Source organism: Geomicrobium sp. JCM 19037 (assembly GCF_000698105.1).
In the GTDB taxonomy this organism is placed as follows: Bacteria; Bacillota; Bacilli; order Bacillales; family Marinococcaceae; genus Geomicrobium_A.
The window spans coordinates 115,344-164,790 of sequence record NZ_BAWZ01000004.1 but is presented as its reverse complement, the minus strand read 5'-3'; the positions used below and the strand labels follow the sequence as shown (position 1 = coordinate 164,790).

The following is a 49,447-nucleotide window of genomic DNA, read 5'->3' as shown; positions in this document are numbered from 1 at the left end:
TTTTGTGCCGGCAGAACCCTTGCACGGAACAGAAATGTGTAGGCTCTATTTTTGTGCCGGACAGAAACCTTGTCCGGCATGAGCAGTTCGTGCTTAACTCATCCGACTTAGGATTTGAAAGCCTGGGGCGTCTAAGGCTGATTGTTAAAAAACCCGCCCCTATCCGATGTTCCATGTGTTACAATCTCTTTGTGTGTGTTATTTAATTTTAGTTAATTGCCTTAGCTACGAAACCCCCTCTACTGCTTAGCGGTAGAGGGGGTTCGTCGATTCAAACGTCATTTAACAACTCGTAAAGTTTTGTTTTATATACTCGTATCCTTCCTGATGTTCCTGTTTTGCATAGAAACGCAAGCCATCTGTTGCTTTAAATAGTAGGTTCGCATACAGTCTTTCTTTGAAGTGAGGTATTTCAATGCCCTGTTCGGTCCAAATCTCTTTCATCATTTTAGGAAAGTTCATCTCTGGAGACCAAAAATGAAGACCGGCTAAGTCGAACATGAAATCTCCTTGCATCGCCATTTCCCAGTCTACAATCCTAGTAACTTTCTCCCCATCTGATAGCATGTTGCCGAGATGAAAGTCGCCGTGAACTAAGAATGATGTTCTTGGCGCATATGACGCGAGCTCCATCATTTTTTTGAACCCTTGATCAAAGGGTTCCCTTTCTAGTATCTCTTCTTCAAATAGTGTTTTCCAATTCCCATAAAACCCGTCGACCTCTTCGATAAAGAAACTTTCGAGCACTTCTGGCCAGGAGGTCAGCTTTGCATGCCCATCAGGGTCGATCCATCCAAATTTTCCATTCGTTTTCGTATTTACGATTTTAGAATAAACGAACGTTAATTTCTTTAAGATGCGGCTTTGCGTACTTTTTTCATACGAAACAATCGGCTTACCATTTACTCTTTCGCTAAACATGTAGTGAATGCCATTAACGACATTCGTATGATGCACTTTGGGTATAGGAAGTGTCGCTCCATATTTATGATAGATTTGTTTCGCTTTATCTATGCTTTCACTGTCGAGCCTAAAATGAGCAACATACTGAGCAGTAGCGGTTTCAAATTGATACACGCTGCTTCGTTCACCCATATCAATTCTTTTAATATGAACGGCATCTGGGTGCTCGTTGTAAATAATATTCGCAACGTCTTCACCTGTTAGATTGAGTTTAAATGATTTCATGCGCCTCACCTCACTAATAGCCCGCATTGTAGCATACGTCCATAGTTTGTTAAAACGAACCGATTAATCTGTTAGTGAGCAATCATCTCATGCACAATATCCTCTTCGTTAAGATCTGTAGGATAATACGTTGGCCAATTCGTTACTTCGTCCAATAGATCCTCTCTGTCATCGCCCCAGTATAAATGGAAATGGTGAGAATCAGTTGGAGCAATTTCGTGATCACTAAATTGAATATATTCAGGCATGGCTTCGTCTCCATCGACCTTTTCAAAGATAAAGCGAACCCCTCGATTCCCTGCATCATATGTCAAAATTTCATATCCATCGTATTCATAATTCGCTGTACTTTCCTCATCATTTTCATAGAAAGTGAAGCTGTCATCTCCAATAACAATTTGATCAACATCTGTTTCATACCCTACTTCATAGTAATCTTTATACTCTTCAGCAGACATATCATTGCCCTCTTCATCGGCTTTATGCTCAAACACCTCGTCTAATGTACCATCTACCAAATAGGGATAAACGGACTGCCACTCACCAGACCAATCGGATAATGAGCGATCTTTTACATCGTCATTGTAAAAGAAACCATCATAGATTCTTTGGCTTTCTTCATCGTGAGCATGACTATGTGCATGGTCGTGATCATGATCGTGATCATCTATGACAACTTCTACTGAAGGAGACTGGACATATGCTTCATGATCAGCATCAAAAAGTACTGCTTTAATCTCTTGTCCATCATGTGTAGCTTCTCCTGAATAGTGTTCGGTACCATGGTCAGGTACTGATTGCCACTCTGAATTATGATCAGCTCTCGTGTACCAGTGCCAATGATCATAATCTACATCTTCATCGAAGTTCGCTACCAATTCTATTGAATCACCTGTGTGGTAATGATCTGCTAATCCCTCAATACCAACATCTTCTGGAGAATTCTGACCAGGGTCTTCATCATGGTCAGAATGATCCTCTCCTCCTGTTTCTTCTACTTGCTCATCTACACTAGAAGCACTCGAACCTTCATCTGAAGTATCATCGGAATCACAAGCTACAAAAAGCGCTGATGCGATTAAGATACTCCATCCTTTAAGTAGTTTCTTATTCATTACTCATATCTCCTTATTTGATTACCTATTTTTTCATTCAACATGGATAAGCTTATTTATCATCGTTTAGCGCTATTTCTAGCGTATCGATGTTCATTCTCATCATGCTGAAATAATCTTCTTCATTCTCGAGGTCTTCATGAGAAATGCTTTCCATATTACGTAGAATAAGGCTCTCAGCCCCGATCTCTGATTGAATGACTTCACTAATCGTACTGCTAACATTATTTTCAAATGTTACGTATTGAATATTGTTTTCTGATGCTACTTCTACAATTTCCACAAGGTCAGCCTGTGAAGGTTCTTGTGTCGTAGACAACCCATGAACGCTAAGCTGTTCAAGTCCGTAACGTTCTTCCCAATAGCCATACGCAGCATGAGAGACAATGATTTGATGGTGATCGGCTTCAGCAAACGTCTCGCGAAATTCATCATCAATCTTTTCTAATTCAGTTTTCACTTTTTCAAAATTTCGTTCGAAAGTTTCACGCTCTTCAGGAAGTAATTCAATGAGCACTTCTTTAATATTCTCTGCAATTTCTATGCTTAGGATAGGATCTAAAAATACATGTGGATCCCCCATCCCACTCGTACCATCATGATCATCAATCACAATTTCAACTGGTGAAGATTGGACATACGGGTCTAGATTATTATCATAAATAACGAGCATAATTTCCTGACCGTCTCTAGCTTCGGCTTCGAATTTTGTCCGATCCTGACCTTCTGCTGCCTCCCATTGGTGATGCGTATGATTTCGGGTGTACCATTGCCAGTGATTGGACTGGAGTGCTTCTTCAACCTCTGCTGTAATAACGACCGTGTCTCCCGTATGATAGTGATCAGCAACGCCTTCCAAAGCTACTTCTTCTGGAATATCATCACCATACGGGTGGTTCTCGACTTCAGGATCATCAACACTATCTTCATCGCTGCGTTCACCTCGTAAAGGAATATGTTCGCCCGCTGCTATTACGTAAACATTTTCATCATCTAGAACATCTTCCACTGTATCTGCAAATGGTTCTAATCCAACACCCGAATAGATAAATACATCTTGTTCTGCAAGTTTTACAAAGTCAGTGGATGAAGGTTCAAACGTATGTGCATCCGCATTTGGAGGATATATACTTTCTGCTTCTACGAAATCTCCGCCAATTTTATTTACAAAGTCCTCCAGTGCAAAAAGTGTGGTTGAAACCTCCAATATATCGTTGCCTCCTTCTGTTGGTTGCTGCTGATGGTCCATACACGCCGTAAGTATTACAGCAAGTCCCAAGAAGAAAACATATGAGTTTTTCATTTATCATCCCTCCATTACCCACTTAATTTTTAAATCCAGCATTTTTCCTTTATACGCATGTTTGCGAAAGGCAATACGAGACCTTCCGAATGTAAGCATGGAGACTCTAGGACGCCCCATGATCACGCTTTTCGAAGTTCACCATACTTCGCTAACAGCTCATGACGCTTTCGTTTTTACCCATACACAACTCCTCCTTCAATATTGTAAATCGTAATCATTACGATCGTAACGGTTACGATTTAAAGATTAAAACAAATCTGCTCGTATTGTCAACAGTAGATTTTGTTATACAGAGAATACGTGTCACTACGTTACAAAATGATCGACTGTACCCCTTGAGCCTTTTCTGGTGTATGAAGTAATCACTTGCATTTTTTCAGTTTTTGTTGAAATCTCCCCTTCCTATCCTCTTTATGGTTAAGACTTTCCTATGGACGCTCGTTCTCCGGCAGTGAACGGCGTTAATTTCTTGACTTTCAGACTATGAAATTCAATGAAAAGAAAGGACAAAAGACGTTAGTATTTTTCTTATGAAGTCTAAACGCCTGTCTTTCCACGATTCTACAGGATTTTTATTAAGCATACCGAAATAATTTACTGTAGGAAAAAGGAGGATTGTAGCACTTTAGGGAGTCGATTAACGGGATTAAAAGGGAGGATTTTATGAAGAAATTTAAAACATTTGCACTATCTAGTATTTTCTTTCTGTTAGCTTCATCTGCACTTCCATACGCGGCAACTGCTGAGGAGGCAGAAAAAGCGATTGAAGCACAAATTTTTGGTGTTCATGATTTCACGTCTTCGCAGACGAAGACAGTCATCGTTGAACTTGAAGAAAAGTCTGAACTAGACGCAAGACAATCAGGTGAACGCCAATCCCGCTCCGTACTAACAGACGAGCGCAATCGTGTACTTAATGACATTGAAGTGAACGTCAGCTCAGTAGATGTGGTGCAAGAATATGGCTATGTTTTCTCTGGATTTTCCATCGATCTTCCAGAAGATGAAATTCCACAACTTCTGACCATTGATGGCGTCAAAGCGGTTTATCCAGATGTGGAATATGAAGTAGACACAATTGGTGAAGACATTGCCATTGCCGAAGAAGAGTTTAGCCCAGATATGCTTGACAGCGGACCATTCATCGGGAATCAAGAAGCGTTTGATATGGGGTATACCGGGGAAGGTGTAACCGTCGCTGTTATTGATACCGGCGTCGATTATACACACCCTGACTTAGCCCCAGCTTTCGGGAGTTATAAAGGGTATGACTTTGTCGATAATAATGAAGATCCACAAGAGACACCTCCAGGAGACCCTCGTGGTGGTTCCACTGACCACGGTACTCATGTAGCGGGAACCGTTGCTGGTAGTGGTCTTGTTACTGGGATTGCCCCGGACGCGAACCTTCTTGCTTACCGTGTACTCGGACCCGGTGGTTCAGGTACGACAGCAAATGTTATCGCAGGGATTGAGCAAGCGGTTCTCGACGGCGCTGACGTAATGAATTTGTCGCTAGGGAATACGCTGAACGATCCAGACTTTGCAACGAGTATTGCGCTTGATGTGGCAATGGCAGACGGTGTTGTTGCCGTTACATCTAACGGGAATTCAGGGCCAGAGAACTGGACTGTCGGCTCGCCAGGTACGTCACGCGAAGCGATTTCTGTCGGTGCAACACAGTTGCCTTTCGCTGAGTACACGGCAGCGATGCAAACAGAAACAGGCAGCTATCCATCTGCTGAGGTAATGGGCTTCTCTAACGAGTTGGATTTACTTCGCCTAAACGAAGGAGAGTATGAATTCTTTGATGCTGGCATTGGTGCTCCTGAAGACTTTGAAGATGTTGACGCAGAAGGCAATATTGCACTGATGGTTCGAGGGGACTTACCCTTCGTTGAAAAAGCAGAAAATGCAGCGGATGCTGGAGCTGTAGGTGCTATTATTTACAATAACGTCGAAGGAGCTCAACCAGACGTTCCAGGCTTAGATATCCCGACGGTTAAATTGTCGCTCCAAGACGGGCAAGCGATGCTAGATGCGCTCGCTAACGGGGACAACACCGTTTCATTTGACTTTGATTTTGACCGTGAAGTTGGAGAAACGGTTGCAGACTTCTCTTCTCGCGGACCGGTTATGTTTAACTGGATGATCAAACCAGATGTGTCTGCACCAGGGGTATCGATTGTAAGTACTGTGCCAACACACGATAGCAGCAACCCACACGGATATTCTTCCAAACAAGGGACCAGCATGTCAGCACCACACGTCGCTGGTGCAGCAGCTATTCTTTTGGATGCAGATCCGGATGCAAGTGTTGAACACGTACGTGCAGCATTGATGAATACTGCAGAAACGCTCGTCGACGCTGATGGGAATACGTACCCGCATAATACGCAAGGAACTGGTAGCATTCGCATTCCAGATGCCATTAACGTAGACTCTACAGTCATGCCTGGCACTCATTCGTTTGGTATCTTCAATGAAGACGAGGGTGTACAAACGAAGCGAAGCTCGTTTACAATTAATAACGTTTCTGATCAAAGACAAGCGTACGGCTTCTCGATTGAATTTGACGGCAATCCTTCTGGTATTAGTGCGATGACGAGTAGTGACATTGCTCTTCAGCCAGGGCAATCTGGTGAAGTCCGCCTGAACATTCAAGTGAACCCTGACCTTTTAGACAGTGGTTATTATGAAGGTATGATTACTGTTGAAAGCCTCACCGATACAATCGAGGTACCTACAATTCTATTTGTCGACGAGCCTGACTATCCACGAATTACTTCTCTAGATGTTCTTGATACAGAGAAGCCAAATGAATTTGATCTCGTTGCAAATGTACCTCGTGGAGCAGAGGAACTTGGATTCTGGCTCTATGACGCAGAAACAGGCAACTATTTAGGACTTGCTGACTCGTATACTGATGTTGCTGGTGGTACATTCGAGGAAACATATGATGCCACTCATCTTGACGCTGGTGATTACGTGATGATTGGGTATGCTGAATATCTCGAACAAACGAATACCGCTCAAAGTGACGTGTTTACAGTCGTCGAAAATGACGAAGATGCTTCGCAGCCAGAACCAACTCCAGACCCAGAAAACCCACCACTTTGTGAACACAACGCGTGGTCAAGCTCTTCCATTTATGTAGGGGGAGACCGAGTTGAGCACAACGGTAACTTCTACGAAGCCAAATGGTGGACGCAAGGGGAAGACCCAGAACAATCTGGACAATGGGATGTTTGGAAAATCGCTTCAGACTGCACCGAACCAGATGAAGATCACGGTTATCCTGCTTGGTCAACATCTGACATCTACGTCGGTGGAGACCGTGTACTCCATGACGGCCAATTATTTGAAGCCAAATGGTGGACACAAGGTGAAAACCCGAACAATTCTGGACAGTGGGACGTTTGGAAAAAAGTAAGCGAATAACGAAAAAAGGTTGAGCGGATCGAACTCGCTCAACCTTTTTAATGTTCAGTCACGAATGCTTCCAACGCATTCACTGCGTCTTCAGCATCATTTCCCTCAGCCTTTATTACAATTGCCGTATCTTTACGAATGGCCAAGCTCATAACACCCATAATGCTTTTCGCATTCACTTCTTGATGATTTTTTTGGATGGTGACATGAGAACCGAATCGATTTGCTTCTTGAACGAACAACGCTGCAGGGCGTGCCTGCAATCCAGATTTTAAAGTGACTGTCACTTCTCTTGTAACCATGGCTTCCCTTCCCTTCACAATCGTTTAAGCTTGCGGCAATTCAATGTTTTCGTGATTACGTAACTTCTCAGCCATCTCATCGAGTTTTCTTAATCGGTGGTTCACGCCTGACTTGCTCACTTTGCCTGAAGGAACCATCTCACCGAGCTCTTTAAGCGTAACTTCTTGATGTTTCACTCTTATCTCTGCGATTTCTCGCAGTTTTTGCGGCAATTTATTCAAACCAATCTGTTGCTCAATAAACTCGATATTCTCAACTTGACGTAATGCCGCTCCGACGGTCTTGTTCAAGTTCGCAGTTTCACAATTCACCAACCGGTTGACGGAATTTCTCATGTCTTTCATGATCCGTACGTCCTCAAAATAAAGCAAAGCTTGGTGAGCACCAATAATATTTAGAAACTCAGTAATGCGCTCGCTCTCTTTCACGTACAAAATGAATCCTTTTTTACGCTCTAGCACCTTTGCCTGCAAGTCAAACTCCGCCATCAGCTTTTGGAGTGAGCGATTGTGTTGTTCATATAGTGAAAAGATCTCCAAGTGATACGAAGACGTATCTGGGTGGTTCACCGATCCTCCTGCTAAAAAGGCTCCGCGCAAGTAAGCGCGCTTACAACATTGCTTCTCAATCAACCGATGAGAGATGTCTCGTGTAAATGAATACCCTTCGCCCATAATCTCTGTGTCTGCAAGAATTTCACGAACATGTTCGTATAGTCGAACGATATACACGTTATTTTTCTTTAAACGCATTTTCTTTCTGACGACGAGTTCTGCTTTCATGTTATCATATGAACGTTTCAGCAACGTGTAGATTCGCCTAGCAATCGCAGCATTCTCGGTGGATATATCGAGGGATAGTTTGCCATTGCCAAAGGACAGCGCTCCGTTCATTCGTATGAGTGCAGCTAGCTCAGCCTTCTCACAGCATGAATCGGTTTCAATTTGCGTTAATTCTTTTTTAGTCATCGCTGCAAAAGACGACATGAGCGTTCACCACCTTTATAATTCTATAATAATCTCTGACAGCTTCTCCGCGTGGTGACGCAGATGGCTGCTTTCGATGCGTATGAAGTTATCTTGAATCACTCGTAAACCAAGCGCTTGTAGGTTTGTCGTATCGCACACGACAGCCTCTGCTCCCTCTTCCAAGTAACGGTTTGCCATTTCTTTAGGGATCGGTGCTTCGTTCACAAGCACATGATCGAATACGTCGTTACCGACGTGTCTTTGGATGGCTTTCACATGGTCGGAAGCCGAAAACTGTTCGGTCTCCCCGTACTGCGTCATTACATTGCATATATATAGTTTCTTCGCTGTTGATTGCTTAATTTCCTCTGTAATTTCGGGCACAAGTAAGTTCGGGAGCACACTCGTAAACAAACTACCTGGACCGATCACAATTTTATCCGCTTCGCGGATGGCTTGGATCGTCTCAGGTAAAGCGGTGGGATTTCTTGGCTCTATAAAAACGCGATCAATCGTTTGTTCCGCGTGAGGGATGCTGGATTCACCGTAAACAATTGACCCATCCTTCATCTCTGCGGCCAATTCCAAACTATCATTGGACACCGGGAGCACCTTGCCCCCAACATTGAGCACTTTACTAAGTTCCGTAATCCCACGGGCAAAGTCCCCTGTGATCGATGTCATTCCAGCCAATAGCAAGTTGCCAAGCGTATGACCGGTTAACCCTTCACCATCTTTAAAACGATGTTGAAAGAGTTGTTCAATTAAAGGCTCCACCTCCGCCAATGCCGCTAACACATTGCGTACATCACCAGGAGGAGGGATGTTCAATTCTTTACGTAAACGACCTGAACTGCCGCCATCATCTGCAACCGTTACGATTGCAGAAATATCTACGTCATATTTCTTTAAACCTCTGAGTAATACCGCGAGACCTGTTCCGCCACCAATGACTGCAACTTTCTGTACACCCACTAGCTACGTTCGCCTCCAACTTTCCGATCGCGATGACTGCGATGAACCGGATAGGCACTCTCATACAAATTCGCAAAGCACTCGACAAGCGTAACGGAGCGATGCTGCCCACCTGTACAACCAATCGCAACAATGAGCTGGGACTTTCCTTCTTGTTTGTATAGCGGTAACATGAACGTTAACAAGTCTTCAAGTTTCTCTATGAAAACTTTCGTGTCATCCCATTTTAGAACATAGTCAGACACATCTTTATCAAGACCGGTCATCGGGCGAAGTCGGTCAATATAATGCGGGTTTGGAAGAAAGCGAACATCAAAGACAAGGTCGGCATCAATTGGAACTCCGTGCTTAAAGCCAAACGACATAAAATGAACCGTAAATGTCTGTTCTTCAGGCTTCGTAAATAAACGATTGATTTCCTCTCGCAACTCTTTTGGTTTAAGGCTTGTCGTATCAATGCGATGCCTTGCACGACCTTTGATTTCTTCTAAAATCTTCCGTTCTTTTTCAATACCTTCTAACAGCGAACCGTTTGGCGCTAACGGATGGGAACGTCTCGTTTCTTTATATCGTTGAACGAGCTTTTCATTATCTGCATCCAAAAATAAAATATGTGTATGCAAATTCGGCTTGTCACCCAGCATACTAACAGCTGAAAACACTTGGTCAAAAAACTCACGACCACGCAGGTCCATCACAAGGGCTACGCGATTCATGGAACCGGATTCAATGAGGTCTAACAATTTCGGAATAAGGGCTGGAGGCAAATTATCAATACAAAAATAACCAAGGTCCTCCAAACTTTGGACCGTTACCGTTTTCCCCGCTCCGGACATCCCGGTTATAACAACAATTTGGATATCTTCGTTCATATCCTTCTCCCCTTTTGTTCACCTGTACCGTTCTGTTCTTCTTCCCATTATACATCATTAAAGGCTCGATTCCCAAAAAAGGCGCAAGGCGATATCGCCTTGCGCTTCAAGATATATAAAAGGGGGGTCAATTAACTAACCCCATCATAGCGCATGAGTGTTGCACTGTGGTTACAAATCCGTTAAAAGCGAATAACGAATTTATAAAGAAATGTTAACATCGTTATTTCGAACCTACTTGGGTGAGCAGTTCTTCGACATAATGCTGTGCATTTTGGGCAGCTAAACTACCATCACCTGTCGCTGTAACAATTTGGCGAAGGCTCTTTTCACGAATGTCTCCTGCAGCATATAGCCCAGGAATGGCCGTTTCCATCTCTTCGTTCGTTTCAATATAACCTTCATCATTTGTGATCCCTAAGTCTTTCACGGCATCGTTTAATGGCAACATCCCGATATAAACAAACACACCTTCGGTTTTGTGTTCATACTCCGTACCATCTTCGACATCCACAAGTGTGACACTGCCTACTTTGCCGTCCTCACTATGAATTTCTTTAACAACCGTATTCCACTTGAAATCAATCTTGTCGTTAACAAATGCGCGTTGCTGAAGAATCTTCTGGGCGCGAAGCTGATCCCTACGGTGCACAATCGTTACTTTATCAGCAAATCGAGTCAAGTAGACAGCTTCCTCCACTGCAGAATCTCCACCACCAACAACGATGATTTCACGCTCACGGAAAAATGCGCCATCACAGACCGCACAATAAGATACACCGCGGCCACCGAGTTCTTTCTCGCCTGGAATGCCTAGTTGTTTATACTCTGCACCAGTCGTGACGATGACGGCTCTCGCTTTGTATGATTTGTTTCCTGCGTGAACGGTTTTATATTCTTTACCTTCTTCAATGGACTTGATGTCGCCATACGCATATTCGGCACCAAATTTTTTGGCATGGTCGAACATTTTATTCGAAAGGTCGGGACCGAGAATATGATCATACCCTGGGTAGTTCTCAACATCTTCGGTATTTGCCATTTGGCCACCTGGAACACCGCGTTCAATCATTAGCGTCGACATTTCAGCTCTTGACGTGTAAACAGCTGCCGTCATTCCAGCTGGACCTGCACCTGCGATAATCACATCATAGATTTTTTCTGTATCCCCTGACATCTCCAACACTCCTTTTTGTTTATTCTGGATTGAAGTTCATTATTTTATCCTGTTCCCAAAGTATATGAAATGTCGCTAGTCAGCGTCCATAAATTTGCTTGAGTGTTACTCGATTCCAAAAGCTAGATCGCGCAAGTCTTCGCAACGCACTTCTTCATCGTCGAGGGATCGTATCTCCCACGTCGCCAGTAAATTAGCCGCATGTTCATGCCCCCACCTTTTGGCGATGGACCACGCTTTTCTTGTGCGGTTATTATACCCGAGGTGATATGCGACAACACCGTACCGGTAGAAAAAAGACGCCTTTTCCTGTGGCATATGCTTTTGCAAATAACGAAAAACAGGAAACGCAGCCTCGTATTCTCCGAGCCTACATAACGTCGTTGCCACCTTATACATATGGCCTTTATCAATCGGTACAACATCTTTTAATCTCTCCGTCCAATAGGACGCTTCTTCTTTGTGACCTGCTTCAAACAGCAAAAGCGCAATTTGGCAAAGTGCAGGCACATATGGCTGCTCCTCAATGAGTTCTTGCAACACGAAAATCGCTTCTTCCGTTCTCCCTTGCAAGTGAAGCGCTCGCGCCAGTTGGTTATATGAAGCCAAATAACTTGGCTGATCCTCAATCATCTCACGCAAATTTCGTTCGGCTTGACGGTAATTGCCTTCTTTAATATAGCGCCACGCTTCTTCATATTGCAAAATGACTTGATCGGGGACAGGGTGATCGACAAGTTCATCGTTTTCTATTCCCGCATCAAGATCCTCAAGGTTTAATAGCTCAAGCAGTTCTTCTGTATCTGCACGAAACTCGCCATATGGCATGAGCTTCAAATAATTATTCGCCGCTTCTCTTGCTTTATCAAACAACCCTAAATAGGCATAATTATTTGCTAGAAAATAATAACAATCGTATAGTTGGTAATCAATATGCTCGACTACGTGTAACAGAATCTCGTTGGAACGCTCATACTGACCCATGTCCGATAACACAGCTGCCAACTGACAGTGAAAAACCCCTTCGAGGGGCGTAAGTCAATGGCTCGTTGCAGCAATCGCGTCGCACGGTGCCAGTCCTTCTTTTGATAAGCAATGACACCTTGTTTAAAGAAGTATTCCGGATTCTGTATAAAAGGGACAACTTGACCCATTGAACAAACCCTCACTCTCCGGTTTTGACCATAGCAAATTCGCTTTTGCCACAAGCTAACTCTCCGAACAAAAGCATAACGAACTAATTATACCACATAATCTATTGGAATCAAAAGAACCGTCTCAAAGTCATGAAGCATAGGTGTACGTTGTCAACATTTAGAACTGATTCCCAAGCTACGGACGACATCCTTACCCCTTCGTGGACAAGGTAAGAAGGGTCAATGAAACTTCCGAAACTAAAGTGCCCACTCCATTATGAGCGTGTCATCCTTCGAGCCATTGACCTTGATATGTCTTCATGCTTTTTGCTTTCAACTGCCAGTCTAGCATGCTTCTGGCAATTTAGAGATTCACCTTACATGCGCCACACCCCAATCATTCCGAACAAAATGCTTTTCATATTTCCCTACTCTTGCTTTTAAATATGAGCAAACACCTTTTATGCATTGTATAAAAATCATAATCCCTTCACGCTGTGACTATAATGTAAAGAAGACCACGTTTATCGCAACGTTCAGATTATTTCCTTGAACCTCTTTTCAAAACAGCACTTTCATACTACGATGTACAGAGTGTCTTTTAAGGGGGATATTCATGTTTATTGCACTTATTACTTTTACAATCCTCGCCTCCTTATTTCTCACCTATGCAATGATCAAGCGTGCCAACAAGACGCTGCTTTATGGGTTAGGACTACTCACAGCATCTCCAATTCTTTTATTAACGTCCGCCTACATGTCAGGATTTGTACTAAGCGCCTCTTTACACGAGACGTCCACACTGATCGCTGGCGTCCCAGGCCAAGTCATCGGGTTCAGCCTTCCATTTATCGCAGCGCTCTTCTCAGCAATGAGCTTCATTCTAATAGGCAAAGGATTGTTCGGAACAGTCATTAACGTCCGAGCACGCAGAGCATGAAAAACCCCTACCGCAGTGGATGCGGTAGGGGTTTTTAGTCATACAATTATCTAAAAACCGATGATCCTTTGTCTTGTGGTGATATTTCTGAAAATACTGATGATCCCTTATCTTGTGGTGATACTTTTGAGAATACTGATGAACCTTTATCTTGTGGTGATACTTCTGAAAATACTGATGAACCTTTATCTTGTGGTGATACTTCTGAGAATACTGATGAACCCTTGTCTGCACTGGCTTCAAGTGTAAATGCAGATGAACTAACAACTAGCGCAAAAGCAAAAGTAATTATAAGTTTTTTCATGATATATCACTCCTAGATTTTAATTGAAAGTTACGGTACTCAAGGGCCTTTTTTAAGAAACTAAATGCCTGTTGATTCTCACCAGTTCTTTCCATATAAACAGAAACCTCATTTGCCATTTCTGCACATTCAAAATAAAAGTTACCATTCTCTAAAATCTTAAATCCTGACATAACCAGTTCCATATTACTTTCTAAATATAGCCCTTTAACAATCTTACATCTTGCAATATATTCCGTGTTACCATATTTCTCGGCTTCGGTCATGGCAACCTTCAAATAATTTTTTGCATCCTCAAGTTGGTGCAACCTGAAGTACACAAGTGCCAGATTATACTTTGTCTTCGTACCCTCAAAGGTATTCCAATGATTTCCGGTTTTTAGTGCTTGAGTAAAGTAATCTAGTGCCCCTTCTAGCTTATTTGATTGTAACAAGCTAAGACCGAAGTTACGAAGGGCAAAAGCATGCGTAGTAGGGAAATGACTAGAATCTTGCAATACTTTACTAAACAAACTTTCTGCTTCAGTAAATTCTCTCATCTCTGCGTACACACACCCAAGTAACATGAGACTGTTCAAAGCACGTTCCGTAAACAATGGATTTTCTTTAAAAGTCTTGTAAGCAAGTTCTAAATAATGAATTGCACTTACATACTGGTCAATTCTGTAGTAAGTCTCACCCATCCTATGATAAAAATCTGCTTTTTCATAGGGGTCAACAAGTTGATCAAGTTCACTTTCTGTAGCCTGATAGTAACGAATTGCTCTAGCATAGCTCCCTTGCAAAAATTCATACTGACCATAAAGAAAATTCGTTAAACAATTTAATGATGAATTTTCTACAGTAGACAAACTATTTATTACTTGAATTTTGTTGAAATAATCACCCTCTGAATAATTTTCAGAGATCAGCATATGTCTAAAGTCTGTTAGCTCATAATAAAGTGATATTTCATCTTCCACACTCTCTTTGATAAGCAACTCCTCTACAACTTTCTTTAATCGTGTGGCTGCTTCTACGTCTCGTCGAATGATCGCATGGTACCAGTTTCCAATGGTTGACACGAGGTCAGCAGGGGATACATATGAGCTCATTCTGTTATGTCCCCCTTTAAAACTTAATCTACTTAAAATCCTAGAATTAATATCTATTTTACTATAAAGTAAGAATTTTTCAATATAATTGAGTAAATATTCCTAGTTAATGTGAGCGGAATTTTTCTTTTCTACCAAAAAGCAACAGATTTCTATGCGATTTCGCGCTGATTTTGTCCCTTAATCTTCAATTATGCTATACTGCGGTACACTACATGAATGAAAGCAGGGAATATTTTGACTGCAAATGCCTGTCTACAAACGATACGCTCTTATTATTCTTCTTTATCGGACAAAGAAAAAAAGGTTGCAGATTACATTCTTTCCGCTCCAGATCAAGCGGTTTATTTTTCAATTTCGGAACTGGCAGAAGCAAGTGGTGTTGCTGATGCCACAGTTTCTAGATTCAGTAAACGGCTTGGGTATAAAGGTTTTCAAGATTTGAAAATATCTTTAGCTAGGCAGATTGTGAAAGAGGAGGCGAATATTCACGAATCCATCTCATTACAAGATGACGTCGGCACACTCGCCTCGAAAATATTCACTGAACATAAACGAGCCATGGATGACACACTTGCCCTTTTAAATGAAGAAACGTTGCAACAAGTAGCTGAGGTGATTACGAAAAGCGAGCGCATTGACTTGTACGGTTCCGGTGGTTCCGGCGTCGTTGCCGAAGATGCATACCACAAGTTCATGAGGTTTGGCATCCCAATCCAAGCGTTTAGCGACAGTCATCAGCAGATGATGAGCGCATCTTTGCTTTCTAAAGGTAGTACAGCCATTGGCATTTCAAATAGCGGTAGTAACCGCGATGTTGTCGATGCTTTAAAGACGGCCAAAGCAGCTGGCGCAACGACGATTGCGATATCAGGGCACACGTCGTCACCTTTAACAAAAACTGCGGATTATACGTTAACGACGAGCGCGAGGGAATCGCTTTTTCGTCTGAAGCGATGGCATCCCGTATGGTACAACTCGCTTTAATCGATGTTTTGTATGTATTCGCCGCACTGCAACTAAAAGATACAACACTGACAAACTTAGACAAGATTCGTGAGTCGATCGCGACGAAGAGGTATTGATCATTGAACACGAGCAACTTTGATGACCTCTAATAGCGATGCATGTGCACGCTTTCGACATGGAAGTGCACACTTTTGACAAAGATGTGCACATAATCGACACGGATGTGCACCTTTTCGACAAAGATGTGCACATAATCGACACAGAAGCGCACCTTTTCGACAAAACCCATACCCACCCCGGCCCAAAGCGCCAATCTTACGCAAACTGATGTTGCCCCTCAGCATTAAGAGACTTAAAAATATCAACCCCCATCATAGCCACGCTATGATGGGGGTTGTATGTGTGCTTAGTTAAAGAAAAAGCTGAGTGCAAATACGACGAGGAATCCGACAACCCCGATAATGGTTTCCATCACTGTCCAGGACTTGAGTGTGTCTTTTTCAGACATGCCGAGGAAACGGTTAACGAGCCAGAAACCTGAGTCGTTCACGTGAGATAATACGGTCGCACCACAGGCGATGGCAACGGCAATGAGCGCGAGCGATGGCTGTGATAAGTCAACAAGACCAACGATTGGCGAGATGAGTCCCGCCGCAGTTAGCATGGCGACGGTTGCTGAACCTTGGGCAACGCGTACCCCGGTTGCGATTAAGAAGGCGAGCAATACGAGTGGAAACCCTGATGCGGCCATCATGTCTCCCATGACGTCACCGACACCACTTTGAATGAGGACTTCACTAAATACCCCACCCGCTCCGGTAATAAGGATCACGATCCCTGCCGGCTCCAACGCTTTCGTTGACATATCTTGTAGCTGTTGCTTAGTAAGGCCGCGTTTACGACCTAAGAAATGCAGCGCGAAAAGCGTCGCGATGATTAAAGCGACGAACGGGTGTCCGATGAACATTAATACTTGTTGGAGCACACCTTCATTCAATATTTGCTCTCCGGCTGTATTCGTTAAAATAAGGATGAGTGGCAGCAAGATAATAAATAGAATTAACTTAAACGAAGGAAGGTCACCGGTTGCTTGTTCTTCGGCTTCTGCACGCTCGAGAATATGCTCAGGCACGGGCACGTGAATACGGTTGCCGATAAAGCGACCGAATAGTGGCCCTGCGACGATCATTGCAGGCAAACCTGCAATAAACCCGAAAAGGAGCATCCAAGCTAAGTCAACACCTAACATTGATGCAATGGCAATCGGCCCGGGCGTTGGTGGCACAAAGCTATGCGCCACCGCCAATCCAGCGAGCAATGGAATTGCATAAAAAAGCAACGACTTGCCGGTACGCATCGCCAAACTGTAGACGATCGGAATTAAAATGACGAGGGCAACGTCAAGGAATACTGGAATGGCGACGATCAGCTGTAAACCCGAGGGCCCACTGCGCCCGTTTCTCGCCAAATGTATCAATGAGGGTGAACGCCAGCCGTTCAGCTCCTCCGGATGTCCTGAGCACTTCACCAAACATGGCGCCAAGACCGACGACAATGGCGATGAATCCGAGTGCACCACCCATTCCTTCTTCGATCGTTTCAAGCAGTGCTAATGGATCCATACCGGTCATTAGTCCAATGAAGATACTCGCCAATAACAGCGCCAAAAACGCTTGCATTTTGGAACGAATGATTAAGTATAAAAGTAAGCTGATACCTAAAATTGTAATAATTATTAAGCTTACGCCTGACATGGAGAATTACCCTTTGTTTTCGTATTAATACTCCTTACCATTCGGCAACACTGCCATCTGTGTGTCTCCAAACCGGATTTCGCCAGTTGTGACCTTCTTCACTCATTTTCCTTACATGCGCTTCATTAATTTCAATCCCTAAACCTGGACGATTTGAAATCTCTACATACCCATCTTTATAGTTAAAAACGCTCGTATCGGCCAAATAGTCCAGTAAATCGGACCCTTGGTTATAATGAATACCTAGGCTTTGCTCCTGAATAAACGCATTGTGGCACGTTGCGTCCACTTGTAAGCACGCAGCAAGTGCAATCGGTCCTAACGGACAATGCGGTGCAGCGGCGACGTCAAACGCTTCTGCCATCGACAAGATTTTCTTATTTTCCGTAATGCCACCGGCATGAGAAAGGTCTGGCTGAATAATGTCTACGTAACCGTCTTGCAAAAGGTTCTTGAAATCCCATTTTGAATACATTCTTTCGCCAGTCGCAATCGGAATGGCGGTATGGTTTGCAATCTCTCGCAACGCTTCGTTATTTTCAGGGAGAACGGGCTCCTCAATGAACATTGGCCGGAACGGTTCAAGCTCTTTTGCAAGGATTTTCGCCATCGGTTTGTGGACTCTCCCGTGAAAATCGATGCCAATACCAATATAAGGACCTACCGCTTCACGAATGGCAGCAACATTTTCCAGAACAAGATCGATTTTTTCGTAGGAATCGACGTATTGCAATTCGTTCGTTCCGTTCATTTTTACCGCTGTGAACCCACGGTCAACGACACGCTTCGCCTCTTGCCCAACATCTGCAGGGCGATCTCCGCCAATCCAGGAATATACTTTAATAGAATCCCTTGCTTTACCGCCGAGCAATTCATGGACCGGCGCACCATAGTATTTGCCCTTAATGTCCCAGAGCGCTTGATCAATTCCAGAAATTGCACTCATGAGAATCGGACCTCCACGATAAAAGCCAGAGCGATACATCACATTCCAATGATCTTCAATATGAAGTGGGTTTTTGTCCATGACGTATTCCATCAATTCATGAACGGCAGCTTTCACGGTTGCCGCACGTCCTTCAACGATCGGCTCCCCCCAACCGGTAATCCCCTCGTCTGTCTCGATCTTTAGAAACAACCAACGTGGGGGTACTTGAAACAATTCATAGTTTACGATTTTCATCGTTCGTCACTTCCTTTCTCCATTCGTGGTTACGCTTTCATAAATTCATCTTCTTGATCTGAAATTATCAAAACGGTTTCACCTATCATTTTAATTCCTACTTATTTTTCAAAACGATTGAGTGCATCTTACCATTATGTGGCTAAAAATGAAATATATTTTCTTCATTTCATTTACAAATGAAAATTATTTTAATAAGATACAAACAACACCATTACTTTGGAGGCGTTTTTATGAAGGTAGGCATTGTTGGGCTTGGAAAGATGGGACTGCTCTATCTTTACAGCTTATGGATCGTAACATCGATGTTGTTGGATTGGACCAACAACCGGAAGCAAGGAATACATTGCAGGCAGCTGGTGGCGGGACCGCGGAAACGATTGATGATCTCCTGAACGCTCTTGAGACCCCGCGCACCCTCATTTTGCTCGTGCCTGCTGGAGATATTACCGAAAACGTATTTCAAGAATTACGCGGGAAACTAGTACCCGATGACCTCATTATCGACGCTGGAAACGCCCATTACCGCGATACGTTGCGTCGTCATGAACAGCTTAAAAACACGGGAATTCTGTTTGCAGATAGCGGGACGTCTGGGGGCATTTCTGGTGCTAGAAATGGGCTCTGTGCAATGGTAGGCGCGGATGAGGAAGCAGCCGATCGCGTCAAAGCGGTCTTTGAAGCCATTACAATTGAGAATGGATTTTTACTCACTGGGGAAGTCGGGAGCGGACACTATTTAAAAATGATTCACAATGGCATCGAATACGGAATGATGCAAAGCATTGGCGAAGGGTTTGAGCTCCTAGAAAAAGGGCCATTCGAATATCATTACGAGAGCGTTGCCGACATGTGGAATCACGGCTCTGTCATTCGAGGATGGTTAATGGAATTAACCGCAGAAGCATTTAAAGACGAGCCAAAACTAGAGAGCATTAAAGGCGTGATGCATTCTTCCGGAGAAGGCAAATGGACAGTAGAAGCGGCTTTAGACTATCAAGCAAGTGCCCCCGTCATTGCAATGTCGCAGTTGATGCGCTACCGCTCACTAGATGACGACCCGTTTCACGGAAAGGTAGTCGCTGCATTGCGCCATCAGTTTGGCGGTCATGCGATTGAGAAAAAAGAGTAGTGGAAGCAGGTGATTGACATGGACAATCATTATATCGGCGTGGACATTGGAACAACCGGCGTCAAAGCGTTGTATTTGATCAAGAAGGGACGGAGAGATTCAAAGCGTACGAGACGTACCCAATGCGAAGCCCGACTCCGGACGCCGCCGAACAAGATGCAAACCTCATCTATGAGAAAACGATGGGCGTACTCGAGCAAGCACTTGCGTTTCTGGCAGACGAAGGGACGCGTGTGCGTGCGGTGAGTTTTAGTTCTGCTATGCACAGTATGATGTGTGTCGATGAGTCAGGAGAACCTCTGACACAGTTGATCACATGGGCGGACAAACGAAGCGCAAAAGAAACGAAAGCGCTGCAACAGACGGAGCGGGGGCAGGATTTTTATGAGCGAACGGGGACACCGATTCACCCGATGTCTCCGTTCGCCAAGCTCGTGTGGATGAATGATCATCAAGCACCATTGCTAGAAAAACCGCAAAAATCGTTGGGATTAAAGAATATATCCTCTTTAAACTATTCGGGGAATTTGTGATGGACGAGTCGATTGCAAGCGCTACTGGACTGATGAACATTCACACACGCGAGTGGGATGAAGACATTGCCGCTTATGCAGGTATTTCCCTAGAGCAACTTCCGACGCTTGTCCCAACATCGTATACGTTCTATAGAGAAGAGACTCCATACATTATCGGAGCAAGCGATGGCGTATTGTCCAACTTAGGCGTTGGCGCCATTGATGAAGGGGAAGTGGCGCTAACAATCGGAACGAGCGCGGCGATTCGTAGTGCATCTCGCGCGCCACACGTGGATGCCAAAGGCAGGACGTTCTGCTACTTACTAACAGATGATCTATGGATTATTGGCGGACCGATCAATAATGGTGGCATTGCCCTTCAATGGGTTGTCGAAGAGCTCATTAAAGATGCCCCCCTTTCGAATGAGAACGCCACCGAGGCGGCGCTTTCGCTTGCCGAACGTGTGCCGGCAGGGTCAAATGGTTTGCTCTTTTTGCCGTTTTTGACCGGTGAACGCGCGCCGCTTTGGAACCCCGAAGCGACCGCATCTTATATTGGACTCACCCGCACCCATACGCGCGAAGATATGATTCGGGCTGCGTTAGAAGGGGTCACGTTCAACATTTATAGCGTCTTGCTTGCCTTGCAAGAATTAATCGGAGTTCCAAACGCCATTTACGCTTCCGGGGGGTTTTCCCGCTCAGAGACATGGAAACAGATGGCAGCGGATATTTTTGATCAACCGCTTCATTTCTCTCCCTCTTATGAAAGCTCGGCATTCGGCGCTGTGATCTTGAGCATGTACACACTCGGAGACATTGAGCAGCTCTCTCATTTTAAAAATCGTAAAACTCGAGAAGAAACGGTTGTGCCAGATGCAACAACTGCAACCACCTATCGCGACTATAGCTCGCTATATTTAGAACTAATTCGGAGCTTGTCTCCCCATTACGAGCGGCTGTATCGTTTGCAACAAGCGGCAACAGCTAGTCGATAACTTTTCTACCCTACCCATTTCTGCATTTTTTAGAAATGGGTTTTTGAAGCGGTATAAACTGCGGTTAACAAAGGGGCTGAAAAAAGCGAATCACTCGTTCACGCGAACCTCGGGCCGTGCGTATGTGGGGATTCCAACAACATGAAGTGGTGCATTCGTCAATTATTCCCACATAGAACCGCCTATGTGGGAATATCGCCTTTCTATGTGGGGATTCCTGCAAAAAAACGGCTCGATATTTCAGAGAATCCCATCATAGATCCTGTCTATGATGGGATTCTCTATTTATACCAAGCGAAACACGGTTATACGTTTTTCAGTAAGCTACATCATCAAGGGGGCAGTACCCACTAAAATCCCATCGCACAATTATTCAATTTACTCATTTACGGCAAGCTTGTTATCCTCTTTTATCGAATACACCTGATAATAATATGGTAAAATTTCTTGAGAACATTCCTTACTACTCCATTGCAAAAACATCATTTAGAGTCATTCACTATCAGCTAAAATTAACATATATTCATAATTTTTACAATTAATTTACGTTCGTACGAGCGTTCATTTCTTCCTATAATGATACAAACGGCAGAAAACAAGGAGTTCAGCAATGAAACAACAATCCATCTTGATCGGTGCGGTTGCGATTGGTGGCGGGCTCGGCAGTAGCTTGCGTTATGGCATACATATGATGAGCCGCTCACGCATGGCCCGTTAGGCACGATCATCGTAAACCTTATTGCGAGCTTCTTGCTCGGGGCGCTCGTAGGTGCGGTGCTCAACCGCTCGTTTCCCGAATGGTTGCGCGCTGGGTTTGGCGTTGGTTTTTGTGGGGGGCTCTCAACGATGTCCGCCTTTGCAGCGGATGGGGTGTTTCTCATCACAGACCAGCACCTGGTTTTCACTGGCGTCTATATGATCGTGTCACTCGTTGGAGGCATCTGCTTCTCATTTTGCGGGTTGGTGTGTGGACAAAAATGGGCAGGAGGAGCAAATCAATGACCGTATTCGCTGTGTTTTTCGGAGGAGCTGCCGGTGCGGTTTTGCGGCTGATCCTTGGCAATGCCATTCAACGCCAAACACCCCACACACCGGTTCCTCTTGCAATGATCATCGTAAACATTGTAGGTTCTTTCGGCCTCGGCGCGTGGTATGCATGGTCAACAACAGACGAAAGTATTGTACACGCACTCATTGCCATCGGATTTTTCGGAGGGTTCACGACGTTCTCGACATTCAGTGTGGAAGCACTGGAGCTCCTCGAGCAACGTCGCTACCTCCCTTTACTCATTTACGTGAGCCTAACTTTACTCGGATCCGTCGTCGGTTTTCTTATCGGGCTCAGTCTTTCAATTCTTTAATCAAGTCCTGGGGTGTGTCTCCTTGTAACGCTTGCACAAGGTTTTTCGCCGCACACATCTCCATCTCTCTCGTCGTTGCATATGTGCTCGACCCGATGTGCGGAGTTAGTGTGACGTTATCCAATCTCATAAGCGAATGATTCGCCGGCAGTGGCTCCTGATCAAAGACATCTAGGCCAGCTGCAAAGATTTGTTTCTCTCGTAACGCGGTAACGAGCGCATCTTCATCTACGACTGGACCGCGTGCGGCATTGACGAGTATACTCGTCGGCTTCATAAGCCCAAATTCTCGTGTACTAATGAGCCCAGTAGTCTCTTCTGTTAACGGAACCATCACAACGACAATATCAGCATGTTGGAGCAGGTCATCGAATTCCATATACTGCGCCTCGTAATTTTGCTCCACTTCCGGTTGACGACTGCGATTATGGTACACGACATCCATCTCAAATCCGAGGCGAGCCCGTCTGACAACTTTCTCTCCAATGCGCCCCATACCGATGATGCCGAGTGTACGATGATGCAGATCTTGGCCAAAGAACGTACTGTCTGGTTCCGGCTTCCACTCACCTTTTTTAATATACTCATGTAACTCAGCAATTCGACGACTGGAAGAATCATCAAGCCAAGCACGAGGTCAGCCACTGTTTCATCGAGCACATAAGGCGTATGGGTCGCGAGCACCCCGTACTCTTGAAACGCGGCGACATCAAACGCATCATAACCGACACTAACCGTGCTGACGACTTTTAGCTTCTTAGCATCGGCTAACAGCTGAGCATCAACTCGTGTCGACGTGAGCATCGCCCCTTCTGCTCGTTGCAACTCATCACGCAAACGTTCCGCGGGTACTTTTTTGTTGGCTCATTCCAAACCGCCAGCTCGCAATGTTGCTCGAGGTAGTCTCGGGTCTCTCGTTCAATCGGATGTCCGACAAACACGTAAGGTTTCACGACGTCACTCCATCATTTGCAAAATTTGTTGAAATAGTTGTATGAACTTATCTTGTTCCTCTATAAACGGCGTATGCGCACTATTCTCAAACACATGGAAATCCTTATGCGGGGCATCAATCTTTTCAAAGAAGCGCTCGGCTTCCAAAAGACTCGTCTGGTAATCATACCGTCCATGCATAATATAAACAGGCATTTCGAAACGTTTCGTTCGTTCGGCCACATCTACGTCCATCATTTCTTTCCCCACTTGTTTATACGTAAGCGCCGCACCAGGCAAAATGTTCATTCGTTCCCGCAACGTGTACGCACGACATTTCATAATATCAACGAGGCTGTTCGTGTTTGAGTAGCCGTTTTTCTTCATCCCGCCGCCGTACTTATTCACTTTTCCAAGCAGCATTCGGTAATCGGCATTTTCATGTAACGTGTCATCTATTTTCACTTTTTTGACGCGCTTTACTACCCCATGTTCTCCACGAACCGCTGCACTTCGTTCCAAAAACTTGAGCGTATCTTTCGTTGATTCACGGTGTCTACCCATCTGCCCCGATGTAATCAACGCACGAAAATGCTCGGGATGTGAATGGGCGGTTAAACAGGCAATCATACTTCCCCATGAATGCCCGAACAAATAAATCTTCTCGCGTTTCCATTGCTGTTTTAAATGTTTCGTGATTGCTAAACAATCGTTCACGTAACGATCAATCGAAAGCTCTCCTTGTGTTTTCGGATTATAAGACATGCCCGCACCTGGTTGGTCCCAATAACAGACCGTCACATCTTCAAGCCACGCTAGTTTTTCAGCGGCCATTAATGGATATTCAGGAAACCCTGGCCCCCCATGTACAAACAATAATAATGGATTTTCTTTATCCGTTCCTTCAATAATCATCCCATGCTCATGTCCGTCAATCTCCACATACTCTTTTTGTGTAAACATCCAAACCCTCCTACAATCTGCTCTTTACGATAAAATACTGTGCACTATAATACGTTGCCATAATAAGAACATGCGACAGTTCCAAAGGTTCTACGAAGCGGTTCCACGCCAAGAAACTATCGGAAATAATAAACAAAGCTGCCCCGAAAATCACCAAGCGGTTTCTCGTAAGCATCGCCGTAATTCCCATTGAACCAATGACTCCTATGTACAATACGACAGGAACAACCATACTCATGTCCCCTGATTCTACTAAAGCACGAATAATAAAAAAGCCAATCAATACGATATAAATAAAAATGATTCCGACAGCGAATACACGATTGGCCTCTCTTTTTCGTGCATGCCAAAACGCGGGAATATAAAATAAATGGCCGATCAAAAAGATGACAAGTCCAGCGATAAACGAATACGCGATCGCCACATCTGCCACTGTACAGACCGTGACGCCAATCATGACGAGCACACCCGAGCCTTTTGTGCGAATGTTAAGACCATAAATAATAATAAGGACCATAGGAATAACTTTGAACAGAACGACAACATGTGTGGATACATTTAGTAAAGGAATAATGAAAATATAAAGTGCACTCATCAATAAGATCAAACCTGTCAGACGTTGCATAAGAACACACCCCCTCCCCGGTCAGTATCTTCATTATCTCCTGTAACGCGCCGTTCATCAACGGTTTAATCCCGCACACGCAAAACCGCGATCCCTTGCAACCACGACCAAACGATCGCAGAAACCGTGTATACGAACAACAAACTAAAACAGATCAATGCAATCGTCATAAACATCGAATCAGAAAAAGAAAACAACGGTGCAGTCAATATAAACATCGCAAACACAACGATGAGCACGAGAAATATGACTTGCGGTAACAACGCACGCTTGCCATGCCGCTTGATTTCTTCCTCGCCAACAGCCATGGCAACGACCGGACCAATCACAGGAAGAATTGTAATGCTAAAATACGGCAACGAGGAAAGAAAGGACGTATTTTTCAGAAGAGGGTTCCTCACCTTGATTCGTTCTCGAAACTGCGCGTCTCCCTTTACCAACTCATCAATCGTCACATCGAAAATGCGACTTAACTCCACAAGCCTCTCAATATCGGGATAAGCCTTTTCGTTCTCCCACTTGTAGACCGCTTGCCTCGTGACGTGGAGCTTTAACGCTAATTGCTCTTGAGAAAGACCATGTTCCATTCTTAATCGACGAATGTGTTCATGTAACTTCATTAGCTCTCTCCTCCTTCTTCACCACCTTACGGCAAGTTGTTGCATTTAGCGATGAACCGTTCGTTGCCCGTGTCAACCGTTGGTTCACGACGCAATATCTTCCTTCTTTTTCTTCGCTTTTTGCCAGTACGTTTGGAACCAATCAGAATTGAACACGCGGTCAAACACCGTACTAATAATAAGCCCGTGTAGCATGACACCGAGAATTGAATAGATGACGGTGATGATAATGCCGATGAGTGTTTCAGGTTCAAAGCCAGCCGCATAGAAGACAACAACGGAAAAGAAGCTCACGTAGATCGTTTCAAAGAATGAGGAAAGCTCACTTTCCGCAACGTAAAGGGGAATGACGAGCATTAAGATGAAGAGTGTCGCCCCTCCTAACACAACGTACAGTTTTTGCTTTTTCAAAAACTTAATAAGTGGCATTGTGTAGTATTTCGTAATGGTTTTCAGTCGCAGAAGATGCAAGATTCTTGCGAACCTCGCCAACTGAAAAATCGCGTCTAGCGGTATGGCAGCCACAACAATAAGCGGGTTTGCCTTCAGGAACTCCACACGATCTTCACTTTTTATAATACGCACGAGGAAATCAACAAAAAACACCGCCCACGTTCCCCACACAATATAATCGTCCACGCCCGTATTTACCCAAAGCGTCGAGACCGAAAAAGCGGCAAGAAAGAACATGCCGATCTCATACGCAACCTGTACATTTGGCTTTCCTCCGCTGTTCGTCATCCGCTAACCACCTTGTGAATGTCTTCTGATATCATATCATAACCTTCTGATTATAATGCGAAACGGCCACACACCGATCTTTGGTGTGTGACCACAACGGTTATTCTACATGTACGTTTGTCAGTATCCGATCAATAAACAATGCCATTTGACCACGGTTCACAACTTCCCGTGGACGGAAGCGCTGGTCTTCGGTTTGTGTAATTCCATGCTCGGTTAAAATTAAAATGTTTTCTCGGTGTACATCTGAGCTGTCGTTCAAGTCAATCACTTCTGGATTCCCTCCGAGCGACTCCAAATCAAATGCTCTGACGAGAACACTCGCCATTTGCTCTCTCGTCAAACCTTCGCCAGCGTTAAAAATCGTATTGTTTTGTTGACCAACCATAATGCCTGTTTCTTTCATGACAGTCGCTACATCGGCATACACATTGCTAGCGGGTACGTCAGCGAACGGTGACTCGGTCACCTCTTCTGGGATGGCAGCTCGAGTGCTCGGGCAATAATGCGAGCCGATTGCCCACGATTCACGGCTTGTGACCGTCGATACGTGCCGTCAGAATACCCGGTTAGAATGCCCTGCGCAGTTAAATTCATAATGGCATCGTACGCAAATGTATCCGGAGGCACATCCGAAAACAGTTGTTGTTGCACGAGTGCAGAACCACCGCCACGACGCTCGGCCTCTGCTGCTGCACTCACCCGACCATCTTCATGAAAAGCAATGCCTGTCGCCGCTCCGATTTCGTGCAGACCTTCGCGAACGATATGACCCCGCTCTTCTAATGCCCTTCTAAGGTCAGAGGTCTCACTTTCATATCGGCCTTCGAATTCAGTGTGCGCGTTAAAATTATTTCTTTGCGTAATTCTTGGTTCTTCAATTGCTTCGGTGAGCGACAGGTCTCGATCTAAGTAATTCATTAAGATTTGGGCGACCGTCGTGATGATCGTGTCGCTCCCCGGTGCGCCGACGGTGACGACAGGGTTCCCGTCTTTCATCACAATCGTTGGGCTCATGCTACTGAGCGTTCTCATCCCTGGCTGCGGATAGTTCGGGTGAGTTGGGTGTTCAGTAGGGATGCGGTTGTACGCGTCGTTGTTTAATAGAAACCCGTACCCAGGCACAACCATGCCGTTGCCGCCGATCGACACGATCGTATTCGTATAACTGACGACATTTCCTTCAGCGTCCGATGTGGCTAAATGAATGGTCGATTCATCGCTTCGTTCTTCTTCAATTTCAAACCCATCCGCATCTTCATCTGGTAACTCTTGACGCTCTGCCGGTTCGGCTTCTTCTTCAGAGCGAAGCGTGTGGACACGGTCATTGTCTAATGAGCGGACATTCACACGATCTAGGGAAAACTGCTGCGTATTATCGTAACTAAAGTTAATGGCACTCAGCATAAATCTTCCTGGCTGGTTTATCGTCATTGGCCCACTCAACATCGAAGACAATGTCCAATCCCGAGGCTCTTCTTCCTCTGATGCCCAAGCTTTTGCATACAAGTGATTGTTCGTGTGAACGAACGCAAGCTCATGCTCGCGATCCTCTAAAGCATAAGAAGTCGTTTGCAATGTATGGCTCGTCCCATCAACAATGCTAAACAGACGGATTTCATCCCGGTCCAGACGCAGTTCTAGTCCGTAACCATTCTCAGGTTGACTGCCTCCAGACTGCCAAACGTCACCGGCTAAAAATAGCCGCAATCGCTGGTCGCTATCGGTATGGTCGGCATTTACGGTTAAGCGAACCTCCTGCTCATACGAAGGCTCTACATTCGCCGCTGCCCTTCCATACGCACTACCGCGTGTCGGCAAACGTTCTGATAGAGAGATCTCTCCTTGCCCATTTCGCACGTTGAAATCGGCATCAAATGGACTGTTGGCCGGTCCATAATCTAATCGATAGAACGCTTCTTTTGACCATTCTTGTCCGTTTTCCTCATCAAAATCATACGCCAAGTTCGGTGAGCTTTCTAAAACACCTCGTGGGTTACCTGGCGGCACTTGACCGATCGCGGCTCGCTCGCCTAGTTGGCTGTGGCGAAATTGCGTATACCGGTCCGAGAGGAGCTCATTGACAGGGACATCAGAAACCTCCGGGTCCCCTAAATAAGCTCTTCGATCCGCAAACGCATACCGACTGGACTCCAAATAATAATGATACGCGTCCTCTTTGGACATGTTTGATAGGTTTTCATTTTCTAACATGTTCAACATTGAAGCAATCGTCACACCACCACTAGAAGCAGGTGGTGCGCCGTATACATCATATTCACGATAGGTAGAGTGAATCGGCTCCTCTTTAATAATTTCATAATTTGAAAAATCAGCGCTCGTCACATCTCCCGCTAATACGTTCAAACTAGGATTAGAAACCGTTGGGGGTTCATTGATGGTATCTCTCATTGCATCCGCAATCTCTCCATCATAAAATACGCTGGCCCCGTGCTCGGCAATTAATTCATATGAACGAGCCAAGTCACGATTCGTAATCGTATCTCCGGCTGCGGGAACCGAACCACCGTCTAAAAATAAATCACTGGAAGAGGTGAACAGTCGAAACCGATCCGCATGTCGATTCGTTTCACTCACATAATTTGCATCTGCAACAAACCCCGACCTTGCCAATTCAATGGCCGGACTTAGCACATCTTCCATTGGCAAAGAACCGTATTCCTCAATCACATGCTCCCAATGCTTGACCGTACCCGGGATTGAAAAAGCCGCTCCACTACTCGTACGAGTCGCTTGATTGTACAAACTACCCGTTTGCTCATTAAAATATGTACGATCATGAAAAGACGCTGGCGTAACTGGCAAACTATTAATCATAATATGTTCATCTGTCTCTTTTAAGTAAAGGTTCATCACTCCGCCTCCACCAATACCTCCAGAGTACGGGCGGGTAACCCCTTGCATGGCTGCAACTGCAATCGCTGCATCTACAGCATTGCCGCCGTTGTTTAACATATCCATCCCCGCTTGACTCGCATGCTCGTCTTCAGAAGACACCGCCCCGCCAAAGCCTGACATTTCGTGGCCGCTGTTCGCAAGCCCGTGGTCCACTCCAAGCGTGGCACCCATCACACCACCGAGCAATACTAAACTTCTCCACTTTTGATGTCGCCGTTTCATCAAAACCCTCCAATACCTTCCTTAAATTGATGATTAATTCCTATATAGGCATACTATAACAGGTATTATTCCCTAGCAAGTAGAAAAAAATGGTCGACTTTTAGGAATATATATCGTCAAGTATCCGTTAAATTAATGATTTTAAGGGACAAAAAACCCATCATAGACGTACTAGATGGGTTGCAATAAAGAAATTCACTAGTTCTTGATGTTGAAATTGCATCAAACCTCATTTCTTTCGCTCGGCGTAAGTAGTTCTACGACCTTTTTTGTCATATAGGAAAACGAGACGTCAGCATGAGTCATGCCGACGTCTCGTTCGTTTTATCATCGGCACCAGAGGTGAAGAAGATGGTTGCTAGCTCTTGAGGTTTACATGGACAAACAGAGTGAATAGTTCTGCAGCACAGAAACAAACGTTCATAGATCGCCCAGAGTGAGGGAAGCAATAGTGCTCTATAGCGATCTGAAGTGATCTGTATATGTTGAACGAAAGCATCTCCTAAAGAATCGGTGTCGGCTTAGTCAAATGGGAACTGTACTCGAGTTGCGGTCGATCAGTTTTCAAGTTGGGGGAAATCGCAGGAAAAGTGGGCTATTCACATAAACTAGGGAACAGAATGAGCGAACTCGGTAACAAATTACTGGGTCACGTGTACATCCCCGAGCCGAAGTGCCCACAAGACGTCGGCGCGAGCCACGCCGAACCGAGTGCGGTTTCGTTTGCACTTCAGCCTGGAATCTGCGCTCCAGTTCGAACAAACTGCGCAGGAGTTTGGCGGATTGAGCGCAGATGAGGGAAACTAGCGCGCAAAAGGCTGATTTCACCCGCATCGGGTGAAATCAGCCTTTTTACCGCGATCTAGATCGCCGATCTCCTATAAATCACCAAATGTTATACAGCTAGAAGTATATCTGAGCAAACACTACCTCAACAATGGTTGAGAGCAGATACAAGCTCAAAATCAGACTTCTTCATATAGATGGTTTTTTGTTCATGTCTATTCTTGATCTTCTTCAATCGGATCTAAGCTTGCTTGAAACGCTTCGTCTCGAAATTCAATTGCTGTTTCAAACATGTACGTTCGAAGGGACACAGCTCGCTCATTGATCATGGAGCGAATGTATGCCCCATTGACACGATAGCCTTCTTCTTCAAGCTGATCGGTTAAATGGCGTAGACGATCTTGTTCTTCTCTCGTTCGTTCATTCATCTCATCTTGCCGTTCCCTGGAATCATCGATATGTTCCATTTGCTGTGCCCGCTTGTCTTCGATGAATTCAACTTGCCAGTCTCTCCACGCTTGAATCGTGTAGATCGACGCTTCCTGAATTACACGCTGGAAGCCTTCGACTTCCTCCACGTGTGTAAATGTGCCTTCACTGCTAGATGCAACGCTCTCAAGAGCTTCCCGTTCATTCGGGTCGACGTTGTACCCAATTACATGGACGACAGCATCTAACATTTCAGCTGCATGAGCCGGATCGCCACCACACGTATCCGCACCGGAAGCAACGACATACACGATTGTTTTTTCATAATCACTGTAATGAACTTCAACTTCATTCAGTGCGCTAGAGAGCGGAACTGACGCCCCAGGCTCAATGCCAACCCCCTCCTGAAGTAGACGCTCATCGTAACTGTCAAGCGGATGAATCTCATGAATACTGTCGCAAGAACGTTCGCCACTCTCTGCTTCCGCGCCGTAGCTCAAGAGGGATACATTTGTATCGTCCGGCATGTCCTGCATGAAATCTTGTAAAAGCCCTAATACTTCATCGTCAGCATCCGTGCCGATGTTGGCATCGTAAAGCAAGTGGATGTTCACTTGCATGCCTTCATCCATCAAGTTTGCCCCTACAGATGCAATTTCTGATTGAATCTCATCGAATTGCATGAAATACGTGTAATCGTCTCGGTAATCAAAAGCTGCAAGGTCCAACATCTGATAGAATAGTTCTTCGTCTGACACTCCTAAATCCGCAGACTCTCTTAGTATTTCAAGCACTTCTTCATCATCAAAGTCTTCTGTATGATAATCACCAGGTTCTGCCTGCATCCATTCTGCAGGAGATGTGCTCGTAAAGCGATCAAATGAGCCAAAGTCATATGAATGTTCATCAATTTCTTCCTGCTCTTCAGGTTCAAATTGTTCTTCCTCAACGGTACAGGCAGCAAGCATGGCTGCACAACCCATCAATAGTAGAAAGCGTTTCACTTGCTCGTTCACCTGCCTCGTCTGAGCATTATCAACTTGATTCTATACGAAAACGTGTTCAGAATCTACTTTATCTGGAAATTCATTTCCTGCCATCTTTTGCAATGTATGTGATCAAACGCTCTTTATTCCTCGTGTAGCTTCACCATTCTAACGTCTATAATACACTCGTTTCGTTTCATCATATTCTGCCTCTTCCACAAACGCAAATTCATCAATAATTTCTTGAGATGGTTTTTTACCTAGCAAACTAACGATTACTATGGCCAAACTACCGAGCAAAAATCCAGGTACGAGTTCATACAAATCAAACAGACCCCCTTGGAACTGCGACCAGATAATTACTGTGAGTCCACCGGTTGTAATACCCGCTACCGCTCCCCACACCGTCATCCGCCTCCAAAACAAACAGAACAGCATTACGGGTCCGAATGCAGCGCCAAATCCTCCCCATGCATACTCAACAAGTTCCAACACGGTATTATCTGAGTCGAACCCGAGTATCATGGCCACGAGTGCAATGAGGACAACCCCAAACCTACCAATCCAAACAAGTTCTTTTTGAGACGCTTTTGGGCGAATGAAACCTTTATAGAAATCTTCAGCAAGCGCACTCGAAGAGACGAGCAGTTGCGAGTCAACCGTGCTCATAATTGCCGAAAGAATTGCCGCAAGCAGAAATCCAGCAACCCAAGGGTTAAAAAGCACTTGGCTAAAAATAATGAATACAGTCTCGTGGTTATCTAGAGGTGTACCCGCTCCGATTCCATCAAAATAGGCAATACCAAGAACGCCAACAAAGATTGCACCAAAAAGGGAAATGACCATCCACGTCATTCCGACGAGACGCCCCGTAGGTACGTCACGCTCCGAGCGAATCGCCATAAATCTTGTAATAATGTGAGGTTGACCGAAGTAACCAAGCCCCCAGCCGAGCAAAGAAACGATTGCAATTACCGACGTTCCGGCAAAAGCGTCCAAATATTCTGGATTAATCTCCGCGACAGAAGTGACTGCCGAGTCCCAACTCCCAATCTCATAAACGGCTACAATCGGCACTATTACAAGTGCAAGGAGCATGAGCGTGCCTTGAAAGAAGTCCGTATAACTAATCGCCAAAAACCCTCCGAGAAATGTATACGAAACAATGGCAATCGTGCCGATAATTAGCGCCACTTCATAATCCCAATTAAACGTTCCAGAGAACAATACTGCCCCGCCAACTAACCCTGAGGACGTGTAAAACGTAAAGAATAAAAGAATAAAAAATGCCGAAACGACACGTAGAATTCTAGTATTGTCACGAAAGCGGTTTTCAAGAAAGTCTGGTAAAGTAATGGCGTTATTTGCAATTTGTGTATACCGGCGTAGCCGTTTCGCTAAAAACTGCCAGTTTAAGTATGCACCAATCGTTAGCCCGATCGCAACCAGATTTCACTCAGCCCGTTTAAGTAGATCGTCCCTGGCAATGCGATGAGCATCCAGCTACTCATATCTGATGCCCCAGCGCTTAAAGCAGCGACCCAACCATTTAAACTCCGCCCTCCAAGAACATAATCACTCATATTGGACGTAAGGCGATAAAAGATGATGCCACAGATCGCCATCCCAATAAGGTAAACAATAAACGTAATCAGTGTAGGAATCTCGATACCACCCATTAAGTTTCACCCCTCTTCCAAAAATAATAACTAATTGCAGATAGCACAATGGTGAGTGGCATTGGTATGACTAACCATAACGCCGTTGCCAACGGCAGCCCGAACATCTCCATACGTTCACCCCTTCGTTTTTGTTTATTTTAACAGAAAATTACAACAAAATCGCAGTTTGATTTTCCTTCCCTCTGTTTCTGATAAAGTAGACATGAAAAGGGGGACCTTGAATGCGAATCGAAGTCATTACACTCAATCATGAAGATACGAAGCAAGCCGTCCAGTTGGGGGCAGACCGTGTTGAGCTCGTTAGCGCAATGGCTGAAGGAGGATTGACGCCGAGTTACGGGACAATAAAACATGCATTGCAAACAGCTGCAATTCCTGTTCAAGTGATGATTCGACCACACAGCCACGGATTTGTGTATACGAAAACCGATTGGGACATCATCCGAGATGACATCGACATGGTCCGTTCATTAGGTGGACGCCGCATCGTCTTTGGCTGTACGACTGAAGGTGGACAAATCGATGAAACCCTATTAAACAAGGTGTTGGAAAGGGCTGATGGATTTGATATTACCTTCACCGTGCCTTTGACACCCTTCGCTCTCAACAAGAAGGATACGTGCTTCTAAATAAATACAAAAAACAAATCGCTAGAATTCTCACATCTGGAGGAGAGCAGAAAGCAAAAGACGCCATCCCCCAACTCCAACAATTGATTGCCAAGTCAAAACAATTAAATGGCCCTACCATACTCGTCGGTAGTGGAATCAAACCCGAAGAGCTCCCAAACCTTCACAGGGAACTGTGTGCAGAAGAATACCATCTCGGAACCGGAGTAAGACAAGATGGAAATATGCACCTTCCCATTGATCCCGAGAAAATGAAGATAATGAATCACTACCTATAAAAATGAGAGCGCGGTGCGAAATCACCGCGCTCTCATTTTTGTGATCGGATCGATTCAGTATCATTAGCGTGTATATTTTTTGTTAGTACTCGGTCAGAATTTATCCGCTTACTGGAGGGTGTTGAATCTTCTTATGAAGCAGAATTATTCCGAGTTTTGCATTCTGAATAAGCAATAACTAAAGCTCATCTTTTATAGTGATTTCCTTTTATTCATTCACATGATTCGCACGGGCAATCGTTATTACAAAAACAGATGGATATTGAACTGGATAAAATGACAGTACCGCTTACATCAGGTGGGTTGACCGTGTTGTACCTTGCATACAGGACGAGATCTCCAGTCGTTCCTTCTGGAATGACTGTCACTTGGTTTCCTAATGCGTCAAACCATCCGATAAATTGAAGCCCTTCTACGGGTTCTGGATCTTGTAAGACGATCGGCAAGTCGTCTGCAGTATAAGAGTTAGGATTCGGGTTTCTTCCAATGACACCGATATACGTAATTCTAAATGGTCCAACCATTGGGTTGAATACGAGCACAATTTGATTATCGATCAATGCTACTTGCCAGTCTTCAAACCCCGCTGGTGGTTTGATGAATCGATTAGCATCTTCTTGTGTGAGAACAGGGTAAGAGGGCGTTGCAACCCCGACGACAATGGGACTGTTGGCCGGATCAGGAGCCACATAATCCGATTCGTTTAGTTGGATAACCGCATTAGGTGAAAGTGGGGCTGTTAGTTGAACGACATTGTCTGCGGATTCAATAAACACTCCGTCAGGGACGAAAAGTGCATCTTGACCATTTAACGTGCCAGCATTGTAAATTCCTGGGGCAAGAGGTGCATTATTCGAACCAAACGGTCCAAAGTTACTCGTTCCAACGAAATTTAACGTACCCGCGTTAAAGATGGCCCCGCCTTGCACAGACGCAGTGTTCCCAAAGATCTCACTATTCTGTAATGTGAGGCTTCCTCCGTTATTAAACACTGCACCACCCGTGCTCGCCGTGTTTACAGCTGCTTGAAGGTTTGTGGCACTCACACTTGCATCACTGTTTATGAACAACCCTCCACCTTCTCCATTTGCCTGATTGCTAAACAAAATATCTGCATTTGATTGTAGTACAGCAACCACATTTACAAATATTGCTGCCCCTTGCGGGGCTTGATTATTTTCAAAAGTGTTGTTTGAAGTTGCTGCTGCGCTGTCAACATTCATAAACAACCCAGCCCCCGCAGAAGTTGCTTGATTTTCTTCAAATCGGTTACTATCAAGTACGAGTGAAGAATTTAAATTCGTAAATACACCGCCTCCAAATGGTGCTTGATTCCCTCTAAATGTACTCGTTGTGATCGTTGCTGCACTTTCAGCATTCAAGTAAATACCTGCGCCATTTAAGGTTGCAACATTATTTGAAAATCCACTACCCGATACGGTTAATGATGTTCTCGGATTAATGAAAATTGCTCCACCATCGGCAGCGGTGTTGTCAATAAACTGACAATCCGTAATAACAGCCGTTATATCTGTATTTAAGAAAAAAGCGCCTCCGTTAATTCCGGCTACATTTTGTGCAAATATCGTTCGTGTACACTGGAAATTTGTGAACTCATTCATAAACAAAGCTCCACCGTTGCCCCCAGATTCGTTTCCACTAATTATGCAATCTGTAAGCGTAAGGCTACTGTTTGGGACGGTGACATAGATGGTCCCTGCTTCAATTGGTGAAAAACAATTAAAAATCGTCACTCCGTTCAATATTGCGCTAGTCCCCTGCACGAGAAGCGCGGCTCCTCTCGTGCTAGAAGTAGAATTTCGCAACGTTACTGCGCCCATCACAACCGGACCTAAAGCTCTTACTAGTGTTGTAGACGTAACCTCTTGCCCGTCTAAGACAAGTGCATTAACCGTCAGTTGTCCAGAATTTGTAACGAAAAAAACGTCTCCTGTAAATGCAGAGGAACGAGTAATCGTTATATTTGGATTTGCTCCTTGAATCTCCACTGAATAATTGACAGTGGCTGTACTAGTCGCTACCAGGTCATTCGCCACTATGATTACCGGAATACCAGCGGCAAGGGCTGCAAGTAAATCTGCATACGTTGTTACAATCATAACAATTCCTCCTTTCTATTGTTCTAGTTAGTTCTGTAACTATGCTATGCACCCTTACATAATATTCTTGTGTTCCTACCCGCTTTGGAGGTAATTACACGAGAAAAGGCAGGGAGTGAAAAAATGATAGAAAAGCAATCTTTGTAAATCGAATAAAAGAAATATGTAATGAAGGAAGAAATATCGACCGATAAAGCTCATAGTTCATCGTCAAGAACTCACAACAGATCGTAGCAATGAATGTCTTCTACAACCATGTTGCTCAAAATCCTATCCCTGTCATTGACTGATTATGTTCATACATAGAGTTCAATACCACAACTAAGAACCTCGAGTTGCACAACGTCGCTTATTTCATACCGTTGATTAGAACGACATGGGATTGACGCGTGGGAAAGACGGACCGAATTGAAACTGTTTAGCTACTAACAGAGGGCAATTTGCGAGTGAGTGTCACCGTACTGTCTGTCGCAGTTCATCTTGTTTCACTCCGACTTCTTCAGCGCCAATCGTTGTTCATCACTAAGAGAGTTGCAGACAACACGGCGAGCGTTTTCCGGACGGTAAACAGATGTGATCGATAGTTGCCCAACTCGTTCAAGGAATGCTACGGCCTTTCACTCTTTTATATGACAATACAGCCGTCAAAACGAGCAATTTAGGCGCACAACTGTCACGTATATCGCGCTATGTGACAGTTGACCCCGTTTATGTGCAGATCCAATTTTAAAATGGTGACTTTTCCTTCCTAAGTGCCTCATAAATGAATGTATGAGCACTTGAACTTCTTTCTATACACGTTAGCGAGCAGACAAAATAGGCGAACCGATGTTGAACTTATGGTCTGAACCGCGTAGCAGATACAACGAGCACAAGTGGAGCGCAGTGTGAGGCGATGTCGCCCTTGTACTCTGGATCATAGGTATCTGCCTATAATAGAAAACCACAAACCACAGCCCAAATTAGGAAGATCTTAAGATCATCCTATATAGAATCCAGACGCACTCTCCGAGTAACTACAAAAACCTAACCTGGGCAGGTTAGTTTTTGTAAAATGCACTTATTCCTTTTCTCTCAGGCGATTTACTTCATCGGCGACGAATTGGACATCGGTTCCGACAATGACTTGAATGCTATGCTTGCCGACAACATTGACGCCTGGTACACCTGTTGCTTTGATGCGGTCTTGATTGACGTTGTCCATATCTTTCACTTCGACTCTCAGGCGAGTGGTGCAATAGTCAATGCTATCAACGTTCTCCACCCCACCGAGTCCACTATAAATGCTAGCTGCCATCGTGGCATGATGATCATCTTCGGTCGTTGTGTCTTGAACAGATTCCTCTTGCCCTTCCAAAGCAGCTTCGTCACGACCTGGTGTCTTTAAGTTCAACTTGACGATTAAGAAGCGGAAGATGACATAATACAATACAGCGAAGAACAACCCTTGAAGAAGCAGCATATACGGCTGACTGGCAATTGGGTTCGTAAAGGAAAGCACATAATCCAAGAATCCAGCGCTAAAGCCAAACCCTGACGTCCACTCAAACGAGGCGGCAATGAATAAGGAAAAGCCTGTTAATGCGGCGTGAACGACATATAACAACGGCGCTAAAAACATAAATGAAAATTCTAGTGGCTCGGTCACTCCTGTAAAGAAAGAGGTGAACGCCAATGCCATTAAAAGTGAAGCGGCTTGCTTCTTTCGTGCAGTATCAGCGGTATGATACATCGCAAGCGCCGCTGCTGGTAAACCGAACATCATGATCGGAAAGAACCCAGCTTGGTATCGACCGGTAATGCCTTGAATACCTTCACTTGCTAAAAATCTACCTATATCGTTAATGCCTGCGACACCAAACCAGAAAACAGAATTTAATGCGTGATGCAACCCTGTTGGGATAAGCAAACGGTTAAAGAATCCGTACAAGCCTGCCCCTGTTGCCCCAAGATTACTGATTCCTGTGCCTAATGCAACGAGCCACGTATAAACGACCGGCCAAACGAAGAACATGACACCGGCCACGGCGACCATTGCGGCAGCTGACATGATTGGTGCCAACTTTTTCCACTGAAAAAGGAAAGCGCGGAGTGGAGCTTCACTTCACTGAATCGGTTGTACATCGCTGCGGTAACGATGCCGGTAATAATCCCAATAAATACGTTATCGCTATTTTCAAAAGCGGCATTGACGTTCTCTATACCTGTTCCTTGTAAGTCTGCCACGACGTCGGTCGATAGTAGTTGTGTAATGACTAAGTATCCGACGAGCCCGCTCAGTGCAGCAGCCCCGTGCTTATCTTTTGAAAGGCCGATGGCAATCCCTACCGCAAACAATATACCTAAGTGATCCAAAATGGCCGTACCTGCAGATAATAAAAAAGCACCAGCAGCATTTCCTTCCCAAATTCGGTCAATCCAGTTCCCGACCCCGGCGAGTATTGCCGCTGCCGGAAGAACAGCCACCGGCAGCATTAACGACCGACCGAGGCTCTGAACCTTTTTCATCATCGTAAATCCCCCTTACTAATATGAGTAAAATTCAGAAAACTCCTAAATGGTTCTACTCTGTATTTCTGAGTCGCTCGATATGCAACGCAATATAGCACAACTCGTCTTTAGGCAACGTGATATCGTATTTGCTTGCTAACGTTTTCGCGACCTCTTCGGCACATTGGTGCGAAACTTTAAATTTTCGTTTAATCATTTGTTGCATTTCTTTATCCATCGCGTGTGCTGTCTGGTCATACGTTCTCGCGAGCGCAAACCGTAAGTGTGTAATCAGCCGTTCATAGGATATGGCGTCCTCAGCAAAAGAGAGGTGTAAATTGGATTTGATAATTTCAACCATATCTCTTAGCATTGACGTTTGCCGAACGGTTTCTTGCACATTCCCCGCTTTGAACTTCATCGTGTGGATGTGTAACGCGATAAATGCCGCTTCATCAATTGGCATCTGGACGTTAATCTCATCTTTTATAAACCCAATCGCCCACAAACCAATTTCATACTCGGCTTTGTACAAGATTTTTATCTCATTTAACAGTTTATTTTTTAGGTGAATGCCTTGGGCTTCACGTTCAATGGCAAAAGAGATGTGATCCGTCAATGCGAGCAAGATTTGATCGTGTAATGTTGTTTTCAACTGCTTCTCTGCATGAGCAATAATTTCTTTGGAAATATGAAAATGTTCTTGTGGAATATGAACGAGCAGTTCTTGTAATTTTTCATGTTCTTTTAGCACAAAGAGTTTCTCGATTTTCTCTTCAGAGATGGGATCGTGTTTTCGTTTATTAAAACCAACACCGTTGCCAATGGCGATCTGCTCCTGCTCGTCTTCGTCAACAATAATAACAGCGTTGTTATTCAACACTTTTATGATTTTCATCGTCGGCATCACCTCCTCACTTCTTTGTTTAGCCATTACGCCCGCGTCATAATTGTCGTTTCCCCACCTTTAGCCTCTGCATGCTCACTCATGACAAACTCATCCTCATTTGCTTTTTCCGTGATGACGACGGGGGTAATCATACTGCTTGCATGTTCCTCAATGTACGCTAAGTCACACTCTAGTAATAGCTCTCCCACCTCTACCTGATCGCCGACACTCGCATGCACAGTAAATCCTTTTCCTGCTAGTGCCACCGTTTCAAGACCTACATGAATGAGTACTTCTGTGCCATCTTCTGTTTTTAAGCCAATGGCATGTTTGGAGTCAGGTACGTGTAACACAACCCCTGTGACCGGTGCGACGACCCGGCCGTCCTTTGGCCAAATCGCGACGCCATCCCCCATCATCTTTTCACTAAACACAGGTCGGGAACGTCTTCGATCGGTACGATACGACCATTCATCGGCGACAAAACGGCGAAGTCATTTGATTTTTTGAATAGCTTCTTGAACATTTTCAACTCTCCTCCTACGAAAAAAGGCATGGTGGAATTAGCCAGACCGAAAAAGCCCGAGCAAATGTTCCACCATGCCTAATCGAATTAGTCACATGCGTTTCGTATTTATTTGATTGCCAAAATCTTATCATTCGTTCTTTATGTTGTCAATTGGCATGAATCAAACGTTTATTTATGACGTTCTTTCAACGTTTCCAAGATTTCTTCTACTTTTACCCCTTGTTCCTCTAATAAGACGAGCCAATGGAATAAGAAGTCGGCACTTTCCCATCGGAGCTCTTTTGCATCCCGATTTTTGGCAGCGATAATGATCTCAGCCGCTTCTTCGCCGACTTTCTTTAAAATCTTATCCACGCCTTCATCGAACAGATACGTTGTGTATGACCTTCTGGTCGTGTTTCTTGACGCTCTTTGATCGTTTGCTGGAGTTCTCTCAATATGGAAAAATCATTCGTTGTGGACGGTTCATCAAATACCAACGAGTCGTTAAAACAACTGTATGAACCCGTATGACAAGCAGGGCCTGACGGACTTACGAGAACGACGAGACTATCTGCGTCACAATCATAGCGCACGTCTCGGACAGATTGCACGTTGCCTGACGTCGCCCCTTATGCCAAAGTTCTTGGCGGCTACGACTCCAAAACCACGTCTCTTTCGTGTCCAGTGTCTTCTTCAACGATTCCTCGCTCATATAGGCGAGTGTGAGCACGTCTTTCGTCAATTCATCTTGCACAACCACTGGAATTAATCCATCTTCTCCCCACCGAAGATCGGCAATGTTCATCGCACATTCACCCCTTTTTCCCGCAACGTTTCTTTCACTTCAGCAACCGACGTCTCTTTATAATGAAACACCGAAGCGGCAAGCGCTGCATCCGCATCTGCCTGTAAAAAAACGTCAGCAAAGTCTTCGCGCTTCCCAGCGCCACCGGAGCAATGACAGGAACCGTTACAACACTGTTCACCGCTCGCGTGAGCGCAATGTCAAAGCCAGTTTTCGCCCCGTCTTGGTCCATGCTCGTTAAGAGAATTTCTCCAGCTCCTTGCCGGACCACTTCTTTCACCCAATCTGTCACTTTCCATTCGGTCGGCTTCCGTCCGCCGTGCGTATACACACGCCAAGAGGACAATCCTTCATCCCACTTGGCATCGATCGCGACGACGATACATTGCGACCCAAAGAAATTAGCGCCTTCACGAATCAACGCCGGTCGAAGAACCGCTGCTGTGTTTAACGACACTTTATCAGCACCTGCGCGTAAAATGACCCGCATATCGTCGACGCTATTGATCCCGCCGCCGACGGTGAACGGAATAGCGAGTGTGCCGGCAACTTCACGCACGACATCCACCATCGTTTTCCGACCTTCGTGAGACGCTGAAATGTCTAGAAACACGAGCTCATCCGCACTTTGCTCATCGTAGAACGCAGCAAGCTCAACCGGGTCACCCGCGTCACGCAAATCAACAAACTGTACCCCTTTCACGACTCGGCCATCCTTCACATCCAAACACGGAATCAATCGCTTTGTGAGCACGACTCGGCCACCTCTTTCAACGCTTCCTCAAGATCAATGGCCCCAGTATACAGCGCCTTTCCGATAATTGCACCCACAACACCTGCACCTTGCAACGTCAACAGCTTCCTTACATCACTGAGCGTGGACACACCTCCAGAAGTAATCACACCCGCCCCACTCGCCCGGGCAAGCTGCTCATTCGCTTCAATGTTCGGCCCTTCCATCATGCCGTCTTTTTGTATATCTGTAAAAATAAAGGTGAGAGCTCCTGCCTCGTGCATCTCGCGTGCGACATCTTCAACCATCGCCTCTGACGATTCTAGCCAACCATTGACGGCGACATGCCCATTTCGGGCGTCAAGACCAATAACAATTCGACCGGGGTACTTGGAAAGCATCTCTTTCGCAAACGTTGGATTTGAGATGGCGACCGATCCGAGAATCACGCGGGCAGCGCCCGCTTGTAAATAATCTTCGATATCCGAAGCCGTTCGAATGCCGCCGCCAATTTGTACAGAAAGGTTTGTATGGCGGATCACTTCAATAATCTTCTCATGGTTCACTGGTTTCTTTTCACGCGCACCATCGAGATCGACGATATGCACCCACGTTGCACCTGCTTGCTCGAATTCTCGAGCGACGGTTAGCGGGGAGTCATGATAGATGGTTTCTTCGTCATAGTTTCCTTGTTTCAAGCGCACACAGTTGCCGCCGCGGACGTCAATGGCGGGATATATGTCAAAACTCATTGGTCGCTCGCCTGCCTTTCTTTTACATAGGTCACGTAGTTGCGTAACAGTTGCATGCCGAGGTGGCTGCTTTTCTCAGGGTGGAATTGGGTGCCAAATACGTGATTTCTACCGACGATTGCTGGCACATCGCCATCGTACTCGGCAGTGGCGATGACAACTTCACTCGTCATCGCTTCAACGACATAAGAGTGGACAAAGTATACATGCCCTCGTTCGGTGTCTCGTACGAGCGGATGCTCGGGTTGGGTGTAGTTGAGCTTGTTCCAACCCATGTGCGGAACTTTGTACCGCCTGCCTGCACGTGTTTTGCCACGAAATCGAACCGCTTGACCTGGCAAGAGGCTAAGTCCAGCTGTATGTCCGTGTTCTTCACTTTCCTCAAAGAGCAGTTGCATGCCTAAGCAAATGCCGAGCAGTGGTTTTTCATCGGCAACCCACATCTTTAACCACGGGGTTAAGCGTCGTTCATCCAATATTTTCATCGCATCTGCAAATGCTCCGACACCAGGCAAAATAAGACCTGCACACTTGGCGAGTTCTTCACGGTCTCCACTTAATACATACGGCACGTTGAGCCGCTCAAGCGCTTTGGACACACTGTGCAAATTGCCATCCCGTAGTCGACAATTCCGATCATTTACAACATCCCTTTCGTCGACGGAATGCCTTTTACCCGCTCGTCATAACTTGTCGCTTCTGCAAGCGCCCGTGCGAGCGCCTTAAAGACCGCTTCAATAATGTGGTGCGTGTTCCACCCGTAATGAACATTCACATGCACATTCATTCGCGCTTCAATTGCCAACTTCCAAAGAAACTCTCGCACAAGTTCGGTATCAAACGTTCCAACCTTTGCCGCACCGATTTCTCCTCGAAGCTCCAAGTGCGGCCGATTGCTCAAGTCAACGACAACGTGGGCAAGGGCGTCATCCATCGGAACGAACGCACTGCCATAACGGCGAATGCCTTGTTTATCTCCAAGGGCGTCTTTAAGAGCGATTCCTAAACAGATGCCGATGTCTTCAGTCGTATGATGATCGTCCACTTCCGTATCTCCAGTCGCTTCGACCGTAAGGTTCACATGACCATGCTTTTGAAAAAGATCGAGCATATGGCTAAGAAAGGGGACGGGTGTCTGAATGTTCCCTTCCCCTTGCCCATCAAGCTGAAGGTGAAGGGCAATTTTTGTCTCACCGGTTTTCCGTGTGACTTCGGCTTTTCGTTCACTCATCGTCATCCCGCTCCTTACGTTTTCGAATCTCTACCGCTCGGGCATGGGCTTCAAAGCTTCAACTCGCGCCAGTGCAGTAATGTGCTGACTGTTATCTACGAGCGCCTTTTTGCTATAGTGAATCACACTTGATTTTTTCATAAAATCATCGACCGAAAGTGGGCTCGAAAACCGCGCGGTGCCGTTCGTTGGCAACACATGGTTTGTCCCGGCAAAATAATCCCCGACCGCTTCTGCACTATACTCACCGAGGAAAATGGCACCGGCATGTTTGATACTTCCTAACCATTCGAACGGCTGCTCTGTGAGCACCTCCAAATGTTCAGGCGCAAGCGTGTTCACGACCTCTACTGCTTGTTCTATTGAGTCAGTCACATATATGGCTCCATAATCGGCAATCGCTTGTCTTGCAATCGTTTCGCGAGGCAAACCTTGAAGTTGTCTTTCTACTTGCTCGCTTACTTGTGTAGCGAGCGATTCAGAATTCGTCACAAGAATGGCACTTGCCTGAACATCATGCTCGGCTTGAGATAACAAGTCAGCGGCAATATAATCGGCGCGTGCCAATTCATCAGCAAGCACGACAATCTCACTCGGCCCAGCAATCATGTCAATATCGACGTGACCGTATACTTCTCGCTTCGCCGCAGCGACAAATTGGTTCCCCGGCCCAACAATCTTATCCACCGGTTCGATGCTTTCGGTTCCGTATGCTAATACAGCAATGGCTTGTGCCCCACCGGCTTTGACAATCGTTTGAATGCCTAGTTCGGCTGCTGCAACGAGTACAGCGGGGTGAAGTTGCCCGCTTTCGTCTGGAGGTGACGCCATCACAATTCGCTCGACACCCGCGACGAGAGCAGGAATCGTATCCATGAGGATCGTTGACGGGTACGCCGCCGTTCCACCTGGAACATAAATTCCTGCGGAGTCGAGAGGTGTCACTTTTTGGCCGAGCATCGTACCGTCTTCTCGCGTCATCATCCATGACTTTTGTTGTTGGTGTCCATGGTATTCACGAATGTTTTTTGCTGCTTTTTGAATGGCCGTGACCACATCACAGTCAACACGTTCATAAGCAGACCGAACTTCGTCCGCTGATACAAATAGATCAGTCAAATCAGCACCATCAAACGTTTTCGTATACGCGAACACCGCCTCGTCTCCTCGCTGGCGTACGTCCTGAATAATATTCCTCACAGACTCCGTTACGAAGGCTTGGTTTTCGTCTTCACCGTATCGTTTTAATGTTAACGGGCGATCCCTCGCTACGTGTTCAATCTTCATTTCTGCCCCTCCTCGATGATCTGTTGCAACCGATGGATAATGTCATCAATCTGCTGATCTTTCATGCGATAGCTGACAGGGTTTACAATGAGACGTGAAGTGACTGCCTCCATTGTTTCCAATTCTAATAGCCCGTTTTCTTTCAGTGTTCTTCCCGTCGATACAATATCAACAATTCGTTCAGCGAGTCCGACGAGCGGGGCCAGTTCGATTGACCCGTTTAACCGTATCACTTCAACTTGTTCCCCTTGCTCTTTAAAGTATTGTGTTGCAACGTTCGGATACTTCGTCGCTACTTTCGGGGCGACTTCCCCCCGCGCGTTCCAGGTAATCCTGCAACCGCGAGATAGCAGCTGCTAATTTTTAAATCTAGAACTTCATATACGTCTCTTCGCTCTTCGAGCAATACATCTTTTCCGGCAACCCCAATGTCGGCGACGCCATGTTCTACATAGGTCGGTACATCCATCGGTTTTGCGAGAAAAAACTTCATACCTGCTTCTTTTGCTTCAACGATGAGTTTGCGGCCAGCTGACAATTCATCGGGCAATGAATAACCTGCTTTTCTTAATAGGTCCGCCGCTTCTTCAAAGATTCTTCCTTTCGGCATTGCAATTGTAATCCAGTCTTTATTCACGAGGAACGCCCTCCAATCAACTGCAGCGTATCGGCATATTGCGACGTAAACTGATCGAGGTCCATGACCCCAGCCACGTTTTGAAGAACGACCCTTTGACCGGTTTTCCGCAATGATTGTGCTTGCTGAAATGCTTCTTGTTGTCTTTCTTTGCTAAACAAAATAAGCGTCGTTTTTTCGCTAGTTGGCGGATCGACATGATCGAGTGCTTCGACGAGACGGTCCAGTCGCAAGCCAAAGCCAGTTGCACTTGCCTCTCTCCCGAATTTTGGTAGCAATTCATCATAACGTCCCCCGCTCCCGAGTGGAAACCCAAGATCAAACGCATAGCTTTCAAACACAACACCTGTGTAATAATCAATATGCATGACGAGGTTCAAATCAATATTCATATACTCCGAGACGCCGTAGCTCTCTAACACATGCCAAACGTCTTTAATTTCTTCCAATGAGCGCAATGCTTCTGGACTCGTTACGAGCGTTTTGGCCGTATCCAATACTTCTAGCCCACCGCGCAACGATAACAATTGCAACAAACGATTTTTCTCCAACGAGGATATGGACAATTGCTCTACACGATGTTTAAATCCTACGTAATTTTTTTCGAATAAGTATTGCTTTAATTCTGCTACACCTTGCCCTTGACCGACAATTTCTTTAAATAGTGCATTCATAAAGCCGATGTGACCAAATGCAATGCGAAAATCATCAAGTCCGGTTCGCTTTAAAGAGGATGCCATGAGCGCCATCGCTTCTCCGTCGGCATTCATCGTCCGGTCTCCAATGAGCTCGACCCCGTACTGTTGGAATTCAGCCGGACGCCCTCCTTCATTCACTTGAGCCCGATACAAGTACGTATTGTAGGAAAGTCGTAATGGAAATGGCATTTCTTGCAGACCAGAACTTGCCACACGCGCAATCGGTGCGGTCATATCTGGACGTAGCACTAACGTACGCCCCTCTTTATCCAATAGCTTAAACAACTTTGCATCATGGATGGCAGACGCAGCACCAACGGTTTCATAGTATTCAAGAGCAGGCGTATGTAGCATGTTGTACCCCCAAAGGCGCACTTCTCTATCAATCGCTTCCTCGATGTCTCGCGTCCGATTAAAAAGTGGAGGCAGCGTATCATTCATTCCGAGCGGTTTCTCAAACATAAATGGATTCGACATGGATATATCCCCCAGTTACAGGATTTTTCACTTTAGTTTGTTAGAGTGATAACACATTAAAGATATTGTAGAGTTTACACTTATTCGTGAATTTCGTCAATGAACGTACACAAAAAGCTTGCTGTTGTTTATGTACAACAGCAAGCTTTTTTTAGACCGCCGCTCCGTCCAATCTTTTTTCGTTATTGCGAATAACAAACGTAAAGATGGAGCCGAGTGCTCCTAACGTTAAGATGGTAAATACGAACAATACAACGTAGCTGTCGCTGTATTTTTTAAACAGGTGGAAAAATGCAAACAGTGTGAAACCGGTTAATGCTAACCCTAACGGAATCGTAATAATGAATGCGAATGGAATGAAAGAACTAATGAATCCAAACATGAAGTTTGCAGCCATAAGCCCAACTAATATCCACGGTAGCGCTTCGCGCATCCCTGAACCTAGACGATCTTTAACTAACACTGCAAGTAAGTAGTACTGTGCGTAAGGAATAAATGCGAGCCATGCATAATCGATACCTTCCCGTTGCCCCATTTTAAATAGACCAAAAGCAAGGAATAAATACAGTACGATCGCCACTATAAATATTACAACAATGAACACACCTAAAAACGCAAGAATGCCAAGAATAAAGCTTTCTTCAGCCGTCATACGAACACCTCCTTTCTAATTGTTATTTAGGAGTAATGACTTGCATCGGATTCCCCCCAACAAATGCTCCGGGTGCGACATCTTTATGAACGAGTGTCGCTGCCGACACAATCGCTCCATCCCCAATCGTTACGCCAGGTAAGATGAGGGAATTTGCACCAATCATCACATTGCTGCCAATGACGACATCTCCTAACCGGTATTCATCAATCAAATACTCATGCGCTAAAATTGTCGTCGAAAAACCGATAATTGTATTGCTCCCGACCGAAATTCGCTCCGGGTACATCACATCAGGAGTTACTTTTAGCGCAAACGATGTGCGCTCACCGACGTTCATTTTTAGCAGGTGACGATACATCCAATTTTTCACACGTAAAAATGGCGTTACCCGACTCACCTCAATGACGATGAAGTTTTTGACGACCTTCCAAAAAGACACCGTTTTATACATATGCCAAAGTGAGTTGTCTTTTTCTACCGGGTAACGTTGTGTGTTTCGTCCCATGTTATTCGACTCCTAAAATATTCAATAGATCCCGCATATCATTCAATACGTAATCAGGTGCAGTGCCTTCACTTCATCCAACCCACGTACCGCCCAACTTACAGCAGCTGTCGCTGTTCCCGCTCGCTTTCCACCATCAATATCATGCGTATTGTCGCCAACCATAAGCGTTTGTGCAGGCTGACTGCCAAGCGCTTGCATCGCTTTCTTTAATGGTTCTGGGTGCGGTTTTACATGCTCAACATCATCAAATGTTACGATCGTCGAAAAATACGGCTTCAAACCGGTAATCTCCAAACCTCGCTCCGTCGTTGTTTTCCTTTTTGTCGTCACAACACCTAACTTAAACCCCGCTTCAAACAGCCTTGATATGGTTTCACGAACCCCTTCGTATTCTTTTAATAGCTCGTCATGGTGTTCGTGGTTATGTTCAATGTACATCGCAATCATTTCTTCTGCACGTCCGACATCAAGACGTTGGAACGTATCATTGAGCGAAGGCCCGATAAACGGAAGGATTTCAGTTCTCGAGTACTCCCCTGGATAATAATGCCCTAACGTATGTTCGAACGAAGAAATAATCAATTCATTGCTGTCTACAAGTGTGCCATCCAAATCAAAAAGCACCGTATCGACTGTTCTCATGAGCAACAGCCTCCTTTTGTTCATTTTTCTTTTCTGAGCGATTCCAAAAATAGGCAACGACCATCGTCAGAAGGATGGCTGTTACTAAACGAATGGCTAGTAACGGCAGGACTGGAATGCCGAGCGGTATGAATATGAGCGTATCCTCTACAATGGCGTGACAAGCGACGAGAAAGATGACGACGAGATATACATCTTTCTTTTTTACGCCGTTTTTCTTCACTTCCTCAATCATCACCCCTGCTCCAAGAGCAAGTCCGAAAAATAATCCAGAAGCAAGCGTTGTAGATGTATTCGGAGCGATACCGAGTAATCGTGTGAAAGGAAGCATCTTATGAGAGAACCACTCGAGTAACTTAAGGTCTCGCATCACTTGAATAAGAAGCATAATCGGAAAGACGAAAACAGCGAGCTGTAAAATTCCCATCGTAGCTGCTGTTAAACCCTCGAATGCTATTCCTGCAACACTTGTAGGCT

General features: G+C 45.1%; 36 protein-coding genes and 12 pseudogenes (1 of these 48 running past the window's edge). 9 read left to right on the top strand and 39 right to left on the bottom strand.

All coding sequences use genetic code 11. The features are described from left to right. Positions 1 to 282: 282 nt before the first annotated feature. The 3 genes from JCM19037_RS04010 to JCM19037_RS04000 form a co-directional block, all read right to left on the bottom strand. Positions 283 to 1,188: an aminoglycoside phosphotransferase family protein gene (locus JCM19037_RS04010; protein WP_042398084.1), complete on the bottom strand. Its 906-nt coding sequence runs from the start codon at positions 1,186 to 1,188 to the stop codon at positions 283 to 285. 71 nt (positions 1,189 to 1,259) lie between these two features. Then, positions 1,260 to 2,303, bottom strand: coding sequence for a metal-binding protein ZinT (locus JCM19037_RS04005; protein WP_042398082.1), 1,044 nt, complete (start codon positions 2,301 to 2,303; stop codon positions 1,260 to 1,262). A gap of 52 nt (positions 2,304 to 2,355) precedes the next feature. Further along, entirely contained in the window at positions 2,356 to 3,606 is a 1,251-nt protein-coding gene (locus tag JCM19037_RS04000; protein ID WP_042398080.1) for a metal ABC transporter solute-binding protein, Zn/Mn family, read from the bottom strand. Positions 3,607 to 4,272: 666 nt separating this feature from the next. Between JCM19037_RS04000 and JCM19037_RS28970 the strand changes: the two genes are divergently transcribed. Next, positions 4,273 to 7,050, top strand: coding sequence for a S8 family serine peptidase (locus tag JCM19037_RS28970; protein WP_081829037.1), 2,778 nt, complete (start codon positions 4,273 to 4,275; stop codon positions 7,048 to 7,050). A gap of 38 nt (positions 7,051 to 7,088) precedes the next feature. On the opposite strand, the gene JCM19037_RS03990 is transcribed toward JCM19037_RS28970, so the two are convergent. From JCM19037_RS03990 to JCM19037_RS03965, 6 genes are all read right to left on the bottom strand, one after another. Further along, the gene (locus JCM19037_RS03990; RefSeq protein ID WP_042398077.1) at positions 7,089 to 7,343 is read right to left on the bottom strand and encodes an HPr family phosphocarrier protein; all 255 of its coding nucleotides are present in this window, start codon (positions 7,341 to 7,343) and stop codon (positions 7,089 to 7,091) included. Positions 7,344 to 7,367: 24 nt separating this feature from the next. After that, positions 7,368 to 8,330 carry a DNA-binding protein WhiA gene (whiA, locus tag JCM19037_RS03985; RefSeq protein WP_042398074.1) on the bottom strand — a complete coding sequence of 321 codons (963 nt, stop codon included), beginning with the start codon at positions 8,328 to 8,330 and terminating at the stop codon, positions 7,368 to 7,370. 15 nt (positions 8,331 to 8,345) lie between these two features. Then, positions 8,346 to 9,287, bottom strand: a complete 942-nt coding sequence (gene yvcK, locus JCM19037_RS03980) for a YvcK family protein (RefSeq protein ID WP_042398071.1) — start codon at positions 9,285 to 9,287, stop codon at positions 8,346 to 8,348. Then, on the bottom strand, positions 9,287 to 10,159 hold the full coding sequence (gene rapZ, locus JCM19037_RS03975) for an RNase adapter RapZ (protein ID WP_042398068.1): 873 nt from the start codon (positions 10,157 to 10,159) through the stop codon (positions 9,287 to 9,289). Before rapZ ends, yvcK begins: the two co-directional genes overlap by 1 nt. Before the next feature lie 223 nt (positions 10,160 to 10,382). Beyond that, the gene (trxB, locus tag JCM19037_RS03970) at positions 10,383 to 11,336 is read right to left on the bottom strand and encodes a thioredoxin-disulfide reductase (protein ID WP_042398065.1); all 954 of its coding nucleotides are present in this window, start codon (positions 11,334 to 11,336) and stop codon (positions 10,383 to 10,385) included. A gap of 105 nt (positions 11,337 to 11,441) precedes the next feature. Then, entirely contained in the window at positions 11,442 to 12,332 is an 891-nt protein-coding gene (locus tag JCM19037_RS03965; protein ID WP_238544533.1) for a tetratricopeptide repeat protein, read from the bottom strand. Positions 12,333 to 13,088: 756 nt separating this feature from the next. Here JCM19037_RS03965 and JCM19037_RS03960 point away from each other — a divergent pair. Next, a complete protein-coding gene (locus JCM19037_RS03960) occupies positions 13,089 to 13,412 on the top strand; it encodes a hypothetical protein (protein WP_042398059.1) in 324 nt (107 codons plus the stop codon). Positions 13,413 to 13,458: 46 nt separating this feature from the next. Here the strand turns inward: JCM19037_RS03960 and JCM19037_RS03955 are convergent, their stop codons facing one another. Then, entirely contained in the window at positions 13,459 to 13,716 is a 258-nt protein-coding gene (locus tag JCM19037_RS03955) for a hypothetical protein (protein WP_042398056.1), read from the bottom strand. Then, positions 13,713 to 14,810: a hypothetical protein gene (locus JCM19037_RS03950; RefSeq protein WP_042398055.1), complete on the bottom strand. Its 1,098-nt coding sequence runs from the start codon at positions 14,808 to 14,810 to the stop codon at positions 13,713 to 13,715. Before JCM19037_RS03950 ends, JCM19037_RS03955 begins: the two co-directional genes overlap by 4 nt. A 237-nt stretch (positions 14,811 to 15,047) precedes the next feature. On the opposite strand from JCM19037_RS03950, the gene JCM19037_RS03945 reads away from it, so the two are divergent. Continuing rightward, entirely contained in the window at positions 15,048 to 15,797 is a 750-nt protein-coding gene (locus tag JCM19037_RS03945; protein WP_238544525.1) for a MurR/RpiR family transcriptional regulator, read from the top strand. A 388-nt stretch (positions 15,798 to 16,185) separates the two neighbouring features. Here the strand turns inward: JCM19037_RS03945 and JCM19037_RS03940 are convergent. Beyond that, a pseudogene (locus JCM19037_RS03940) lies at positions 16,186 to 17,533 on the bottom strand (GntP family permease). Positions 17,534 to 17,567: 34 nt separating this feature from the next. After that, positions 17,568 to 18,716: a galactonate dehydratase gene (dgoD, locus tag JCM19037_RS03935; protein ID WP_042398053.1), complete on the bottom strand. Its 1,149-nt coding sequence runs from the start codon at positions 18,714 to 18,716 to the stop codon at positions 17,568 to 17,570. Positions 18,717 to 18,864: 148 nt separating this feature from the next. Between dgoD and gnd the strand changes: the two genes are divergently transcribed. From gnd to crcB, 5 genes and pseudogenes are all read left to right on the top strand, one after another. Beyond that, positions 18,865 to 19,848, top strand: coding sequence for a phosphogluconate dehydrogenase (NAD(+)-dependent, decarboxylating) (gene gnd / locus JCM19037_RS03930; protein ID WP_307189717.1), 984 nt, complete (start codon positions 18,865 to 18,867; stop codon positions 19,846 to 19,848). Between the two features lie 122 nt (positions 19,849 to 19,970). Then, a pseudogene (locus tag JCM19037_RS24885) lies at positions 19,971 to 20,449 on the top strand (FGGY family carbohydrate kinase); the annotation flags it as partial. 147 nt (positions 20,450 to 20,596) lie between these two features. Next, a complete protein-coding gene (locus JCM19037_RS03925; protein WP_373900334.1) occupies positions 20,597 to 21,361 on the top strand; it encodes an FGGY-family carbohydrate kinase in 765 nt (254 codons plus the stop codon). Positions 21,362 to 22,111: 750 nt separating this feature from the next. After that, positions 22,112 to 22,363 (top strand): CrcB family protein, encoded by a 252-nt coding sequence (locus JCM19037_RS22025; RefSeq protein ID WP_052363518.1) that lies wholly within the window; start codon positions 22,112 to 22,114, stop codon positions 22,361 to 22,363. Then, positions 22,360 to 22,722, top strand: coding sequence for a fluoride efflux transporter CrcB (gene crcB, locus JCM19037_RS03915; protein WP_042398051.1), 363 nt, complete (start codon positions 22,360 to 22,362; stop codon positions 22,720 to 22,722). The genes JCM19037_RS22025 and crcB overlap by 4 nt, the downstream gene beginning before the upstream one ends. On the opposite strand, the gene JCM19037_RS26665 is transcribed toward crcB, so the two are convergent. The 10 genes and pseudogenes from JCM19037_RS26665 to putP all read right to left on the bottom strand — a co-directional run bounded on the left by JCM19037_RS26665 (position 22,703) and on the right by putP (position 33,625). Further along, positions 22,703 to 23,302 carry an NAD(P)-dependent oxidoreductase gene (locus JCM19037_RS26665; RefSeq protein ID WP_238544531.1) on the bottom strand — a complete coding sequence of 200 codons (600 nt, stop codon included), beginning with the start codon at positions 23,300 to 23,302 and terminating at the stop codon, positions 22,703 to 22,705. The genes crcB and JCM19037_RS26665 overlap by 20 nt on opposite strands. Then, a pseudogene (locus tag JCM19037_RS26660) lies at positions 23,302 to 23,526 on the bottom strand (bifunctional glyoxylate/hydroxypyruvate reductase B); the annotation flags it as partial. The pseudogene JCM19037_RS26660 and the gene JCM19037_RS26665, both read right to left, overlap by 1 nt. A gap of 153 nt (positions 23,527 to 23,679) precedes the next feature. Continuing rightward, positions 23,680 to 24,618: an alpha/beta fold hydrolase gene (locus tag JCM19037_RS03905; RefSeq protein ID WP_042398049.1), complete on the bottom strand. Its 939-nt coding sequence runs from the start codon at positions 24,616 to 24,618 to the stop codon at positions 23,680 to 23,682. 10 nt (positions 24,619 to 24,628) lie between these two features. Next, entirely contained in the window at positions 24,629 to 25,243 is a 615-nt protein-coding gene (locus tag JCM19037_RS03900) for a lysoplasmalogenase (protein ID WP_042398047.1), read from the bottom strand. Positions 25,244 to 25,308: 65 nt separating this feature from the next. After that, positions 25,309 to 25,863: a helix-turn-helix transcriptional regulator gene (locus JCM19037_RS22020; protein ID WP_052363517.1), complete on the bottom strand. Its 555-nt coding sequence runs from the start codon at positions 25,861 to 25,863 to the stop codon at positions 25,309 to 25,311. Positions 25,864 to 25,947: 84 nt separating this feature from the next. After that, entirely contained in the window at positions 25,948 to 26,604 is a 657-nt protein-coding gene (locus JCM19037_RS03890) for a hypothetical protein (protein WP_042398045.1), read from the bottom strand. Between the two features lie 100 nt (positions 26,605 to 26,704). Next, positions 26,705 to 27,073: an S-layer homology domain-containing protein gene (locus JCM19037_RS03885; protein WP_042398043.1), complete on the bottom strand. Its 369-nt coding sequence runs from the start codon at positions 27,071 to 27,073 to the stop codon at positions 26,705 to 26,707. After that, positions 27,070 to 29,745, bottom strand: a complete 2,676-nt coding sequence (locus JCM19037_RS22015) for a gamma-glutamyltransferase (protein ID WP_052363516.1) — start codon at positions 29,743 to 29,745, stop codon at positions 27,070 to 27,072. Before JCM19037_RS22015 ends, JCM19037_RS03885 begins: the two co-directional genes overlap by 4 nt. A 1,001-nt stretch (positions 29,746 to 30,746) precedes the next feature. Beyond that, entirely contained in the window at positions 30,747 to 31,964 is a 1,218-nt protein-coding gene (locus JCM19037_RS03875; RefSeq protein ID WP_042398041.1) for a hypothetical protein, read from the bottom strand. 150 nt (positions 31,965 to 32,114) lie between these two features. Continuing rightward, positions 32,115 to 33,625: pseudogene (gene putP / locus JCM19037_RS03870) on the bottom strand (sodium/proline symporter PutP). 224 nt (positions 33,626 to 33,849) lie between these two features. Here putP and JCM19037_RS29865 point away from each other — a divergent pair. Beyond that, a pseudogene (locus JCM19037_RS29865) lies at positions 33,850 to 34,535 on the top strand (copper homeostasis protein CutC). Positions 34,536 to 34,747: 212 nt separating this feature from the next. Here the strand turns inward: JCM19037_RS29865 and JCM19037_RS03860 are convergent. The 16 genes and pseudogenes from JCM19037_RS03860 to JCM19037_RS03785 form a co-directional block, all read right to left on the bottom strand. Next, positions 34,748 to 36,655, bottom strand: a complete 1,908-nt coding sequence (locus JCM19037_RS03860; RefSeq protein WP_042398039.1) for a right-handed parallel beta-helix repeat-containing protein — start codon at positions 36,653 to 36,655, stop codon at positions 34,748 to 34,750. Between the two features lie 1,060 nt (positions 36,656 to 37,715). Then, positions 37,716 to 39,166, bottom strand: a pseudogene (gene nagE, locus JCM19037_RS03855) (N-acetylglucosamine-specific PTS transporter subunit IIBC). A 52-nt stretch (positions 39,167 to 39,218) separates the two neighbouring features. Continuing rightward, positions 39,219 to 40,043, bottom strand: a complete 825-nt coding sequence (locus tag JCM19037_RS03850; protein WP_042398131.1) for a PRD domain-containing protein — start codon at positions 40,041 to 40,043, stop codon at positions 39,219 to 39,221. Between the two features lie 35 nt (positions 40,044 to 40,078). Beyond that, on the bottom strand, positions 40,079 to 40,468 hold the full coding sequence (locus tag JCM19037_RS03845; protein ID WP_238544524.1) for a PTS glucose transporter subunit IIA: 390 nt from the start codon (positions 40,466 to 40,468) through the stop codon (positions 40,079 to 40,081). A gap of 263 nt (positions 40,469 to 40,731) precedes the next feature. Beyond that, a pseudogene (gene hisIE, locus JCM19037_RS03840) lies at positions 40,732 to 41,350 on the bottom strand (bifunctional phosphoribosyl-AMP cyclohydrolase/phosphoribosyl-ATP diphosphatase HisIE). After that, a pseudogene (gene hisF / locus JCM19037_RS03835) lies at positions 41,347 to 42,104 on the bottom strand (imidazole glycerol phosphate synthase subunit HisF). Before hisF ends, hisIE begins: the two co-directional pseudogenes overlap by 4 nt. Beyond that, complete coding sequence (hisA, locus tag JCM19037_RS03830) at positions 42,086 to 42,835, bottom strand: 1-(5-phosphoribosyl)-5-[(5-phosphoribosylamino)methylideneamino]imidazole-4-carboxamide isomerase (RefSeq protein ID WP_042398037.1); 750 nt, start codon at positions 42,833 to 42,835, stop codon at positions 42,086 to 42,088. The pseudogene hisF and the gene hisA overlap by 19 nt, the downstream one beginning before the upstream one ends. After that, a pseudogene (gene hisH / locus JCM19037_RS03825) lies at positions 42,832 to 43,475 on the bottom strand (imidazole glycerol phosphate synthase subunit HisH). The gene hisA and the pseudogene hisH overlap by 4 nt, the downstream one beginning before the upstream one ends. Beyond that, positions 43,476 to 44,066 carry an imidazoleglycerol-phosphate dehydratase HisB gene (hisB, locus tag JCM19037_RS03820; RefSeq protein ID WP_042398034.1) on the bottom strand — a complete coding sequence of 197 codons (591 nt, stop codon included), beginning with the start codon at positions 44,064 to 44,066 and terminating at the stop codon, positions 43,476 to 43,478. Further along, positions 44,059 to 45,353 (bottom strand): annotated as a pseudogene (gene hisD, locus JCM19037_RS03815) (histidinol dehydrogenase). Before hisD ends, hisB begins: the two are co-directional and overlap by 8 nt. Next, positions 45,350 to 45,963 (bottom strand): annotated as a pseudogene (gene hisG, locus JCM19037_RS03810) (ATP phosphoribosyltransferase). Before hisG ends, hisD begins: the two co-directional pseudogenes overlap by 4 nt. A 23-nt stretch (positions 45,964 to 45,986) precedes the next feature. Further along, positions 45,987 to 47,165: an ATP phosphoribosyltransferase regulatory subunit gene (locus JCM19037_RS03805; RefSeq protein ID WP_042398032.1), complete on the bottom strand. Its 1,179-nt coding sequence runs from the start codon at positions 47,163 to 47,165 to the stop codon at positions 45,987 to 45,989. 151 nt (positions 47,166 to 47,316) lie between these two features. Further along, on the bottom strand, positions 47,317 to 47,817 hold the full coding sequence (locus JCM19037_RS22000) for a hypothetical protein (RefSeq protein WP_052363513.1): 501 nt from the start codon (positions 47,815 to 47,817) through the stop codon (positions 47,317 to 47,319). Between the two features lie 22 nt (positions 47,818 to 47,839). Next, entirely contained in the window at positions 47,840 to 48,325 is a 486-nt protein-coding gene (locus tag JCM19037_RS03795) for a DapH/DapD/GlmU-related protein (RefSeq protein WP_042398030.1), read from the bottom strand. Position 48,326: 1 nt separating this feature from the next. Continuing rightward, a pseudogene (ppaX, locus tag JCM19037_RS03790) lies at positions 48,327 to 48,970 on the bottom strand (pyrophosphatase PpaX). Beyond that, positions 48,942 to 49,447: the 3' portion of a nucleoside recognition domain-containing protein gene (locus JCM19037_RS03785; protein ID WP_042398028.1), read on the bottom strand. It continues 463 nt past the right edge of the window; 506 of the gene's 969 nt are visible here — the last part of the coding sequence; its start codon lies beyond the right edge, outside the window; it ends in the stop codon at positions 48,942 to 48,944. The pseudogene ppaX and the gene JCM19037_RS03785 overlap by 29 nt, the downstream one beginning before the upstream one ends.

Bases quoted from the DNA above. Each gene is read 5' to 3' on its own strand.
- JCM19037_RS22020 (WP_052363517.1), bottom strand. From the start codon at position 25,863: ATGAAGTTACATGAACACATTCGTCGATTAAGAATGGAACATGGTCTT.
- JCM19037_RS04000 (WP_042398080.1), bottom strand. From the start codon at position 3,606: ATGAAAAACTCATATGTTTTCTTCTTGGGACTTGCTGTAATACTTACG.
- JCM19037_RS22000 (WP_052363513.1), bottom strand. From the start codon at position 47,817: ATGACGGCTGAAGAAAGCTTTATTCTTGGCATTCTTGCGTTTTTAGGT.
- JCM19037_RS04010 (WP_042398084.1), bottom strand. From the start codon at position 1,188: ATGAAATCATTTAAACTCAATCTAACAGGTGAAGACGTTGCGAATATT.
- JCM19037_RS03900 (WP_042398047.1), bottom strand. From the start codon at position 25,243: ATGCAACGTCTGACAGGTTTGATCTTATTGATGAGTGCACTTTATATT.
- JCM19037_RS03860 (WP_042398039.1), bottom strand. From the start codon at position 36,655: ATGATTGTAACAACGTATGCAGATTTACTTGCAGCCCTTGCCGCTGGT.
- JCM19037_RS03960 (WP_042398059.1), top strand. From the start codon at position 13,089: ATGTTTATTGCACTTATTACTTTTACAATCCTCGCCTCCTTATTTCTC.
- JCM19037_RS03890 (WP_042398045.1), bottom strand. From the start codon at position 26,604: ATGACGAACAGCGGAGGAAAGCCAAATGTACAGGTTGCGTATGAGATC.
- crcB (WP_042398051.1), top strand. From the start codon at position 22,360: ATGACCGTATTCGCTGTGTTTTTCGGAGGAGCTGCCGGTGCGGTTTTG.
- JCM19037_RS03950 (WP_042398055.1), bottom strand. From the start codon at position 14,810: ATGAGCTCATATGTATCCCCTGCTGACCTCGTGTCAACCATTGGAAAC.
- JCM19037_RS28970 (WP_081829037.1), top strand. From the start codon at position 4,273: ATGAAGAAATTTAAAACATTTGCACTATCTAGTATTTTCTTTCTGTTA.
- dgoD (WP_042398053.1), bottom strand. From the start codon at position 18,716: ATGAAAATCGTAAACTATGAATTGTTTCAAGTACCCCCACGTTGGTTG.
- JCM19037_RS03905 (WP_042398049.1), bottom strand. From the start codon at position 24,618: ATGTTTACACAAAAAGAGTATGTGGAGATTGACGGACATGAGCATGGG.
- JCM19037_RS03805 (WP_042398032.1), bottom strand. From the start codon at position 47,165: ATGTCGAATCCATTTATGTTTGAGAAACCGCTCGGAATGAATGATACG.
- rapZ (WP_042398068.1), bottom strand. From the start codon at position 10,159: ATGAACGAAGATATCCAAATTGTTGTTATAACCGGGATGTCCGGAGCG.
- JCM19037_RS22015 (WP_052363516.1), bottom strand. From the start codon at position 29,745: ATGAAACGGCGACATCAAAAGTGGAGAAGTTTAGTATTGCTCGGTGGT.
- trxB (WP_042398065.1), bottom strand. From the start codon at position 11,336: ATGTCAGGGGATACAGAAAAAATCTATGATGTGATTATCGCAGGTGCA.
- JCM19037_RS03955 (WP_042398056.1), bottom strand. From the start codon at position 13,716: ATGAAAAAACTTATAATTACTTTTGCTTTTGCGCTAGTTGTTAGTTCA.
- JCM19037_RS03990 (WP_042398077.1), bottom strand. From the start codon at position 7,343: ATGGTTACAAGAGAAGTGACAGTCACTTTAAAATCTGGATTGCAGGCA.
- hisB (WP_042398034.1), bottom strand. From the start codon at position 44,066: ATGAGTGAACGAAAAGCCGAAGTCACACGGAAAACCGGTGAGACAAAA.
- JCM19037_RS03850 (WP_042398131.1), bottom strand. From the start codon at position 40,043: ATGAAAATCATAAAAGTGTTGAATAACAACGCTGTTATTATTGTTGAC.
- whiA (WP_042398074.1), bottom strand. From the start codon at position 8,330: ATGTCGTCTTTTGCAGCGATGACTAAAAAAGAATTAACGCAAATTGAA.
- JCM19037_RS03795 (WP_042398030.1), bottom strand. From the start codon at position 48,325: ATGGGACGAAACACACAACGTTACCCGGTAGAAAAAGACAACTCACTT.
- hisA (WP_042398037.1), bottom strand. From the start codon at position 42,835: ATGAGTTTTGACATATATCCCGCCATTGACGTCCGCGGCGGCAACTGT.
- gnd (WP_307189717.1), top strand. From the start codon at position 18,865: ATGAAATATATTTTCTTCATTTCATTTACAAATGAAAATTATTTTAAT.
- JCM19037_RS04005 (WP_042398082.1), bottom strand. From the start codon at position 2,303: ATGAATAAGAAACTACTTAAAGGATGGAGTATCTTAATCGCATCAGCG.